Genomic DNA, 57671 nt, shown 5'->3' with positions numbered 1-57671 from the left:
GAGAAGGAAGAGGCGGTCTACGCCGAAGAGTGACCCGCGACGATGGCGCCCGAGCTGTTCACCCTCCCGGGTCTCGGGTGGGCCATCACGCCGTATGGGCTCGCCGTCGCCGTCGCGCTGGTGACGGCCTGGCTGCTCTCCCTGCTGCTGGCTCGCCGCGACAAGCTGCCGACCGAGGTCCTCGGCACGGTGTTCGTGCTGTCGGCGATCGCCGGGCTGCTCGCGGCGCGCGCGAGCTACCTGCTGCAGCAGGGCCAGGCGCTCGAGCTGTCGCACCTGCGCTCGCTGCCGGCCGGCGGCCTGGCAGTGTTCGGCGGGCTGTTCGCGGCGCTGGCGGTGGCGGCGATCGGCTGCCGCCGCTTCCGCGTGCCGACGCTCGCCTGGCTCGACTGCTGGGCGCCGGCGGTCGCGCTCGGCGGGGTGCTCGAGCGCGTCGGTGCGTTCTTCGCCGGGGCCGACTTCGGCATGTACGTCGGGCCAGGTGACTTCGGACATGTCCTCGGGGTCACGTACCCCGCGGGCTCGCCGGCGTTCCTGCTGCACACGGCGGCGTTCCCCGGGCTGCCCGGACTGAGCGAGGCGACGTCGGCGCCGGTGCATCCGGTCCAGCTCTACCTCGCGGCGACCTGCGCGGTGGCGCTGGGGGTCGGCCTGCTGATGCGCCGGCTCCGGCGGTTCTCGGGTCAGACGTTCCTCGCGGTCGCGGCGGTGTTCCTGCTCGGCCGCGCGGTGCTGTTCGAGCCGCTGCGCTTCGACGCGTCGCCGCTGACGCTCGGACCGCTGCGGCTGCATCAGGTCTCGGGCCTCGGGCTGTTGCTGGCGGCCGCGGTCGCGTGGTGGATGCTGTCCGCGCGCGCGGCGGCGCAGCCGGGCGTGGCCCGGCAGTGGGAGGGGGCCCGTGGACGCCGCGAACGTGACGCGCCCGGCGATCCCGGTGGTGGTGATCCACGGGGCTCTGCGCTCGCGCGTGGGCCTGTGGCCGGTGGTCCGGTATCTGCGCAACCGCGGCTTCCAGGCGGCGGCCTTCGGCTACGCGACGCGCAGCGACAGCCTCGAGCGCCACGCGGAGCGGCTCGAGCAGTTCATCGCCACCTGGCTCGAAGGCCAGAAGGTGCCGATGCTCGGGATCCTGACCCACAGCATGGGCGGGCTGGTCGCGCGGGCCTACCTCGCGCGGCCCGGCGCGGCCGAGCAGGCGCATCGCCAGCGCGTGGCCATGCTGGCGCCGCCGAACCAGGGCGCGGCGCTGGCCGCCCGCTTCCGCGGGTTCAAGCCGTTCCGCTGGCTGTACGGCGCCGCGGCCGATGTGCTGCAGCCCGATCACGCGGCCACGCTGCCGCCGCCGCCGACGAGCGCGCAGGTGCTGATCCTCGCCGGCGGCAAGCACAAGGGCGAGCGCGGCTATTCGCGCTGGATCGCCGGCAACAACGACGGGCTGGTCGGCGTCGCCGAGACCGCGCTGCCGGGGATCGATCCGGAGCTGGTGGGCGGGGCCCACAGCGTGCTGCAGTGGCGCCCGGCGGTGCTGGCCCGCGCGGCGGCGTTCCTGGCCGCGACCGAATGAGCAGAGCGCCCGTCCGGTGGCGGGCTCGAGGAATTGGGGCGGGGCTCACGGCGTGCCGCAGCGGCGCCGGGTGGTACCGACCGAATGAGTGGCTGTGGATATGTCGATGAGGACATGTTCGATGGGACATGTCCTTATCGACAGTCGCGCGTCACATCGGCAGCGGCGGGGCGCAGGTCGAGACGCCGGCGCCGACGATCCGGATGGGCGCCTGGGTGAGCAGCGTGAGCGCCTGGTCGCTGTCGTCGCTGTTGTCGAAGTCGAGGTGCCAGACCTCGCTGTTGGTGACGAAGTCGCCGGTGGAGGTGAAGAGGTAGAAGTCGCCGCCCCACCAGGCGAAGGCGAACGCGCTCTCGCTCTGCAGGCCGGGCAGGGGGAGCACGTCGATGATGTCGCCGGTGGCCTTGTCGTACTCGGTGAGGAGCGCCGGCGACGAGCCCTGGAACGCGAACAGCCGGCCGGTGCCGGTGCCGGTCAGCTCGCCCCAGGCGTAGTCGATGCCGGCGATCGTCGACAGCTCGAGGGTCTGCGGATCGATGACGCCGAGCGCTCCGACGTCGGGACCCTGGAGGTCGGGGGAGATGCCGGAGTGGGCGTAGAGCTTGTCGCACGGGTCGTTCAGGCTGTTGGCGACGAAGGCCATGCCGAACTGCGGGAACATCGGATTGTCGGGGACGAAGCCCGGATCCTTGCACTCGACCGGGTCGCTCGCGTCATTGAGATCGACGGTGTAGAGGTCGCCGTTCCAGTACTGAATCCAGGCGCGACCCTTGCGGCTGACGCCCATCGAATAGGTCTCGGTCATGCCGCCGCAGTGGATGTCGGCGATGAAGGCGAACGAGCCGGACTTCGGATCGAAGCTCCACAGCGAGCCGACATCGGACAGGACGTACACGAGCTCGGTGCCCTCGGCGCACGGACAGCCGGCCTCGGGCTCGTTGTCGGCGCCCGTCATCTCGATGCCGGTGGTCGTCGGCTGATCGCCGCTGTCCCAACCGCCGGCGGTGTCGCCGGTCCATCCTGCAGTGGCGCCGTCGGTGGCGGAGACGAAGCCGTTGGCGCCGTTGCTGTCGTCGTCGTCGTCGTCGCCGTCGCTGTCGCCGTCGCCGAACAGGCCGATGGGGCAGGCGGGGAGGAACAGGGTGGTGACGAGGAGCCCGAAGAGGCGGACGCTGCGCATGGTTTCCACGATAGCGAAGATCGCCGCGCGGGCCCGTGCTCGCCCGTCCGAGCCGGTTCCGGGGCGGTTCTCGCCCGCCGAAGTCCGACCGCCGTCCGACGCTTCCCGGGCGTTCACGGCCGCCGGCCGGAGGGCCGTGATCGCCGACGCGCGCGTCGCTTCGCCCGACCGAGATCGGCCCCGTCTCGCCGCTCTCGCGCCTCGATCTCGAGCGGCGTTCCAGCGCGACGCCGTCGACGATCGCAGCGCCGCCTCCGCCTGTGCCAAGGGCCAGGCGCGGATCGTCGGGCGCATGTGACCCATGGCACCTGGCCTTCCCGTGCTGGCGCTTGGGGCATGCCTGAAGGTTCTGGTGCGCGATAGGACCGTTGGAGGCGGTCCCGAAGGACAGGTCCCAGAGGTCCTGTCGCTGGGGCCGGGTTCCCCCATGAGTTATCTCCATTGGGAGACTGTTCTAAGCGCCAGGAATCATGTGTCATGGTCTGACTCTCCCCAATCCACCACAGATGAGCGACGGGACCATGAACGAGAACGAAGTTGCACAAGAGATCGGCAAGCGCATTCGCCAGTGGCGAATGAATACGCCGCCGCCGAAGACGCGCCGCAAGCGGCAGAACGAGACGGGCTGGCGGCCGCACATGACGATCGAGGAGCTCGCCAAGGCCACCGGGCTGACGGTCACCACCGTCAACAAGCTCGAGCTCGGCTACAAGGCCCCGCGGATCGAGTCGCTGCTGCTGCTCTCGCAGGCCTTCGGGTGCGACCCCAGCGAGCTTCTGCCCAAGACGAAGCACCGCAACAGCGGCAAGTCCGAGCTCCTCAACGAGCTGGCCGCCGCCGCGGGCCAGCTCGGCGCGAAGCAGCTCCGCGAGCTCATCAAGCAAGCCCGCGGGATGGAGCCGGGCTGAAACCCGGCGGCAGGCCGCGGTTTCGCACCGCGGCCGCCTGCCCGCCAGTCCAGTTCAGGCTGGCGGAGCTCAACGTGGGGGCTTGCGGTCGGGAGCGAGGAAGGCTATAAGGCGCCTCCACCCGCTGCGGGCGCGTAACTCAGCGGTAGAGTGCCACCTTCACACGGTGGAAGCCATAGGTTCGATCCCTATCGCGCCCACAACTGAATCTGCCCAGTTCATGGGACGAGAGCCGCCGCAGGGCGGCTCTCGTCGTCTGGTCGCCCGGCTGGCCGCTGGGCAGACGCGAGGCGTTCGCGGCGCTGCGCTGGCGGCGCTCGTACGGCGCTGGACTCGGGGAGCCCCGCGGGCGCGAGGGCAGCGCGCGCATCGCGGATGGGCGTCGCCAGTCGACGGCGTTCCGAAGGCGTCGGGCTCAACGAGGCGGCGGCTCGCGGCGTCGCGCCATCGTGCGGGTCCAGTCGATGTGTCCGAAAGGACATGGTGTCTCCCAGGCCCGGTGCGGGTGAGCAAGGAGCGGCGGCGCCCGAACGTCTCCCGGCGAAAGCGCGGGCTGTCCGAAAAGCCATGCGAAGAGTGTGCGAGATTGATACTTGTTGACGGGGCGGCGGCGCACCATCGCGGACTCGTCGGCGTCCGATCGGCCTGTCTGAAAGGTCATGTGCGTTCTTCGGTGCGCTGAACCTTTTGGCCCGAGCGTGGTTCCGTATTGAAGGTCGTCGCAGCTCGACGGCCTTCCAGAGCCGCTGTCCGAAAGGGCATACGCCGCTCTGCGGTGCGCGGATCCCCTGAGGTTTCTTCGCGGCGCGACGGTTCTTCTCCTGTTCGCCGGGGAAGCATCGGGGGCAGGCGGGAATGTCGGCGGCTGTGCACAGCCATCTGCTCTTCGGCGAACGGTAAGGCCTGGCCGAAGGGTCATGGGGTGTGCTTCGGTGTGCTGATGCTCCTGAGGAGTCGTCGCAGTTCGACTGTTCCTGCAGGTCCGTCCGGGAGGCGCTGCGTGCGCCCAGAAAAGACTGGCGGTGGTGCGAGGTTCGGCCTGTCCGAACGGCTATGGGGCGCTCCCGTGTGGCGCCGCTCCTCGTTTCACGTGCGTCGTGGGCTGATGACGTCGCGGGTCACGAGATACGGCGTGTGGCGCCGTCGTCTCGTCCGGGCGACGAGCGGCCGGATTGACGAGCGACGTGAATGGCGGGACGTCGCGGGTCGAGGAACGGCGCAGTCAGGACCCGCGCCCGGTCTCAGCGGCGCCGCGCCAGCGCCTCGGCGCGCGCGTCGACGGCGTCCTTCGCCTCCTTGAGGCCGACGCCGTGGACCTCGCGGAAGCGCTTGATCGCCGCGATTTTTGCTCGCTGCGCAGCAGTTGATCGATCTCCGCCTCGAAGGCCGAGAGCGCGGGGCCGGACGCCTGCGTGAACTCCCAGCGGAGGGCCTCGATCGCGGCGCGGGCGGCGAGGAGCGTGCCGCCGTGGCGGGCGCGGTGACGGCGAATGGCCTCGATGGTCGCGCCGTGGCGCACGAGCTCGCGGATGTCGGCGTCGGTCACCCGGCGATCCTACGCGGGTCGGCGGCGCCGGAGGAGGAAAACCGCCGCGAGGCCCGCGGGCGCGGCCGCGAGGAGCAGCCACGGCCATCTTGGCGGCGCAGGAGCGATCGCGGGTTCCGGCGCGGCGGTGATGGACGTCGCGGCGGGCGGTGGGGCGGGCTGCGGCGCAGGGGCGGGCGCGAGCTCGGGCCGGCGGATCGTCAGCGCGGTTCTGCGCCGGTGCGCCACGAAGTCGAGCGGCGGCGTATCTGGCCGCGAGGACATGTCCTGAAAGACAACATGGCCGAGCAGCCGGTGGCCGCCGGCGAGGCGGGCGAGCAGCGGCAAGCGGACGGTGAAGGCGTCGATCGGGCGGGGGCAGGTGAAGCCGACCGAGACCGCGAGGCCGTCCTCCTCGACGAAGGTGAGCTTGTCGACCGCGCCGGGGCAGGCGACGGCGCCGAGGGAGATCTGGATGCCCGCGAGGACCTGTTCGCTGAGCAATGTCTCGACGGACAGGAGCTCCATTTCGTCGAGGTGGCCGCTGCGGTCGGCGTCGGCGCCGGGCACGAGCTCGACGATCTCCGGGCGGGCGAACACCAGCTCGGCGCTGAGCCGCGCGTCGGCGACTCGCAGCTCGGCTTGCGACAGGCCGCGCTCGTGCGCGTCCGCGGGGGCAGGGGCGCCGAGGCCGGCAACTGCGACGAGGGCGGCGCGGATGCGGAGGCTGGGACGGCCGGGGCGGAGCAGCACGGGGTCATGGGACGCGAGCGGGCGCGCCCGTGCAAGCGGGACTTTCGGGGCCGCGCTCGGCCCGCTAGCCTGTGCGAGTGACCGATGGGCCCCTGAGCTTGACCAAAGTGACGGCGTCGATCGGCGGGGCGCTGCTCGCCGCGTCGTTCTTCTTGCCGCTGGTGGACGTGCGCGCCGGGGGCCCGGCGACGGCCGACGTGTTCGGGGTCGAGGCGATGCGCCGCCACATCGAGGGCTCGCGCGAGCTCGACAGCGTGAAGCCGCTGATCGCCCCGGCGCTGCAGCAGCTCGATTCGTTCGGCGCCGGACCCAGCCTGCGCAACCTCTCGCGCCTGGTGGCGGCGACGAAGGAGATCGTCGACACCGTGGTCGCCACCGGCGTGGCCCCGGCCGAGGCGCAGGTGGCATCGACGGCGCTCGGCACCACGCGCCTGGCGTTGTGGCTGGTGCCGGTGGTCGGCGCGTTCCAGGCCGTGATCCCGCTGCTGACGCGCTTTCGCGGCTACGCCGGCTTCTTCGGCCTCGTGGCGCGGTTCAGCTGCGGGCTCCTGTTCGTGACGCTGGCCCTGATCCCGCTGCTCGGAGCCCCGGAGGCGCGCCCGTTCCTCGGCTCCGCGGTCTACGCCGCGCTGTTCGGCGGCGGGCTGATGATGGTGGCCGGGGTGTGCGGGGTGACCCGCGACAATTTCGTGCTGGTGCTCGCGGCCCAGGCCGCCGTGTTCGCGGCGATGGTGTTCGGGCTGTGGTCGCTGGTCGAGGCGGCGCAGCGCGCGTTGTGATCGGGGGACATGTCCTGAGGGGCATGTCTTGAGGGAAAGGTCCTCGGGGGCATGTCTCGGAGGACGTGAGAAGTCTGCGCCGCGCCGGGGCGGTCAGAGGTCGGCGAGGAAGGCGGTGAGCTCGTCGCGGCGGGCCATGACGTCGCTGTAGCCGAGCTCGAGCAGGCGGCGGACGTAACCTGGCTCGAAGGCCAGGTACGAGAGGAGGTCCCAGCCGCGCTCGCCGGTGGCGCCGATGCCCCGCAGGAGGTAGCGGACGACCCGCGGGAACTCGTCGTACTGATCGACCGCCATGCGCCCGAGGTCCTGCGAGGGCTGGAGGGCCAGCACGGGGATCGCTCGCAGGCGGCCGGGGATGTCGGCGTGGCGCTCGAGCGGGACGTGGGCGATGGTCCGATTGATGCGCTCGAGCAGCTCGAGGTCGGCCTCGAGCGAGTCGAGGAAGACGGCGTTGAGCAGCACGCCGACGATGTCGGCGACGGCCAGGCGATCGCTGCGGGCCTCGTCGTTGAGCTGGAGCGTCTGGTCGCCGGTGCGGGCGTAGCGGATGCCGATCGCGAGCAAGCGGTCGGCGCCGAGGTGGATCGCCGGGCTCGTGGGCGCGTGCATGCGGACGCAGCCGTCGCCGTGGAAGGCGCCGTCGATGGCGACCGGCGGGAAGAACAGCGGGATCGCGGCGCTGGCGAGCACGTGCTCGAGGCGCACTTCGTGCGTCGCCCGAGCCGGTGCTCCGCACCCACGGACGGGCTTCGGCGTCGGCCTCGAAGAAGGTGACGGCGGTGCCGGTGAGATAATGGTGGCGGTGACCGCGAGTCCGCGCAGGCGGCCGGTGCTCAGGTGCTCGCCGATCCGCGTCAACGGCAGACGCTCGGCCAGCAGGCCGCGCAGCGGCGCGGTGTCGAGGAGGAAGTTGGTCGGGCTCGCGCCGAGCAGGCCGCCGAGGCTGAGGTCGCGCAGCCAACTGGAGCCGATCGCGGCCAGCCGCGGCATGTCGGTCCGGTAGACGTGGTCGGGCGTGAGCCGGTGCCAGAAGTCGCGCAGCATCCGGGCGGCGCGGGGGAAGTCGTCGGCGTGCGCGGCCAGGAAGGCGGCGTTGATCGCTCCGGCGGAGACCCCGGCGAGGACGCGGAAGGGCAGCTTGCGGACGCCGGCGAGCTCGGCCAGGGCGTGTATGGCGCCTGCCTGGTAAGCGGCTCGCGCTCCGCCGCCGGTGAGGACGAGCCCGTAGGTGGCCACGTCGGCAGGCTAGCACCAGGGCGTGACGTGCGGGCATACTCGCGAGCGCGTTGAACGACCCCACGAAGGCCGCCGAATCGAATGCGCACGGGCTGCGCGATGCGTTTCACCAGCACTTCGCCACGGTGCGAGCCGCCGCCCGCCTGTTCGGCATCCCGTCGTCCGTGCTCGACGACGTGGCCCTGCAGACGTTCGTGATGGCCCACGGGCGCGGAGAAGACCTGCGCGAGCCGGCGATCGCGCGCGCTCGGCTGGTCACGCTGACGCGCCGCGTGGCGGAGTGGTACCGCGAGGAGCTGCCGGCCTCGACCGTGGACGTGCCGACGGAGTTCCCCGGCGCCGACGTGTTGACGCGCTTCCTCGCCGGTCTCGCGCCGCAGGCGCGCGAGGTGTTCGTGCTGTCCGAGCTCGGCGGTCTGCGAGTCCCGGAGATCTCGGCCGAGCTCGGCGTCGGCTTCGAGACGGCGCGGGCGCAGGTGGTCGAGCTGGTGCGGGACTTCGCGGCGGCCACGGCGGTGGCCGGCGCCGAGGAGGTGCTCAACGATCTCGTGCGAGTGCTCGATCCGCCGCCGGTGCAGCGCGATCTGCAGCTGGCGGCGCTGGATGCTCGACTCGCGCCGCGGTCGCTGACGCCGGAGGGGGCCGAGCCGCCGCACTCGCAGTGGGTGATGCCGATCAGCCTGCGACGGGCCACGAGCGAGCCGCTGCCGGCGGCCGGGTCGGAGCTGGCGCAAGGGACAGGTCCTGCAGGGACAGGCGGGGATGGTCGCCTCGGGCGCGGGAGGCTCGGCGGCCGCGGGGACAGGCGCGGCGGGACCGGGCGGGTCGCTGCTCGAGGTGGCGGGGCTGAGCCCGGGGGGGCTGGTGGCCGGTGTGGCGCCGGGCGGGCCGGGGGAGGCTTTTGCCCGTGGGCCGGGTGACGGCCAGGTGGGCGAAGGGAGTGCGCCTGCAGCCGCGAGCGGGGCGAGTGAGCAGATGACCGGAGGGACAGGTGGTGCGTCTGCGCGGACCCCGTCGCCCGGGCTCGGCGCGAATGCGCAGATGACCGGAGGGACAGGCTCTGCATTGACGGGCGCGGCTCCGGGTGGCATCGGCCTCGGAGGTCCGGGTGTTGCGGCCAGCGCCGGGCCGGGGGCGAGCGGGCAGATGGCCGGAGGGACAGGTGGTGGGCCCGCGTGGGCACCGCCGCCCGCTGTCGGGGCGAGCGGGCAGATGGCCGGAGGGACAGGTGGTGGGCCCGCGTGGGCACCGCCGCCCGCTGTCGGGGCGAGCGGGCAGATGGCCGGAGGGACAGGTGGTGGGCCCGCGTGGGCACCGCCGCCCGCTGTCGGGGCGAGCGGGCAGATGGTCGGAGGGACAGGTTCGGCACCGAGCGGCGGCATCGCGGGGGCGCCGGGGAGCTGGCCTGCTCCGCCCGGGATCGGCGCGGGGCCGCTCGGGGCGAATGCACAGATGGCCGGCGGGACAGGTGGTGGGCCCGCGTGGGCACCGCCGCCCGGGATCGGCGCGAGTGGGCAGATGTCCGCAGGGACAGGTGCTGGACCGAGCGGAGCGGGGCCCGGTAGCTGGCCTGCTCCGCCTGGCAGCGGGCTGGGGGGACCAGGTGCTGTGCCGGGCGCGAATGCACAGCTGGCCGGAGGGCCAGGCGGTGTGCCGGCGGGGGGACCGCTCCCGGGGATTGGCGGGAGTGCGCCGGGGGTTGGCCTGCTCCGGCCGGCATCGGTCCGGCGGCGCAGAGCGCAGCGGGCGGGCCTTTGCCGGGGATGAATGCGCCGCCGGCGGGTGCACCCGTTTGGGGACCGCCTCCCGGGATTGGGGGGAGTGCGCCAGGAGGCTGGCCTGCTCCGCCCAACATGGGCTCGGAGGCTGGTCACGCACATGGGCCGGGCGCAATTGCACAGGGGGCAGGAGGGCCCGGTGCGGGGCTGGTGGCGCCTGCGGCGGCTGCATCGGGACCGCCAGTGGGTGGAACGCCGTCGCCCGTTGCGCCGGGCGGGGCGCCGATCGCATGGGGACCGGCGGGGAACCCCGGCACGCCCGGCATCGTGATGCCACCGCCGGGGGCTGGGCCGGGGAGTGCCGTGCCGGGGAGCGGGGCGCCGATCGTGGTCGGTGCAGCGGTGGCAGGGCATGCGGTGCCGCCAATGCCTGCGGAGACAGGTCCCTCGGGTCATCCTCCGGGAGGGTTGATGGCGCCGGGGACAGGTCCCTCGGAGCAGGTGTTGCCAGGGCAGCAGGGGGCGCCGCCGACCGCGGGCTCGCCGCCAGTGCCCCAGGGGGCGGGGGTGGCTCCCGGGACAGGTCTCTCGGGACAGGTGCCGCCGGGGGTGTTAGAAGCCCTTGGGACAGGTCCTTTGGGGCAGGTGTTGCCGGGCCAGCCAGGGGCGCCGTTGTCGCTGGTGCAGCCGGGGCCGATGATGGCCCCTGGGACAGGTCCTTGGGGACAGCCTCCGACAGGGCAACCGGGGGCGCTGCTTTCGCCTGGACAGCAGGGAGCAGCGGCTCCGGGGACAGGTCCTTGGGGACAGGCCGCGCCCGGGCCCCAAGTCGCGCCGCCGATGGGCGGCCCGCCCGGGCCCCATCCGTGGCGCCGAGCGGGGGACCGCAGGGACCCCAATTCGGGCCGATGGGCGGCCCGCCGGGACCCCGCTCGCGCCGATGGGCGGACCGCTCGGGCCCCATCTGGGCCGATGGGCGGACCGCAGGAATCTCAATCCGCGCCGATGGGCGGCCCCCCGGCACCCCAATTCGGGCCGATGGGCGGACCGCCCGGGCCCCATCTGCGCCGCCGAGCGGGGGACCGCAGGGATCTCACTCGCGCCGCCGAACCCGCCGCCGGGGCAGCAGGGCGGGGTCGTGGCTCCCGGGACAGGTCCGTGGGGACAGGTCCCGCAGGAATCTCAATCCGCGCCGCCGAACCCGCCGCCAGGGCAACAGGGCGCGGTGGTGGCTCCGGGGACAGGTCCCTGGGGACAGGTCCCGCAAGGGCCTCAGTTCGCGCCGCCGGCGGGGCAGCAGGGGCCGGTGGCAGCTCCCGGGACAGGTCCTTGGGGACAGGTCCCGCCGGGGCCGCAACCCTTCGCGCCGCCGATGGTGGGGCAGCCGCCAGGGCCGCCCGCGGCAGGTCCCTGGGGACACCCGCCGAGGCCGCAGCCGGCAGCGGCGGGACGGCCGGGGCCGCAGCGCTCGCGCTCGATCGTGGCCGACCTCGACGTGCCCGAGCGCGACCTGAACGAGCGGCCGCGGCGGCTGATGCCCGGGTCGATGGCGCTCGTGGTGGTCAGCTTGCTGGTGCTGGGGATCGCCGGCGGAGGCGGGTATCTGGCGTGGCAGCGGTCGCAGGCGCCGGCGAACATCGAGCCGACGCTCGAGCCGGAGACGACGCCCGAGCCGGTCGCGCCGCCGCCGGCCGTGGGGCCCGAGGCTGTTCCTTCGCCGGTCGGTCCCGACCCGACGGGGCGACACCGGGACCGGCGACGCCGGGACCGACGACGCCGGGACCGACGACGCCGGGACCGACCACGACACCGACGCCGACGACGCCCGGACCGACGACGCCCAAGCCGACCACGCCCAAATCCGACAAGCCGGGCAAGACGGGGACCTCGTCGACGCCGAAGAAGCCGCCGGCCGAAAAGGCGGACTCGGGCACGAAGTCGGGCTCGGGGGGCACCAAGAAGGTGGAGAAGGTCGAGAAGGCCGAGGACCCGCTGGCCAAGCGCAAGGAGCAGGCGGACGCGGCCGATCCGGGCCGCGTGCTGGTCGAGCTCGAGTACCTCAGCGCCATCGACAAGGCGCTGAAGGCGGGCAACTGGGCCCAGGCGCTGGCCTACGTCGAGCAGCACGACAAGGAGCTGCCGGGCGGGCAGCTGGTCGACAAGTTCGACGAGCGCCGGATCCGCGCGCTGTGCGGGATGGGGCGGACCAGCGAGGCGCAGGCGAAGGTCACGCAGATCCTGGCCAAGCGCCCGAGCTCGAAGGTGAAGACCGCGCTGGCCGAGTCCTGCAAATGACAGCACCTGGGCGCGAGGCCCGATGAGGACATGTCCGCATGGACATGTCCTCCAGACCCTATGTGAGCGGCGCCGAGCGGTCGTCAGCGGGCGGGCCCATGGGCCTGTCCGGATGGACATGTCCGGTGGGTCCGATGTCAGCGGCGAGGGTCGTCGCCCGAGCGTCGTCGTCGGGCAGCGGACACGCCCGGGGGGTCCCATGCGGCGAGGGTCGTCGTCCGCGTTTGTCGTCGGCCCGGGGACATGCGCGGTGGGTAGGGCGAGGGTCGCCGACGCGCGGCTGTCGTCGGCAGGGGACATGTCCGGGGTTATGATGTGAGCGGCGATGTGGCCGGCGGGGGGTGTCGTCACGTTGTCCCAAGGGGCATGTCCGAATGGACATGTCCTCCAGGTCCTATGTGAGCGGGGCTCGGCCGATGCTGCTCTGGCCGATCGCGGCATGACGGGGCGGCCAGGGGTCGACTATCGGCGGGCGCTCCGCCGGCGATGGCAATGGGCGTCGTGGGGCGCTCGCCTGGGCGCGGCGACCAAAAGAAAATCGGAGCCGCGCGGACGCTGCTCCGATTTCAGCGGGAGGGGCTCAGGCGCGGCGGCGGGTGGCGGCCGGCTTGGCCTCGCCGGCGCCCTCGCGCGTCTGGGCGGGCTTGGCGTCGGGGAGCTTGCCCTGCAGGTCCTTCATGAGGTCGCCGAGGCTGCCGAGGCCCTTGCCGCCGCCGGCGCCCTTCTTGGCCTCCTTGGCGAAGGTCTTGAAGGCCGAGCGCTCCTCGGCGGCCGCGACGCCCTGAATGCTGAAGCGGAGCTTGCCCTCGCCGCCGCCGCGGCCGAGGACGACCACCTCGACGTCCTTGCCGACCGGGAAGGCGCGCTTGGGGTCGGCGTTGGGCGGCAGGCCGAGCTCGCTGGTCGGGACGAGGCCGCGGCCGATCTCGGTGTCGACGAACACGCCGAAGTTGGTGACCTGGCCGACCTTGCCCGGCAGCACCTGCTCGACGGCAGCGCTGGGGGCGGACTCGGTCGACTGATCGGCCGACTTCATCGACAGGCTGATCTTGAGGTCGGTCGGGCTGGTGCCGCGCGGCTCGACCGCCAGCACGCGCACCTTCACGGTCTCGCCGATCTTGATCACGTCGGCGATCTTGTCGACGCGGCCGTGGCCGAGCTCGGAGATGTGGACCATGCCCTCGATGCCGCCGAGGTCGATGAAGGCGCCGTAGGGCTGGATGGTCTGGACGATGCCCTCGAGCTCGGCGCCGACGACGAGGCGCTCGCGCACCGCCTTGGCCTGGTTCTCGCGCTCGTCCTTGAGGACGGCCTTGCGCGAGACGATGACCGAGCGGCCGCCGTCGCGGATCTCGATGACCTTGAAGAACTGCTTGGTGCCGACGAAGCGCTCGAGGTCCTGGGCGAAGCCGAGGTCGACCTGCGAGGCGGGGCAGAAGGCGCGCACGCTGCCGAGCTCGACCTCGAGGCCGGCCTTGACCGCCTTGGTGACGGTGGCCTCGACGGGCACGCCGCTCTGCAGCGCGAGCTCCAGCGACTGGGTGTCGATGCCGCCCTTGCCGATGGCGACCACCAGCTGGATGCCGTCGCCCGAGACGGACGCGACGGTGGCTCGCAGCTTGTCGCCGACCTTGACCTTGAGGTTGCCTTCCTTGTCGAGGAGCTGGGCGCGTTCGATCCGCCCCTCGCTCTTGGCGCCGATGTCGAGGAACACGCTGTCGGCGCCGATCTCGACCACCGGACCCTCGACGAGCTGTCCGGGCGCACGCGCTTGCTCAGCCTGGCGCGCGTCTGCGCACCCTGGGCTTCAAACATCGCGGCGAAGTCTTCATCTTGCTGCTGGGCCATGGGGGGCCAAGCTTGGCAAAGCCGACCCCGCGGGACAAGGGCCCGGCCTCACAAGACGGCGGCTTCGCGGCGCGCCGTGAGCCACGCACCTAGCCGGGGCGCTTCTTGCCGGGGGACTTGACCTCGAGCACGGGCGAGATGGGCTTGAGGTCGGGGAACGGCGGCAAGCTGTCGGTGACGGTGAGCGGGCGCCAGTTTTGGACCACGTCGATATAGCCGTCCAGGGTCAGCCGGATCTCGTGCGAGCGGTTGTCGCCGACGGGGACGGTGATCTCACACGGCGACTTGCACTGGAAGGCGCCGTCGACGTGGACGCTGGCGCCCTCGATGTTGGCCTTGATGAAGGCGCGGTTCTTCGGCAGGCCCTCGGAGCCGATCGGCTGCGCTGCCTTCGCCTCGGCCGGGGACGTCGCGTCGTCGCCGGCGCGCTCGTCGCCGCCGCGGAAGATCAGCGCGATCCCCACCAGCAGCACGGCGACGCCGACGCCGATGGCGATAAACAGGTTGCGGTTCGACTCCTGCGGCGGCAGGGCGCCGTTCATCGTGACCCGCTGCGGCGTGCCGACGGCCGCGAACGGCCCCGTGTGCTGGTTGCTGAGCTCGGGGATGTGGACGACGCGGCCCTCCTCGGCGGCGCGCACGGCTCCGATGGCCTGACCGACGAGTTCGGCGAACCGGCCGGCGCTCTGGATCCGCTTGGTGCGGTCCTTGCGGAGGGCGAGCTGGAGCAGCTTGGCGGTGAACTGCGAGCCGTTGCGCGGGGTCGGGACCTTGGCGCGCACGTGCTTGAGCATCGTCGCCATCGGGCTCTCGGCCGAGAACGGCGGCTTGCCCTCGATCATCTCGTAGAGGATGCAGCCCAGCGAATAGATGTCGGTGCGGTGGTCGAGGTCCGTCCCGTTGCATTGCTCGGGGGACATGTACTGCGGCGTGCCGAACACCTCGCCCGCGCGGGTGAGCCGCATGGCGTCGACGCCACCGGCGATGCCGAAGTCGAGGACCTTGACCACGGTGCTGACGCCGACGGTCTCGATGAAGATGTTGTCGGGCTTGAGGTCGCGGTGGAAGATGCCGTTCTCGTGGGCCTCGCTGAGGCTCTCGGCGATCTGCTTGGCGAACTGCAGCGCCTGCAGCTCGGGGATCTTGCCCTGCTCGAGCCGCTCGCACAGGCTGGTGCCGGTGAGCAGCTCCATCACCATATAGGGCCGGCCGTCCTCGCACTCGCCGTGCTCGAACACGCGGATGGTGGAGGGGTGGCGCAATGGGCGGTGACCTCGAGCTCGCGGCGGAAGCGGATGATGAACTTGCTGTCGGTGAGGCACTCGCGACGGACCAGCTTGATCGCTACCCGGCGATCGACGCGGTGGTCGTGGGCCTCGAACACGACGCCCATGCCGCCCTCGCCGATGACGCCGAGCAGCTCGTAGCGGCCGTTGATGACGCGACCGACATCTTCGTTGAATGAGACCTCGAGCGTCGACGAAGACGCGGCGCTGTTGGCCATCTCGCTCTTGTTCAGCGAGGCGTTCGCGGGGCGGCTCTTCGGAAGCGGGGGCATTCGTCGACTGGCTCGGGAGTGTATCGTCTTGGCCGCCACGCCACCATCGGCGCGAGGAGTAGGCTCGATTCGCGTCTCCGGCGAAATCTCCGCCCGCCGCAGCGAGCGGGGGCGCCGCCACTCAGGTGCCGTGGAAGCTGACGAACGGGTCGGCAGGGCTGCTCTGGCCGGCCTTGAGGTCGAGGTGCAGGTGATTGGCGTGTGCCCGGTCGTGATCCGGTGTAAGCAGGGTGTGTACGAGCCCGCCCTCGGTGGCGACGCAGACCAGGCCGAGGAGGAGCTCCGAGGCCGGGGCTCCCGCCGACGGTGATGCTCCGGGCCCGCGCTCTCCCGGCCCCGGGCAGCGCCGCAGCGTCCGCCGCGGATAGTGGTCCTCGACCGTGGCGGCCGCGTCACTCCCACGTCGCACGGCGTAAAGATCGAGCGCGAGGCCGAGGTTGTGCTGACTCTTCGGCTTCTGCTGCACGATCTTGCCCCGGCGCAGGGCGGAAAAATACTGCACCTCGGTGACGCCCCGGGCGTGCAGCCACTCGGCGAGCGGCACCACAGCGGCGACCAGGCGACAGTCCCACATGCGTGGGCGTCGCGCTCGAGATCGGAGCTCCACGGGATCGTGAAGGCGACCCCCGCGATCGAGCCCCGCAGACGCACGGGGATCGCGACCTCGGGCGCCTCGTCGCGATCGAGGGCGACGAACTCGACCTCGCGCTCGCGCAAGTAGTCGTGGCAGCGCGCGGCGCTCATCGCCATCAGCGCGGTCGCGTCGGGGCCCGCGGTGGTAGCGGTCGGCGTCCACACGGGCGCCGGCGCGCGCGCCGGCTCGGGGCGCGCCTGCGTAGCCGGCCGCGCAGACGGACGCGCGGCCGTCGGTCGCGGTTGCGCCTGTCCCGGAGGACCTGTCTCCTTGCACCTGGCGCTTGCGACCTGTACCAGAGCTCGGTCGCCGGCGTAGCCTTGCGGGCAGTCGGGCGGGCGGACGGCGGGCAGGCGCCAGCGCGGGGCGTTCGACCAGCCGAGCCGCCCGCTGCCGGCGGCGTCGGCGTTCGTGGGTACGAGCAAGGCGCCGAGCAGCGCGACCCTCAGGGTGGTCATAAAGGCGCTTCTGTGTGCCGATGTCATACCTGGGACGATTGTGAGGCAAGCCGCGACCTCAAGCAAAAAAACCCGGCCCGGGGCTCTCAGGTCGGGCCTAAGCTGACCGCCGAGGTCGCCCGGAAGCCATGGCCAGCGTCGATCCAAAGCAAGCTACCCCTGTAAACCCGGTTGCGAACGCAGAAAATGAGCGCTACGTCGCGCGCCACAAGATCCGCGTGGTGACGGCCGCCGCCCTGTTCGACGGTCACGACGCCGCGATCGGCGTGATGCGGCGGGTGCTCCAGGCGGGCGGCGCGGAGGTGATCCATCTCGGGCACAACCGCGGCGCCGAGGAGGTCGTCGACGCGGCGATCCAGGAGGATGCGCAGGCGATCGCGGTCAGCTCCTACCAGGGCGGCCACATCGAATACTTCAAGTACATGGTCGACCTCCTGCGCGAGAAGGGGGCCGAGCACATCACGGTGTGGGGCGGCGGCGGCGGCGTCATCGTCCCGCGCGAGATCGAGGAGCTGCACGCGTACGGGGTGCGGCGCATCTTCAGCCCCGAGGACGGGCGACGTCACGGGCTCACGGGGATGATCGACATGATCCTCGCGGGCGCCGACTTCGCCACCGCGCCGGCCGATCCGCTGGCCGAGCTGGCGGCGCTGCGCGAGCCCGGGGCGTTGACCGCGGCCGATCACAAGAGTCGGCTGGCGCGCTTGATGACGGCGGTCGAGGCCGCGGTCGCGGCGGGCGGCGAGCAGCCGCTGCTGACGGCGCTGCAGGCCGACGCGGGCGAGAAGCGGGCGCCGGTGCTCGGCATCACCGGCACCGGCGGCGCGGGCAAGTCGTCGCTGACCGACGAGCTGCTGGCGCGCCTGCTGCGTGACCACGCCGATCGGCGGATCGCGGTGGTGTCGGTCGATCCGACGCGGCGGCGCACCGGCGGCGCGCTGCTCGGCGACCGCATCCGCATGAACGCGCTGCGCGATCCTCGAGTGATGATGCGCAGCCTGGCGACGCGCGCGGCCGGGGTCGAGCTGTCGCGGGCGACCGACGACATCGTCCGGCTGCTGCAGCGCGTCGGTTACGATCTGGTGATCGTCGAGACGTCGGGCATCGGCCAGGGCGACGCCGAGGTCACCCGAATCGCCGACCTCTGCCTTTACGTGATGACCGCGGAGTACGGCGCGCCCAGTCAGCTCGAGAAGATCGAGATGCTCGACGCGGCGCAATTCATCGCGGTCAACAAGTTCGAACACAAGGGCAGCAAGGACGCCCTCCGCGACGTCCGCAAGCAGGTCCGGCGCAACCGCGACATCCCGTATTCGGTGGCCGACGACAAGCTGCCGGTGTTCGGCACCGTCGCCAGTCGATTCTTCGATCGCGGCGTCAACGGGCTGTACGCGGCGCTGTGCGGGGCGCTCAGCGAGCGGCGGCCGGACGCGCCGTGGGTGTGCTCGATCCCCGCGGAGCTGCGGGCGGTCGTGTCCGACATCAGCGATTTGATCCCGTCGGAGCGTCAACATTACCTGGCCGAGATCGTGCGACAGGTCCGCGGATACAAGGCGCGGGTCAAGCGGCAGGTCCAGCTGGCGCGCGAGATCGGGGCGCTGACGACGGCGCAGCGCCTGCTGGCCGACGAGGCCGACGCGTCGGCGTTCTCGCGCAAGCTCGAGGAGCTGCGCGGCCAGCTCGACTCCGACACGCGGCGGGCGCTCGAGGAGCTGCCCAAGCTGTTCGCGGCGTATCGCGAGCCGGAGTTCGTGGTGAAGATCCGGCAGTCGCAGGTCCGCTATCCGACCCAGGTGCAGACGCTGTCGGGCACGCTGCAGCCGCGCGTGGCGACGCCGCGCGACGACGAGCCGGGGGCGCTGGTGCGGTTCGGACTGCTCGAGAACCTGCCGGGCTCCTTCCCGTTCACCGGCGGCGTGTTCCCGTTCAAGCGCGAGGGCGAGGATCCGAAGCGGATGTTCGCCGGCGAGGGCGGGCCGGCCCGCACCAACGAGCGCTTCCATTACCTGTCGGCGGGCGAGCCGGCCAAGCGGCTGTCGACGGCGTTCGACTCGGTGACGCTGTACGGCTGGGACCCCGACGAGCGGCCCGACGTGTTCGGCAAGATCGGCGAGAGCGGTGTCAGCATCTGCACGCTCGACGACGCCAAGCTGCTGTATCAGGGCTTCGATCTGTGCGATCCGGCGACGTCCGTCAGCATGACGATCAACGGGCCGGCGCCGATCCTGCTGGCCTTCTACATGAACACCGCGATCGATCAGCAGGTCGAGCGCGAAGAGGCGAAGCTCGGGCGCGCGGTCACTGAAGCGGAGCGGGCGGTCATCGCCGATCGCACGCTGCAGGTCGTGCGCGGCACGGTGCAGGCCGACATCCTCAAGGAGGACCAGGCCCAGAACACCTGCATCTTCTCGATCGAGTTCGCGCTGCGGATGATGGGAGACATCCAGCAGTACTTCATTCAGAAGAAGGTGCGGAACTACTACTCGGTGTCGATCAGCGGCTACCACATCGCCGAGGCGGGGGCGAACCCGATCACGCAGCTGGCGTTCACGCTGTCGAACGGGTTCACGTTCGTCGAGTACTACCGGGCCCGCGGCCTCGGCGTCGACGACTTCGCGCCCAACCTGAGCTTCTTCTTCTCGAACGGCCTCGACAGCGAGTACACGGTGATCGGCCGGGTCGCGCGCCGGATCTGGGCCATCGCCATGCGCGACCTCTACGGCGCCGACGAGCGCAGTCAGAAGCTGAAATATCACATCCAGACGTCCGGCCGTTCGCTGCACGCGATGGAGATCGACTTCAACGACATCCGCACGACGTTGCAGGCGCTTTTCGCCTACTACGATCACTGCAATAGCCTGCACACGAACGCGTACGACGAGGCGATCACGACGCCGACCGAGGCGAGCGTGCGGCGGGCCATGGCGATCCAGCTCATCATCACCCGCGAGCAGGGCCTGGCGAAGACCGAGAACATGCTGCAGGGCAGCTATATCGTCGAAGAGCTGACCGAACTGGTGGAGGAGGCGGTGCTCGCCGAATTCCTCCGACTCGACGAGCGCGGCGGAGTGCTCGGGGCGATGGAGCGGCAATACCAGCGAGGGAAGATCCAGGACGAAAGCCTGCTCTATGAACAGCGCAAACATTCGGGCGATCTCCCGATCATCGGAGTGAACACCTTCATCAACCCCAACCGGACAGGTGACGAGGAGGCGGCCGGCCTCAACTTGACCCGCGCGAGCCACGCCGAGAAGACCGCTCAGATCGACCGTTTGCGGGCGTTTCAGGCCCGTCACGCGGAGGCGGCACCCGCGGCGCTCGAGCGGCTGCGGCAAGTCGCGTTGTCGGGTGGCAACACTTTCGCTGCGCTTATGGAGACGGCACGAGTCTGCAGTTTGGGACAGATCTCCAGGGCGTTGTTCGAGGTGGGCGGCGAGTATCGTCGCTCGATGTGAGGACTGAGGATGCAGGTCAGGTGGGATGAAATTGCCTGTGAGTGTGCAAATAGATTCCATCGTGTCCAAAGTCTTGTGCTAGCCTAACGGCCATGTCCAAGTACGACGTGTCCCTGGTGTCCGCGGTCGAAGGCCGTAAGCGCCAGATCCTGGTGGATCTGCTGCGCCAGAACTCCGAGCTGACGCTCGGCGAACTGCATCAATTGTCGAAGGGTGAGCTGGGCAAGCTCCTCAGCTCGATCACCGTCCAGGATCTCTTGAACCCCGAGGGCGCCGCCCGCGAGCCCGCGACGATCGTGGCACCGCGTGCCGGTCGCCCCGGGCGGCCCGGCCGCAAGCCGGTGGCGAAAGCGCCCGCCGAGTCCCGCCCCGCCAAGGACAGCGCCGCGGCGCCCGCCAAGGCCGGCAAGGGCGCCAAGGCCGAGCCCGCTGCCGAGGTGAACACCCGCACGCCCACGGGCCGCGAGGCGTTCGACAACAGCGTCTTCGAGGCGCTGAAGTCCATCGGCGGTCCGGCCGGCGCCGGCGAGATCCAGCGGCGCGTCGGTGGCACCAACATGCAGGTCCGTTCGGCGGTCAACCGCCTGATCGAGGCCGGCCAGGTGACCTGGACGGGCAAGGCCCGCGGCACCCGTTACCGCGTCGCCTGAGCACAACGGTCCCTTCGTACCGCTGGAGCCGGTCGCACTGTCGCCACGAGCGACCGCGCGATCGGCTTCGTCGCGAGCCGGCGTTGCGCAGACAGTTGCACACGTCCCTCCGCCCGCGGTTGCGCTACGCTGCCGTTGTGGGACGCCTGACCCGAACCTCCGTCCAACTGTCCACCCTCGCCGGAATCGTCGCCCTCGCGGTCGGCTGTTCGCGTGAGCCCAAGGGCACCACCGCGGGCGCCGAGACGACGACGACGACGTCCCCAGGGACCACCACCGACAGCGACACGTCGACCGCCACGAGCCCGACCGCCGCGACGACGTCGACCTCGGAGCCGCCGCCGACGACGACGATGACGATCGACGATATGGGGAGCGTGGGCGGGCAGTGCAACCTGTTCATGCAGGACTGTCCGGCCGACCAGAAGTGCACCGCGTGGAACGAGGACGGCGGGCCGTTCCCCAACGGCACGCGCTGCGTCCCGGTCGACCTCAACCCCGCGCTGCCGGGCGAGGACTGCGTGGTGCCGGGCAAGTTCGGCGACGGCATCGACAACTGCGACAGAGGCTCCATTTGCCTCGACCTCGAGAACACCGGCAAGGCGACCTGCGTGGCCTACTGCACCGGCAACATGGACGCGCCGAATTGCCCCAAGCCCGAGGACCGCTGCGCCTTCCTGTTCGAGCCGACGGTCCCGGTCTGCTTCAGCAAGTGCGACCCGCTGCTGCAGGACTGCAGCCCCGGCGAGACGTGCGTGCCCAACGAGGCCGCCCTCGGCGCGCCGCACTTCGTCTGCATGCCGCGCGTGTTCCCCGACCTCGGCAAGTACGGCGATTCCTGCTACGCGCTGTCGGGCTGCGACCCGGGCAACCTGTGCATCTTCGGCGAGAACCTGCCCACCTGCAAAACCCCGTACTGCTGCTCGGTGTGGTGCGACCTCGAATCGCCCGACAGCTGCCTCGAGTACGACGACACGCTGAGCTGCGTGCCCTGGTTCGAGCAGGGCGCGGCGACGCCGGGCTACGAGACGGTGGGCATCTGCGGCATCATGCAGTAGCGCGTCACAGCGCCTCGATCGCCGCCGGCGTGCAGTCCGGCGGCGCCGTGCGCGGGTTGCAGCGCGACGGCGTGCCGTCCGGGATGGCGAACACGTAGTCGTACTTGGCGCCCTTCGGCGGCGGATAGTCGGTGCTGATGAAGTGCGCCCCGCTGGCCAGCGCCGCGTCGCCGCGCGCGGTGTCGCCGGCGCTCGGCTCGACGTTGTCGGCGTCGGCGCGAGTGCGCACGAGGTGCCCGGCCGCCACCGCGGCGTCGATCCGCGCCGCGTCGCCGACCGGGTCGTTGAGCGAGTGGACGGCGGCGAACGGCAGCGTCAGGTCGCCGAATGCGTCGGGGAAGAGCAGGCGCCCGGCCGTCGAGGTGCCGCCGGCGGTGTAGACCTCGCGCCACTTGCCGCCGTCGTGCAGCACCAGCAAGAGCTTGCCGCGCGCGTCGTCGATCGCCGGCCAGCCGCCCGCGGCCACGCCGTCGCGCAGATTGGCGGCACCGCCCTGGACGTCGTCGGGCACGACCAGCCGCTCCTCCGGCCACACCGACAGGACCTGCGATTCGAGGGTCGCCAGCAGCTCCTGCGCGGTGGCCTGATCGAACGCGCTCTTGACCTCGAGCATCACGTACAGCGGGTGATGCATGAGATGTCCGTCCGACCATGTCTTCAAGGTCATCAAGCAGTCGACCAGGGTGGCGCAGGTCGAGGCGGTGTCGAGCAGGTCGATGTGATAGACGGCGATCGGCTCGCCGACGCCGCCGAACCACAGGTCGAGCTCGAACTTGCGGACGCCCTGCTGGGCCAGCTGCTGATCGAGCGGCAAGTGGGTGTAGTCCCACTCCTTGACCAGAGTCCCGGGCGACAGGTGATAGCTGTTGTGCGTCCCGAGCGCCTGCAGCTGGTGGAGGCGCAGGCGGCCGTCGGGGGCGCCGGTGGTGGTCGGGGCGGTGTCGGAGGTATCGCCGGTGGGGGCGTTCGTGCCGGTCGTGGTGGTGCCGGTCGTGGTGGTGCCGGTGGTACTGGTGGTGGTGGTACCGGCGTCGTCGGTGGTGGTGACGACGGGCGCGCCGCAAGCAGCGAGCGTCCACGCGAGGCAGCACGGCGGCACGAGGCGCGTCATGCCGCCAGCGTACCGGCGTCAGTACACGCAGTCGAGGGTGGCCTCGTGGACCACGGGGACGTCGACGCCGCCGCTGACGAAGGTGAGGTCGAGCCGGTAGGGCTGATTGCAGAAGCCGCACCCGGGGGTGGGGGCACCCTTCTGTTTCATCTGCTCCTGATGGAGCGTCTCGCCGGGGCCGACAGGGCCGCTCTGGGCCGGGAGCACGGTGATGTCGTGGACGCTCGGCATGTCGTTCGGCGACAACGTGAGCGTCGCCTTCGTCAGCTCGGCCGAGCCGGTGGCCGCGCCCTTGGTATTGTCGTAGGCGACGGTCCACCAGCCGAGGATGTTGTCGGGATCGACGATCGGCTGACAATTGGCGTAGATGACGATGTCCTGGAGCGTGATCGCCAGCGGCTCGCCGACGGGGTCGCCGGACGAGCTGTCCGAAGAGCCAGACGAAGTAGTTTCGCCCGCGGTGGTCGTGCTGTCGGGGCCCGCGGTGGTCGAGGTCGCGTCGGTGTCGGTCGCCACGCCCGTATCGGTGGAGTCGGTCGAGGTGGTGGCGAGCGTCGTCGAGGTGGTCTCGCCCAGGCTCTCGCCGCCGGAATCGGTCGAGGTGGTGGTGCTCGTGGTCGGGCTCGTGGTCGGCCCGGGGTCGGTGGGGCCGCCGGTGGTGGTGCCGGTCGTCGTCCCGGTGCCGGTCGAGGCGCCGCCGCTGTCACCGCACGCGGTCATGAGGATCGAGGCGAATAGGCCAAGGCTCGCGCGGAGTTTCATGGTCGCGGAGGGTGGCAGGCCGAACCGTGCCGGGCAAGCGCACGCCCCGGAGACCTTGTTCCGCGGGAGATCGCCCCGCGTCCTCGATCGCGCGTCGACGCACTCGATCGGCGTCTCCGCGTGTGTAAGCATGAGCCCCGCCTCCGCGTTTGCATAGCGTTTCCGCTCCCCCTTTCACCCGAATGTGAATCGAGCGCTCCATGCGTGACCACGCCAACAAGCGACAGATCCGGCGCACGGCCCCGGCGGGCCTCTTCGCCGCGATGTTCTTCCTCCCGGCTTGCACCCCCAAGACTCCGCCCCCGGCGGCCGAGACCGGCGGCGCCGAGCGGGAGACCGCAGAAACGCCGAAGCTCGACCTGTGGGCGGGCGTGCCGGCGATCGAAGCCGAGGCGAGCGACATCGCCGGCGAGTTGACGCCGACCCCCGGGCCCAAGCCGCCCCCGAGCGTGAGCGAGAAGGTCGAGCTGCCGTTCCCGCCGCCCGCGCCGCCGACCAAGCAGACGCAAGACCTCGCGGAAGAGGGTCCGCTGAAGGTCCTGCGCACCAGCCCGACCGAGAAGGCGCCCGGGCTGGTCGGCTCGGTCACCGCGGTGTTCAACCAGCCGATGGTGCCGCTGGCGTCGATCGACGACCTGAAGCTCGAGCGCTCGCCGCTGACCCTCGAGCCGCTGCCCCCGGGCAAGTTCCGCTGGCTCGGCACGCAGATGATCGCGTTCGAGCCCGAGGGCCGCATGCCGTACTCGACCACGTACACGGCCAAGGTCGTGGCCGGCGAGACGTCGACGATGGGCACCAAGCTGGCGAAGGAGGTGAAGTGGCAGTTCACCACGCCGTCGCTCGCGGTCGAGTCGATCACCCCCGGCGACTACGAGTCGGCCACGCTCGACACCGTCGTGGTGCTGCGCTTCAACCAGGCCATCGACCGCGACAAGTTGCTGGCCGCCATGCGCGTGAAGGGCGGGGGAGGGCTGGTCAGCGTCACGCAGGTGGCGCCCGAGCAGTGGGCGGGGCTGCCCGAGCCGTTCCGTTCGTACGCGCAGCAGGGCCCGGCGGAGCGCGTGATCGTGCTGCGACCGGCGGCGGCGCTGACGGCCAACACCGCCTATACGGTCGAGATCCCGGCCGGCGTGTACGGCGAGGGCCCGAACCCGAGCAAGGCGATAAGGCTCACGTTCCGCACCTACCCGCCGCTGACGCTCGACGGCCCGCGCTGCTCGTCGCAGTACTACTGGGATTGCAACCCGCAGGCGGGCCTGCACGTCAGCGCCTCCAACACTCTGGTGTCGACGCCGGACGCCGAGAAGAAGGTCCACGTCACGCCCGAGGTCCCCGACCTCAAGGTCACGGTGGCCGGCGACATCCACCTGACCGGCAAGTTCCGCGGCCTCGGCACGTACACGATCGAGGTCGAACCTGGCCTGAAGGACATCCACGGCCAGGAGCTCAAGGCGCCGTACCGCAAGACGGTCACGCTGCCGCCGCTCGACGCCTCGCTGCAGTGGGCCGATCGTCCGGTCGATCCCGCCGTGCTCGAGCCGAGCCACTCCGGCGTGCTCGAGGCCAAGGCCACCGGTCTGACCTCGGTCGAGGTCCGCGCGCGCTCGTTCGAGCCGAGCGAGATGCGCAAGATCCTGATCGACCGCCACGTCCGCTACGACGGCGAGTGGCCCGAGCCGCTCAAGTCGCCGACGTGGGACAAGCTGTTCGAGGTCCGGGAGTCACGCGTCGAGGCCGCGACCCTGTCGCTCGACACCAGGGCGCTGGGCGCCGGCGCCGGCAGGTTCTTGTTGCTCGGTGCGCGCTCGAACGAGCTCGGCAACGGCGGCTGGCACTACTATCAGTCGCTGTCGCAGGTCGTGCAGATCACCCGCCTCGGCGTGACCGCGGCGCTCGACAGCGACAGCGGCGTCATCCTCGTCACCGACATCGAGACCGGTGAGCCGCTGCCGGGCGTCGAGCTCGGCCTTCACAACATGGCGCTCGACGGTCCGGTGTGGTCGGGCAAGTCGGGCCCCGACGGGCTCGCCGAGCTGACGCACGGCACGATGTACGATCAGCCGTACATCCTCGCGCGCTACCAGGGCGAGGCGGCCTACATCCCGCTGCAGCAGACGGCCGACAACTCGTGGGGCGTGTGGATGCACGCCAACCGCGAGGACGAGCCGCGGATCTTCTTCTACAGCGATCGCCAGCCGTACAAGCCGGGCGAGACGGTGCACATGCAGGGCATCGTGCGCGAGGAGACGCGCGGCCCCGCGGGCAAGGTCCAGCTGGCGCGCCGGCACGTCCGCGAACTACACGGTCACCGGCCCGCGCGGCCACGAGGTCGCCAAGGGCGAGCTGAAGATCGGCCAGTTCGGCACCTTCAGCATCGACATCCCGATCCCGGCCGACGGCGACACCGGCAGCTATCAGTTGCAGGTCAGCTCGCCGAGCGGGCTGTTCTCGAGCGAGCGCTCGTTCTACCACGCGTTCGAGGTGCAGCAGTTCCGCGCGCCCGAGTTCGAGGTCAAGGTCGAGCGATCGGCCGAGGCGCCGCTGCTCTACGGCGACACGCTGCAGGCCGACATCAAGGCCAGCTACTTCCACGGCGCGCCGATGGTCGGGGCCCAGGCCGACTACACGCTGCGGCGCCAGGACTCGCCGTACCGCCCGCCGGGCAGCGAGAACGAGGCGTTCACCTTCGGCCAGGGCGGCTCGGAGTGGTGGATGTGGGGCGGCGACGGCGACTTCGGCGGCGGCGGCCTCTATCGCGGCAAGGGCATCGGCTTCCCGCGGCCGTACGGCAGCGGCATGCTGGTGCGCCAGGGCAGCGGTCAGACCGACGCGCGCGGCCTGCTGTCGGTGAGCCACCTGCTGGCCGCGGTCGAGACGCCGTGGGGCGAGAAGACGCCGGTGCCGCCGGCGGGGCCCAAGTCGGAGGATCCGCCGAGCGCGTCGACCTACACGCTCGAGGCCAACGTCACCGACGAGAACCGGCAAGCGATCGCCGGCCGCGCGACCTACGTCGTCCACCCCGCGAGCGAGTACGCCGGCGTGCGCGCTGATCGCTCGGTCTACCGCGCCGGCGAGCGCGCGCGGCTCGAGGCGGTGGTCGTCGACGTCGACGGCAAGCGGATCACCGGCCGCGACGTGCAGGTCAAGCTGGTGCGCAAGGAGACCTCGCGCGCCGCGGTGCAAGAGAACGGATCGTGGCAGTACAAGTACGACACGGTCGACGTCGAGGTCGGCAGCTGCGCACTGGTCTCGGCCGACGCGCCCGTGAACTGCGAGCTCGTGGTCGACAAGGCCGGCAGCTACGACATCCGCGCGCTCATCACCGATCCGAAGGGCCACAAGTCGCTGTCGAAGCACCCGTTCTACGTCTACGGCGAGGACGCGGTGGTGTGGCAGCAGGACCAGCACCGCGTCGACATGGTGCCGGACAAGCGCACCTACGAGCCGGGCGACAAGGCCACCGTGCTGGTGCGCTCGCCGTTCGACAAGGCGCGCGGCCTGGTGGTGATCGCCCGCGAGGGCATCGTCTCGCACTACCCGATCGAGGTGAAGGGCGGCGCGGCGACCCTCGAGGTCCCGATCGACGAGGCGCAGATCCCCAACGTGCGCGCCTCGGTGCTGCTGGTGCGCGGGCGTGTCGACGTGCCCGGCGCGCCGCCCGGACAGGACCTCGGGCGGCCCGCGTTCGCCGTCGGCCAGGTCGACCTCAAGATCGAGGCCACGCGCAAGAAGATCGCGCTCGAGGTCCTGCCCGAGAAGCAGGAGGTCGCGCCGAAGGACACGCTGAAGCTCAAGATCAAGGCCAAGGACGCCGCCGGTGCGCCGCAGAAGGCCGCCGTCGCGGTGATGGTGGTCGACGAGGGCGTGCTGAGCCTGATGGGCTTCCAGACCCCCGATCCGCTGGCGTTCTTCCACCACGACCGCGACCCCGGCGTCAGCCTCTACGACATGCGCCAGTTCCTGCTGGCGAAGAAGGACCCCGAGCCGCCGCCGTCGCCGGCGCCGGCGCCCGAAGAGGCGCCGACCGACGGCCTCCTCAATGGTGACACGGGGCTCGGCATGCGCGGCGCGGGCAAGGGCGGCGGCGGTGCCGGCTACTTCGGCGGCGCGCCGGCGGCCGACAAGGCGATGGCCATGCCCGCACCGACCGCGCCGATGGCGGCCGTCGTCGAGGAGCACAAGGAGGCCGAGGCGAGCAACGGGCCGATGAAGAAGGCCAAGCGGCAGGTCGCGCAGACCGCGACGCTCGACGCGACGGCGGCGATGAGCCAGCCGATCTCGCTGCGCTCGCTGTTCGCGACCACCGCGTACTTCAACGCCGAGGTCGCGATCGACGCCAGCGGCGAGGCGACCGTCGAGATCCCGATGCCGGAGAACCTGACCAGCTTCCGCGTCATGGCGGTCGCCGTGGATCCCGATCAGGCCGACCGCTTCGGCTCGGGCGAGGCCAACGTCAAGGTGCGCAAGCCGATCATGCTGCGGCCGAGCCTGCCGCGGTTCGCCAACTTCGGCGACAAGTTCGAGGCCTCGGTCATGGTCGACAACCAGACCAGCGAGCCGCAGGCGATCCTCGTCGGCACGCGCGGCAGCAACGTCGTCATCTCTGGCGAGCCGACCGTGGGCGTCGAGATCCCCGCCGGCGAGTCGCGCGAGGTCCGGTTCCCGATGGCGGTCGATCGCGTCGGCACCATGCGGGTGCAGTTCGCGGCGCTGTCGAACGGCGGCCGCGACGCGACCGAGCTGGCGCTGCCGGTCCACTATCCGGCGACGCGGCAGGCGTTCGCCGACTACGGCGTCACCGACGCCAGCATCGCGCGCACGCTCAAGGTCCCGGAGGACGCGCTGCCGGCGTTCGGCGGGCTCGAGCTGAGCATGAGCTCGACCGCGCTCACCGGCCTCGAGGACGCGGTCGACTTCCTCGTCGGCTATCGGTACGAGTGCACCGAGCAGCTGGCGAGCCGCCTGCTGCCGATCTTCGTGCTCGGCCCGGTGCTCGAGCAGTTCCCGATCGCCAGCGTCAGCGACCTCGCCAAGCGGCAGGCGCTCGGCGCCGAGGGGTCGCGCGGCTGCAGTCGCGGCAGAACTGGGACGGCGGCTTCCGCTACTGGGACGATCCGGCCCGCAGCTCGCCGTACCTGACCGCCTGGGTGACCTTCGCCTGGCTCGAGGGCAAGGCGGCCGGCTTCAAGGTCGACGACGGCGCGATCGACCGGGCGATGGCCTACCTCGACAACTTCGTGCGCAACGGCGAGGCGACGCCGTGGGGTCGCTACTACGATCACACCAGCCGGGCCTTCGCGCTGTGGCTGATGAGCCGCGACGGCCGCGGCAGCGACCTGTTCGAGCGCGTCTACGCCAAGCGCAAGGATATGCCGCTGTACGCCCACGCGCTGCTGCTGTCGGCCGCGCACCGCTACGGCATGACCGGCTCGCGCGACGCGCTGCTGAAGGAGTTCAGGGCCAAGGTGGTCGAGAACGCCAAGACGGCGCACTTCGCCGAGAGCAAGCGCGAGGGCGACGACGGCTACGGCCTGCAGGTGCTCATGCACTCCGACGTGCAGACCGACGCGATCGCGCTGATGGCCCTGCTCGAGGTGGCCGAGGCCGATCCGCTGCTGCCGAAGGTGATGGCGGGGATCCTCGACGACCGCGATCCGCAGAAGGGCGGGCAGTGGGGCACCACCCACGCCAACGCCTGGGCGCTGCTCGCGGCCAGCCGCTACTTCACCACCATCGAGAAGGACGTGCCCGACTACGTCGCGCGCGTCTGGCTCGACAGCGCGTTCGCGGGCGAGCGCGCCTTCAAGGGCCGCAGCATGGCGGTGGTCGAGCAGCAGATCCCGATGAAGAAGCTGATCGAGCAGAAGCCGCGCGAGCTGCTGCTGAGCAAGGACGGCCCGGGCCTCCTCTACTACCGGCTCGGCCTGCGCTACGCGCCGGCCGACCTGGCCATGAAGGCCGAGTCGCAGGGCTTCACCGTGCACCGCAGCTACGAGCCGCTGGCGCAGGGCGGGGACAAGCCCGACCCCGAGTCGGTCAAGAAGCTCGAGGACGGCACCTGGCAGATCAAGGCCGGCGCGCTCGTGCGCGTCAACCTCACGCTCGTCGCCAAGGACCGCGCCAACTTCGTCGTCGTCGACGACCCGCTGCCGGCCGGCTTCGAGGGCCAGAACGCCAAGTTCTCGACCACCCTGCGCGACGTGCAGGGCGGGGTCGAGAGCCAGTCGGTCGACAGCAGCGTGCCGTTCTTCGGCGAGCTCGGCGGTTGGTGGTGGTGGCGCCCGTGGTGGCGCTTCGACCACACCGAGATGCGCGACGATCGCATGCTGCTGTTCTCGGACCACATGCCGGCGGGCGTCTACACGTACAGCTACACCGCCCGCGCGACCACGATCGGCGAGTTCAGCCTGCCGCCCGTGCGCGCCGAGGCGATGTACATGCCCGAGCTGTTCGGCCACGGCGCCTCGACCAAGGTGCGCGTGGTCGAGTGACCTCGCGGCCCCGCCGGCGGCTCGTCCGCCGGCGGGGCTGGTCGCGGCGCGTCCCTCGTGTAACCATGGAAGCGACGATGACCGCGCCGCGCTCGCTCGTCCTCCTCCTCGCGCTCGTCGCCTGCGGCGGACACAGCCGTGGCGGCAAGCGCGACGCCGAGCCGCCGCACGGCCGCGCCGCGGCGCCTGACAATTGTTCGACGACGCCAGCGTCGAGAGCCGCACCGGCGGGGGCAGCGGCAGCGCCGAGGCCCCGATCCCGCGCTGCGGCCCGCGCGACTCCTACCAGTACGTCGCCGCCGAGTTCCGCTGCCCCGGCGGCGGCAACCCGTTCGAGGGCGACGCCGTGGCCGCCTCCAACGCGCGCGCCGGCAGCCTCGGCCCCGACGCCCGCGGGCACATGGTCGACGTGTACGAAGTGCCATGTCCCACGGGCAAGGTCGAGGTCTTCGTCGACATGTACGGCTGCCCCGAGATGGAGGCCCGCTGCTGCGCGATCGCAACCTCGCCGATCCGCTCGAGCTCGACGTCCACTTCGCCGCCGGCCGTTACGACGAGGTCCGCACCCGCTGCATCGCCCTCGCCGACGCCGCCGAGAAGCGCGGCAACAGCGACGAGGCCTCGTCGCTGAGCATCTATCACTGCGGGATCTTCACCCCCGCGCTGCTCGTGCGCGCCGGCCGGTCCGACCAGGCGGTCGCCGCCGCCGGTCAGACTTGCCAGTCGTACCCGCCGGTGTCGCCGCGCAGCGGCGTGCGCGTCGAGGTACTGGTCGGCATCGTCGACGCGATCGCCCGCATGTGGGCCGCCGACAAGGTCCCGGCCAAGGAGGGCGGCGACCGCCTCAACGCCCTGCTGCCGCAGCTGCTGCGCGCCTGCCAGGTCGACGCCGAGACCTTCATGCGCGCCTTCGAGGCCGCCGGCGGCGAGTGACTCACTTGCGCGAGCGCGGGGGCGTCCCGTCGGGCACCCAGTCGAGGGTCCTTTCGGACATGTCGATGAGGGCATGTCCGAACGTTCCTTCGAGCTCGGCCCGCAGCGCGCGCGCCAGCGCCTCGTAGTGGGCGACCTCGTTGTAGAGCTGGGCGGAGATCCGGATCAGCCGCTGCGGCGGGGCCGGCCACGGCGGCAGCGGCACCTCGATGCCGTGGCGCAGCAAGAGCGCGTCCTGCAGCGGGTCCGACGTCAGCGGCGTGACCACCTGGCCTTCGGGACCTGGCGGAAGGAACAGGCTCGCCAGGCTGCCGAGCATGTCCTCCGGCGCGGGCAGCTCGGCGCCGAGGGCCTCCGCGACGATCTTGCGGCCGGCGCACACCAGCGCGTGGTTCCTCGCCTGCACCTCGGGCCAGCCGCCGGGCAGCATCCCGCCGATCTCCTGCAGCGCCGCCGGCACGCACAGCCACGGCGTCGGGTCGGCGGTGCCGGTCCAGTCGAACTCGGCGTGCAGCCGCGAGCCGGGGCCGGAGTGGCCCAGGCCGTGGCTTATCACGGCCGGGTGGATCGCCGCCTGGCGGTCGCGGCGGACGTGCAGGATCGCCGCGCCCTTGGGCGCACATACCCACTTGTGCAGGTTGCCGGTGTAGTAGGCCGCGCCGATCGCGTCGACGTCGAGCGGCACCATGCCCGGCGCGTGGGCGCCGTCGACCAGGCAGTCGACCCCGCGCTCCTGCAGCGCGGCGACGATGGCGGCGATCGGCAGCAGCAGGCCGGTCGGGCTGGTGATGTGGTCGACGATCGCCAGGCGGGTGCGCGGCGTGAGCGCGGCGAGGATCGCGGCGACCGCCTCCTCCGGGCCGGAGATGGGGAAGGGCAGGGCGGCGGTGACGACCCGCGCACCTGTTCGAAGAGCCACGTAGCGGGCGGCGTTGTTGCACGCGTTGTAGCCGTGCGAGGTGATGAGCAGCTCGTCGCCGGCGGCGAACTCGAGCGAGCGGAGGACCGCGTTGACGCCCTCGGTCGCGTTGCGCACGAACACCAGGTCCTGCGGATCGGCGCCGACGAACGCGGCCACCGCCTCGCGCGCGGCCGCGAGCGGGGCCTGCAGATCGCGGAGAAAGAAGCGCACCGGCTCCCGCTCCATGCGCCGACGCAGCTCGTCCTGAACGGCGAGCACCGCGCGGGGGCAGGCGCCAAAGCTGCCGTGGTTGAGGAACACGACCTCGGGATCGAGGGTCCAGCGGCTCCGGAGCTCGGCTGCGGCGGGCGACATCCGCGATCCTTACCACGCCCGGAGCGCCGTATCCTCATTATACTGTCCGGGTGCTGCGCCGCGTCGTCGAGCAGATCTTCGGGGTCGCGTTACGGATCTTCTTCCGCCGGATCGAGCTCGACGGCCTGTCGCGCGTGCCCGCCGACGGGCCGGTGATGTTCGTGCTCAACCACCCCAACGCGCTGATCGACCCGGCCTTCCTGCTGTGCCTGTCGCCGCGGCCGGTGTCGTTCCTGGCCAAGGCGCCGCTGTTCAAGACACCTGTCCTCGGGGCCATCGTCCGCGCGTTCGACTCGATCCCCGTGTACCGCCGCCAGGACGAGGGCGGCGGGCGCGTCGACAACCAGGACACCTTCCGCCACGCGCGCGAGCTGCTGCTGCGCGGCCAGGCCGTCGCCATCTTCCCCGAGGGCACCTCGCACTCGGACCCCGACCTCAAGCCCATCAAGACCGGCGCGGCGCGCATTGCCCTCGGGACAGGTCTCGAAGACCTCACGATCATCCCGGCCGGCCTCTTCTACACCGCCAAGGCGCGGTTCCGCAGCGACGCCCTGGTCTACTTCGGCGCCCCGCTGAGCGTCCCGTACGCGCCGCTCGATGCCCGCGGCGAGCCGCCGCCCGGCGCCGTCGCGGCGCTGACCCGCGACATCGACGTGGCCCTGCGCGCCGTCACCTTGCACGGCGACGATCACGAGATCCTCGCGCTCGTCGAGCGTACCTCCGACATCTTCGCCGCCGCCAGCGAGGAGGCGTGGAGCGTCGCCGAGGCGTTCGAGCTGCGCCAGAGCTGCTCACCGGCCACGCCCGCCTGCGCGCCCGCGACCCCGCGCGCCTCGACGCCCTGGTCGCCCGCGTGCTCCGCTACGAGCGCGACCTCGCCGAGCTCGGGCTCGGCCCCGACCACCTCGCGCCGCACAACATCACCTTCGCCGCCAGCCTGCGCTACGCCCTCCGCAGCCTGTTCGCGCTCGGCGTCGTGTTCCCGCTCGCGCTCGCCGGCACCGCGATCCACTACCTCGCGTACCGGGCCAGCGGCATGGTCGCCGCCCGCGTCGCCGGTCAGTACGAGGACATGCTGGCCACCGGCAAGCTGCTCGCGGCCATGACCTTCTTCCCGCTCACGTGGCTGCTCGTCGGACTCGGCGCCGGCTACGCCTGGGGCCTGCAGGCCGGGCTGGTCGCGGGCCTTCTGTTCGCGCCGACCGCCGGCTGGGCCGCGCTCTACTTCTGGGAGCGCTTCGCCACCGTGCGCGCCGCGGCCCACGGCCTCGGTCTGTTCCTCGTGCGCCGCAACTTGCTCGCGCACCTCAGCGACGAACGCCGGGCCATCCGCGCCGAGATCCTCGCGCTCGCCGACATCGTCGCTTGAGCCGCCGCGAGACGTCGTCGTCTCGCCGGCCGCCGGGCCGCGAAGCGGACGCGCGCTGCCCGAATTGTCAGCGGGGTTACAGAAAGAATTTTCTCCGCGCGACCGCGATGCGCCGTGCCCGCTGTGCCGCGCGATGCCGCGCTGAGCTATAGAAACCCGGCCGTGAACGCTCCGCACACCTCGGCCGACACGCCGGTCATGCGCCAGTTCCTCGACATCAAGCGTCAGTTCCCCGACGCCATCGTGATGTTCCGGATGGGCGACTTCTACGAGATGTTCTTCGACGACGCGATCACCGTCGGGCCCGTCCTCGAGATCGCCGTCACCACCCGCGACAAGGGCGAGGTCGAGAACCCGGTGCCGATGGCGGGCGTGCCGTACCACGCGATCGGCGGCTACCTGCGCACTCTGGTCGAGCGCGGCTTCAAGGTCGCGATCTGCGAGCAGATGGAGACCCCGGAGCAGGCCCGCCTGCGCAAGGGTCCGAACAAGATCGTCCGCCGCGAGGTCGTCCGCGTCGTCACTCCGGGCGTGCTGGTCGACGAGGAGCACCTGCGCGGCGAGGAGCCCAACTACCTGGTCGCGCTGGTCCACGACGCCGCCGGCAGCTACGGCCTCGGCGTGCTCGACATCTCGTGCGGCGAGTTCTTCGTCGTCACCTGCGAGGGCGCCGGCGCGGTGCGGGCCGCGCTGTCGCGCCTCTTGCCGCGCGAGATCGTGTGCGAGCCCGGGCTGCACCCGTGGCTCGGGCTCGAGCTCGGCCCGCTGTGTCCGCGCCTCGAGGGCCGCGACCCGGCCGCCGTCGGCGCCGCGCAGCTTCCCGGGTCAAGCGCCTGCGCGAGGAGAGCGGCGGCGAGTCGCTGGCGCCGGTCGAGGAGCGGGCCGCCGCGCTCGCCCTGGCCTACGCCGAGGACACCCAGCCCGGCCAGACCTTGCTGCTGCACCGCCTGCGGCGCCAGGCCTTCGAGGCCCACCTCGTGCTCGACGACGCCTCGCTGCGCAACCTCGAGGTGTTCCGCACGCTCCGCGACGGCCAGCGCAAGGGCAGCCTGCTGTGGGCCGTCGACGCCACCCGCACCGCCATGGGCGCGCGCCTGCTGCGGGCCTGGCTCGGCGCCCCGCTGCGCGCGCTCGGGGCGATCCGCGAGCGCCATGACGCCGTCGAGGCGCTGCTCGCCGAGCCGCGCGTGCGGGGCGATCTGCAGGATCGCCTGCGGGACGTCCGCGACATCGCCCGCCTGGCCGCGCGCGCCCGCCTCGGCACCGTCAGCCCGCGCGAGCTCGCGGCGCTGCGCCAGTCGCTGGCGGCCCTGCCCGGGGTCGCCGAGCTGCTGGGCGAGCTGGCCCGCCGGCGCGCCCCGCTGCTCACCGAAGGACAGGTCCCTCCGGACATGTCCGATGGCGCAGGTCCCAATGGCCAGGCCGGAGCGTCGGCCCTGCCGGTCCTGCTCGACCTCGGCGAGGACCTGCTGCAGGACGTCCACGCCGCGCTGGTCCGCCTGCTGGTCGACGACCCGCCGGCGCACCAGCGCGACGGCGGCATGATCCGCGCCGGCGCCGACCCCGAGCTCGATCGCCAGCTCGGCCTGCGCGACGGCGGGCGCGAGGCGCTGGCGGCGATCGAGGCCCGCGAGCGCGAGCGCACCGGCATCGCCAACCTCCGCGTCCAGCACAACCGCGTGTTCGGCTACTACATCGAGGTCCTCAAGACCCAGCTGTCGCGCGTGCCGGCCGAGTACGTGCGCAAGCAGACCACGGCCAACGCCGAGCGCTACGTGACCGCCGAGCTGGCCGAGCACGAGACCGCGGTGCTCGGCGCCGTCGCGGCCGCGCTCGAGCGCGAGCAGCAGCTGTTCACCGCGCTGCGCGAGCAGGTCTCGGCCGCCGGCGATCGCCTGCTCGCGGTCGCCGAGGCGCTGGCGCGGCTCGACGTGCTGGCCGGCCTGGCCGAGATCGCCGAGTCGCACGCGTATGTCCGTCCGGACATGGTCGAAGAGCCAGTCCTCGACATCGAGGAGGGCCGCCACCCGGTCGTCGAGCGCATGCTCGACGCCGGCCGCTTCGTGCCCAACAACCTGGCGCTGCGCGCCTCGACCACCCAGGCCAACGGGGCAGGGCGCCTGATGCTGCTCACCGGCCCGAACATGGGCGGCAAGAGCACGGCGATGCGCATGGCCGCCCTGGTGGCGATCCTCGCCCACGCCGGCGCCTTCGTCCCGGCGGTGCGCGCCCGCGTCGGCGTGGTCGACCGCGTGTTTACCCGCGTCGGCGCCGCCGACGACCTCGGCCGCGGCGAGTCGACCTTCATGGTCGAGATGCGCGAGGCCGCCCAGATCTTGAGCCAGGCGACCCCGCGCAGCCTGGTCCTGCTCGACGAGATCGGCCGCGGCACCGCGACCTACGACGGCCTCGCGCTGGCGTGGGCGATCACCGAGTTCCTCCACGACCAGATCGGCTGCCGGTCCCTGTTCGCCACCCACTACCACGAGCTCACCCAGTTGCAGGCGCGCCTGGTCGGCCTGCGCAACGCCCACGTCACCGTCCACGAGGAGCGCGGCAGCATCGTGTTCCTCCACCGCGTCGAGCCCGGCCCGGCCGAGCGCAGCTACGGCATCCAGGTCGGTCGCCTCGCCGGCCTGCCCGCGTCGGTGCTGCGGCGGGCGCAGAAGCTGCTCACGCGCCTGGAGCAGGCCCAGGGCGAGGCGCGGCCGGTGCCGCAGCTCGACCTGTTCACCCCGCCCGCGCCGGCCCCGCAGCCGGCCGACAGCGTCCCGCCGCCGCTGGCCGCGATCCTGGCCGATCTGCGGGCCCTCCACCCCGACGAGCTCAGCCCGCGCAACGCCCACGAGGCCCTGCGCCGGCTCCACGAGCGCCTGGTCGCGGTCGAGGGCGGCAGCGGAGAACATGTCTCTTGAGTCATGTCTGAAAGCACAGCATCGTCCGCATTCGAGGACTCAACGCGCGCGCCCGTCCGGGGCAAGCTCGCCCTATGCCTCGCGCGCGCCTCCGCCTGAGCGTCCTCGCCCTCGCGGCCACCTCGCTCGCTTGCCCCGCGCTGGTCCCCGACCAGGACACCAGCAGCGACAGCGGCGGCGCCGACACCTCGACCTCCGAGCCGACGCCGCCGGACCTGCCGCCACCTGGCCCCGAGGACATCGTCGTCGCCACCTTCAACGTCCACCTGTTCTTCGACATGGTGTGCGACAGCGGCCAGTGCGGCGGCGGGGCCTTCGAGGAGGCCTATTCGCAGGCCGAGTTCGACTACCGCGCCGACCAGATCGCCGCCGCCATCGACGGGCTGAAGGCCGACGTCGTGCTGCTGCAGGAGGTCGAGAGCCAGGCCTGCCTCGACGCGCTCACCAAGCGCCTGCCGCAGTTCCAGACCGCCTACCTCGGCGAGACCGGGTTCGTGTCGTCGATCGACACCGCGATCCTGTCGAACTTGCCGCTGATCGAGATCCGCAGCCACGGCAAGGCCCCGATCCCGCTGCCCGACGGCGGCTCGACGCACTTCGCCCGCGACTACCTCGAGGCCCACCTCGACGCCGGCGGCCGGCGCCTGATCGCCTTCGTGGCCCACTTCAAGTCGAAGAACGACGACGACCCCGAGCGCCGCCTCGCCGAGGCGACCGCGGCGCGCGACCTCATCGACCTCGCCGCCGACAACTACCCCGACGCGCTGGTGCTGATGGGCGGCGACCTCAACGACGTGCCCGAGTCGGAGCCGCTGCAGGCGATCGAGGCCGGCGGCGGCACGGAGCGCGTCGCCGCGAGCTGGGCGACGACGACTGGACCTACGTGTACGACGGCGACACGCGCGCCCTCGACCACCTCTACCTGTCGACCCGCAGCGGCGGCGGCAGCTTCGTCAAGGGCACCGCCCGCGTGCTCCGGGACGCCGGCGCCGACGGCTGGGGCGGCTCGGACCACGCGGCCGTGCGCGGCACCTTCCGCGTCGGCGGCTGAACGCGAGCGAACGCAGGGCTGGCGTCGTCGCCGCGGTAGCGAGCGATCGAAGCAGCTCGCGGGCATCGAAGCCCAGCCGCGGGCGAGCGCAGGGCAGGGGCCAACTCGGCCACCGCGGCCGCGAGCGCTCGCACGAGCTGGCGAGCATCGAGGTTCAGCCGCGCTCGCAGGGCAGGAGCATCGACGTCCTGTCCCGCGAGCGACCTGGGCGCAGCAGAGCTCACGCCTCCGCAGCGAGCGCGCGCATCTGTGATACCATGGGTCTCGCTCTCGGCATGCGCTCCTGGCCGATCCTCCCGCTGCTCGGCGCCCTCGCGCTCTCTTTCGCGTGTGCGCGCGAGGAGTTCGCGCCGCAGCGCGCGGTGGTGTGCGAGGGCGAGGTCGGCGTCCCCGATCCGGCCCTGCGCGCGCTGCTGCTCGACATCCTCGCCGACCCGGAGGCGCACGACGAAGAGAGCACCGGGGGTGGGCCCGTGCTCACCGCGGAGTCGCTGGCAACGCTCACCGGCCTGCAGGCGGCGGGGCTGGGGATCGCCAGTCTCGAGGGCCTCGAGTGCGCGGTCAACCTCCGGACTCTCGGCCTCGCGCGCAACGAGATCGTCGACATTCGCCCGCTGACCTGGCTCGGCGAGCTGCGCGAGGTCGAGCTGTCGGAGAACCCGATCGCGCGCCACGACCCGCTGTCGCGCCTCGTCAAGCTCGAGAAGCTCGCCCTCGGCGGCGCCGACGTGAAGTCGATCGGCTTCGTCGCCGGCATGACCGCGCTGCGCCACCTCGACGTCGCGCGCGGCGAGATCGACGACCTCGCTCCGCTGGCCGGCCTCGTCGATCTCGAGTCGCTCGTCCTGTCCGACAACAAGATCGACGACATCGGCCCGCTCGCCGGCCTCCACGAGCTGTTCGCGCTCTCGCTCAACGGCAACGCGATCGGCGACATCGGCCCGCTCGCCGACCTCGAGCGGCTCGAGTACCTCGACATCGACGAGAACGCGATCGAGTCGCTCGCGCCGCTGGCGAGCCTCGGCCGCCTGCGCCGCCTCGAGGCCAACGCCAACGCCATCACCGACACCCGCGGCCTCGCCGGCAAGCCCGACCTCGTCGAGCTCGGGCTCGAGAAGAACCAGATCGCCGCGCTCGCCGACCTCGGCGGGCTCGACGGCCTCGTCAGCCTCGACCTCGACGAGAACCTGCTCACCAGCCTCGACGGCCTCGAGGTGCTGGCGCAGCTGCGCACCCTGACCGCCCGGATCAACGCCATCGCCGACATCGGCGCGGTCACCGGCTTGACCGATCTGCGGCGCCTCGACCTGCGCGACAACCCCGACCTCGTCGACCTGTCGCCCGTGGCCGGCCTCCAGTACCTCGACTACCTCGGCCTCGGCGGGCAGGGCGTGGCCCCCGATCTCGCGCCGCTGACCGGCCTGCCGCTGCTGCGCCAGCTCGACCTCATCGACGGCGCCACCACCGACTACGCGGTCGTCACCAGCTTGCCCGCGCTCCGGGTGCTGCGCCTGCTCAACGCCCCGCTCGACGTCGCCGACCTCACCGCGATCGCCGGCGCCACCGCGCTCACCACCCTCGACATCTCGGGCGCCCCGGTCACCGACCTCGGCCCGCTCGCGCCGCTGACCGCCCTCGTCGACTTCTCCGCCAGCGGCACCCGGATCACCGCTCTCGGCCCCGTCACCGACTGGCTCGAGCTCGACATCCTCCGCGTCGCTCGCACGCCGCTGCAGAGCCTCGCCGGCCTCGAGACGGTGCTGGGCGTCGACCAGATCGACATCAGCGACACCGAGGTCGACGACATCGGCGTGCTGCTCGGGATCAAGGCGTTCCGCCAGAATGACCGCCTCGACGCCCGCGGCGCCCCGCTCGACGACGGCGACTGCGACGACATCCGCGCCCTCCGCGAGCGCGGCGCGACCGTCCTCGTCGACCCGCCGTGCGAGTGAGTCGAGCTCCGCCGCGCCGGTGCGAGCATCGCGAAACGGCGAGCGATGCGACGTGCCGAGCGGTGCGAGCGGGAGCCGTACGAGCTCGGAGCGGTGGACGCTGGCGAGTGCGACCTGGTCGAGCACGGCGAACGGCGAGCGATGCGACGTGCCGAGCGGTCCTTCGCCTCGCAGCGGCGGCCGAGCACGGCGCGCCTCGCGGCCGCGCTCCCATGCCTCGATCCGGCCCTGCGCGACGCAAATCTCGTGACCCGCCGGCCTCGCGCTACACCTCGGCCATGCGCGACGCCGTCGAGCGCTTCCTCGAGCACCTGCGGGACGAGCGGCGGCTGTCGCCGCACACGCTCCGCGCCTACCGCGGCGACCTCCTCGACTTCCTCGATCGCTTCGAGGCCCGGCGCGGGCGACCGGCCGAGCTCGCCGATCTCGCGGTGCGCGAGGTCCGGGCCGACCTCGCCGAGCGCTTCGGCGAACAGGCCGCCAGCACCTCCGCGCGCAAGCTCTCGACCCTGCGCAGCTTCGGCGAGTTCCTGCGCCGGCGCGGCGAGATGGGCGACAACGAGGCCGCCCTGGTGCGCCGGCCCAAGCTGCCGCAGCGGCTGCCGGTCGCGCTCCCGGTCGAGGACCTCACCGACATCATCGACGGCCCCGGCCACGCCGATGGCGCGCTCGGGCTGCGGGACCGCGCGATCCTCGAGATCCTCTACGGCGCCGGCCTGCGCGTCGGCGAGTGCGTCGCCCTCGACCTCGAGCACCTGCGCTGGGACGGCGACGCGCTGACGCTGCGGGTCGTCGGCGGCAAGGGCAACAAGGACCGCGAGGTCCCGCTGGGGACGCCCGGCGCCGCCGCGGTGCGGGCCTGGCTCGGCGTCCGTGCCCAGCTCCTGCCGCTCGCGGAGCGCATGTCCGAAAGTTCAGGTTCGAAGCGAGCCGCCGCGAAGGGCGAGCGGGCGCTGTTCCTCGGCCGCCGCGGCCAGCGGATCGGCGACCGCAGCGTGCGCGCGCTGGTCTACCGCCGCTGCGAGGCCACCGGCGCGCGCGCCCGCGTCGGCCCGCACGGTCTGCGCCACAGCTTCGCCACCCACCTGCTCGAGGGCGGCTGCGACCTGCGCAGCATCCAGGCCATGCTCGGCCACGCCAGCCTCAGCACCACCCAGCGCTACACCCACCTCGACCTCGGCCGGATCGTCGACGTCTACGAGCGCGCCCACCCGCGCGCCAAGGCGACGGCCGCGCCGCCGCCGGCCGAGAGCCGCCCGCGCCGCCGCGCGTGAGCGGCCCGTCGCGCCGCGCGACTCAGGCGGCGACGGGTGACCTCGAGCGCGCGACCGACCACGGATCGTTCCGCAGCGTGAGCGGTCCGCCTCGTCCGCGGAACGAACGGCGATCTCGATCGGGCCCGCGCCGTCGCGCGTGAGCGATCGAGCTCGCCGCGGGGGACGGACGGCGATCGACGAGCGAGCCCGTGCGCGGCCCGTATGGGCTACGGACGGCGAGCGGGCGACCGCGGCCGGGGTTCGCCGTGCCGCCACGGCCGGCGTTGCCGGGGCGGCGGCCCGCGTCGACCCGGGGGCGGGCAGGGCGGGCCTGCTCTCGACGCCGTGCGGTCGGCCACGGTCGCGTCGCATGACTTTGAGAGCATGTCGCATTCGACATGACCTCCGGAACATGCCCTATCGAACATGCCCTCCCGCACATGCCGATGAGGACATGTCCCTGATGCCACGCCTCACAGCGCCGCGTCGATCAGCACCTCGGCCGAGCCGCGCTGCTTGCGTTCCAGGCGGTCGGTGGCGGTGCGGCGCACGCGGTCGCTGCGGACCGGCATCTCGCGCTCGTACCAGGCCCCGTCGATGTACACGTCGACGAACGGGGCGGGCAGGCCGAGCTCGCCCTGGGGCGAGCCCGGCTTGGTGGACACGTGGAAGTGGATGTGCGGTCCGCTGCTGTGGCCCGAGTTGCCGACCTTGCCGAGCTTCTGGCCGAGCTCGACCTTGTCGCCGACCTTCACGGTCACGGTGCCCGGGATCATGTGCCACAGCGACGACGCCTCGCCGAACCCGTGGTCGATGATGACGCCGTTGCCGCCGCCCTCGCCGGTCGCTCCGGGGCCGTTCTCCGCCACGTTGTTGACCGCCCGGATCACCGTGCCCGAGGCGGGCGCCAGCACCGGGTAGCCGTAACAGTACGAGGCCTTGTTGCCGCTGCCGCCGACCGGCTTGCTGCGGCCGCTCTTCATCACGACCATGTCGTAGGCGAAGCGCTGGGCGCGATGGTTGTGGTGGTAGTTCGTCATCCGGCGCGGCCCGCCGTGGACGATGGTCCACTCGCCGGTGCTCACGAAGTGCAGGCGCGTCACCGTCGAGTAGCGGCGCGCCGGGCCGGCGATCTGCTCGAACGCCAGGTGCTCGCGGACCAGCAGGCGATCGAGCGCGCGGTCCGGCGTGACGGCGAACTGGAACAGCACCAGGCGGACCTTGCGGTCGGGCGCGCCGGCCTTGCCGCGGGCGTACACCACCAGCCCCGAGTACCAGGTGAGGTCGCCTTCCTTGTGCACCTTCTCCTCGAGGATCCCGATCGGCTGGCCGTAGCGGGTGCGCAGGCGTTCTCCGGTCGCGGCCAGCTCGGGCGGACGCACTACGGTCTTGAGGCTGGGGGACATCCACGCGTGCAGCTCCGACACGCGACCGAGGAGGAGCCCGTTGATGAGGCGATCGGCCTCCGGCATCAGCTCGGACGTCGGCTTCAGCGACGCCTGGTTGGGGGCGCGCAAGTCCTTCGGCTTGCAGCCGAGCCCGGCGGCCAGCGACAGCGCGACGACGAAGACCCGCAGGGGGTGCATGCCGGCGTCATCCTAGCTGTTCTCTCGCGGCCTTCACCGGGCGTCCGCGCTCGTCCGCCGGCTCGCCGGGGCTCTCGGGGTCGCCGCCGGTCTCTCGCCTCGAGGCGCGATTTTGTGACGATCTTCACCTCGGTCGGCGCGCGAACGCGAGCCTCGCCGGAGTACGCTCGTTTTCGCCATGCAGCCCGCCACCGCCGTCGCCCTGCCGGGGGCCGCCTCCGGTTTCGGCCCGTCCAGCCCGCCGCTGCACGGCCTGTGGGCCGCCTCGCCGGCGTGGACGGCCGGCGATCCGGTCGCGCGCTGGCTGGCCGCGTGTCGCTGCGTCGCCGGTCGCTGGAGCGTGCGCCTCGAGCTCCGCGGCGGCCCGCGCGTCAGCGACGATCTCGACCTCGCGCGCGACGAACAGGATCGCTTGCTCGACCTGTGGGCGCGCCGCGAGCAGATCGGTCACTTCGAGCGGCTGGGGCTCGCGCCGACCAGCGACGACGCCGCGATCCGTCGCGCCTGGCTCGAGACCTGTCGCCACCTGCACCCGGACCGTTACTACGGCAAACGGCTCGGCGCGTTCGCGGCGATCCTCGCCGAGCTCTTCGATCGAGCGCGAGCCTCCGCCGAGTTCCTCGCCGACCCGCGGCGTCGGGGCCGCTACCTGACGGAGCTCGAGGCCGCCGGTCGCGGCGCCGGAGCACGTTGACCGATGTGTCTCTACACACAGCTTTTTGCGCGGCAGCTCACGCCCTGAGCGTGGTACCTCTGCGACCTCGTCATGGCCGAGCACGTCGTCGGGATCGACCTTGGGACCACCAACACCTGCGTGGCGATCGTCGAGCAAGGTGTCCCGAAGGTCATCCCCAACAAGGGCGGGTACCGCACCACGCCGTCGATGGTCGCGCTGTCGGAGAGCGGCCGGCGGCTGGTCGGTCACCTCGCCAAGCGGCAGGTGCTCACGAACCCGCAGAACACCATCTACGCGGCCAAGCGCCTGATCGGCCGCAAGTGGAACTCGACCGCCGGCCGCACCGTCGCCCAGACCTGCCCGTACACGATCGCCGAGGGCCCGCACGGCGACATCCGCCTCAAGATCCGCGACCAGGTCTACAGCGTCCCCGAGATCAGCGCCTTCATCCTGCAGGAGATGAAGATGATCGCCGAGGCGCACCTCGGCGTGCCGGTCGAGAAGGCCGTCGTCACCGTCCCGGCCTACTTCAACGACAACCAGCGCCAGGCCACCAAGGACGCCGGGCGGATCGCCGGCCTCGAGGTCATCCGCATCATCAACGAGCCGACCGCGGCCGCGCTGGCCTACGGGTTCGGCAAGAACCTCGAGCGCAAGGTCGCGGTGTACGACCTCGGCGGCGGCACCTTCGACGTCTCGATCCTCGCCATCGGCCACGGCGTGTTCGAGGTCATCTCGACCGCCGGCGACACCTTCCTCGGCGGTGAGAACTTCGACCTGCGGGTCATGCAGTACCTCATCGAGACCTTCGAGGAGGACACCGGCGTCAACCTGCGCGAGGATCGGATGGCGATGCAGCGGCTCAAGGACGCGGCCGAGAAGGCCCGCTGCGACCTGTCGAGCGCGCGCGAGGCGATCGTCGACCTGCCGTTTTTGCACACCAGCCCGAGCGGCAAGGTGTTCCACCTGCAGGAGCCGCTGACGCAGCAGCAGCTCGAGGGCCTGACCGAGGACCTGATCGAGCAGACGATCAAGATCTGCGAGCGCACCCTCGCCAGCGCCGGCGTCGATCGCAAGCAGCTCGACGACGTCGTGCTGGTCGGCGGCATGACCCGCATGCCGCTGGTGCAGCGCCGCGTCGCCGAGTTCTTCGCGATCGAGCCGTGCAAGGGCGTCAACCCCGACGAGGTGGTCGCGCTGGGCGCCGCGATCCAGGCCGCCGCGCTGGTCGACGAGCAGCACGACCTCCTGCTGCTCGACGTCACCCCGCACAGCCTCGGCATCATGATCGTGGGCGGCTACTTTCACCGCCTGATCGAGCAGAACACCACCATCCCGACACGCGCCGGCCACGTGTTCACCACCGTGCGCGACAACCAGACGTCGGTGAAGATCCTGGTGCTGCAGGGCGAGAGCGAGAAGGCCGCCGAGAACGAGCTGCTCGGCGAGTTCATCCTCAGCGGCCTGCGCAAGGCCCCGCGCGGCCAGGTCGAGGTCGAGGTGACTTTCTCGATCTCCGTCGACGGCATCGTCAGCGTCGCCGCCAAGGACCTCGAGACCGGCCGCGAGCAGTGCATCACCGTCACCGCCACCAGCGGCCTGACGGAGGACGAGCTCAAGGAGCTGGTCAAGCAGTCGCAGGCCTACATGATCGAGCTGCGCGCCTCGGAGGAGCTCGAGCGCCGGCGCCAGCAGTGCGAGAAGCTGATCGACAGCATCCGCGAGCTGCTGCCGCAGGTGCAGGAGGCGATGTCCGGGACCCGCTTCGGCCGCGACGCGATCGCCAAGGCCGAGGCCGTCGTCCGCCGCGCCGAAGGCGAGCTCGCCCGCGCCGACGCCCGCGCCCTCGGCGACACGCTGGAGAGCCTCGACCGCACGGTCAGCATGTTCCGCAACGTGGCCCACAAGCGCTCCGAAGCGGCCCAGCGCTGACGCGTGGCCGGCGGGGCGAGAGCGATGGGCGGCGCGGCGGCACGTGGGGGGAGCGGACCTGTTCGCGCTCGCCGAAGCGACGCAGCGCTGATTCGCCGCCAGGCGCCGCTATCGCTGGCGCCGCCGTGATGCGGGATGAAGGACATGTCCGCGGGGACAGGCGCGCCGGGGGCGGGGCAGCGCTGACGCGTCGCGGCCGGTCGCGCACGAGCACCTCGATGCTAAGCAGCCTCAGGGGCGGCCGACGGGCGCGCCGGCGCTCGTGAGGTGGGGACGAGATGACATGTCCGCGGGGACAGGCGCTCCGAGGCGGGCAGCGCGGACGCGCGGCGGCCTGCGCGAGGGCGGCGGTCGTCTTGGATCCTGGGTCGGAGTGGACATGTCCCCAGGGACAGGCGATCCGAAGCGCAGCGTGGAAGCGCGGGTGACGAGCGCCCGCGACCGTCGCTATGCGGTGTCGGAGAGAGTGTTCGTTTGGACATGTCCTATCAAGCATGTGTATGACGACATGTCGCTCGCTACGTCCAGCCGCGCGCCTCGCCGGGCGCGGAGGTTCTCGTCCCGCGAGCGGTGGCGCATGCCGAGCGCCGGGGCACGCGCCAGGCCCGGCGCGGGGAGCGATCGCGGGCTCGCGCGCAGCTCGTGAGCGCGCGTGATCGAACCCGCGCCGACGAGCCTCGCAGCGGCGCTCCCGGGCGAGCGGCTCCGCGCGCAAGGTCACGCCCCGCGCGCTTGTCTGGCGGGCCCGGCTGGCCTATTTCGCCCGCGATGACCGCGGCACAGTTCGAGGTGCGCGTCGAGGCCAACCGTCGCCTCCGGGCGGCTACTTCTTGCTCGAGCTCGCCGCTGCGGCGCCGACCCCGGTGGCCGACGCCGTCCCGGGCCAGTTCGTGATGCTGCGCGGCGAGTGGGGCAGGGAGCTGCTCAACCCGCGGGCCTTCTCGATCCTCGACGCGCCTGATCCGAGGCACTTCTCGATCCTCGCCAAGGCCTACGGCGAGGGCACGCGGCGGCTCAAGCGGGTCGAGCCCGGCGATCGCCTGGTCACCACGGGCCCGCTCGGGGCCGCGTTCCCGCGCCCGGACGCCGGCGTGCGCGACCTGCTGGTCGCCGGCGGCGTCGGGCTGCCGCCGCTCCACTTCTTCGCGCGGATGGCCCATCGGGCAGGTCTTCGGGACAGGTCGAGATGTACTACGGCGGCCGCGACCGCGACGACCTGGTGCTGCTCGACGACCTGGCCGCGTGGGGCGTCGCCGCCAACCTCGCCACCGAGGACGGCAGCGCCGGCGTGCGCGGCTACGTGACCGCCGCCCTGGCGCCGCGCCTCGACGCCGCCAAGCGCACGGGCGAGGCGGTGCGCGTGCTCGCCTGCGGCCCGACGCCGATGCTCGCCGCGGTGCGACGCCTCGTGCTCGAGCGCGGCGTGCAGGCCTTCCTCTGCCTCGAGGAGAACATGGCCTGCGGCTTCGGCGTGTGCCTCGGCTGCGCGGTGCCGGTCTACGGCGCCAAACCCTACCGCTACTGCTGCACCGACGGCCCGGTGTTCGACGCTCGCGAGGTGCGCTGGCCATGACCGAAGGCATCGACCTCACCACTTCCTGCGGCCCTGTCGCGCTGCGCACCCCGATCCTCGCGGCCTCCGGCTGCTTCGCCTACGGTCAGCAGTTCGCCGCCTTCACCGACCTGCGCGCGCTCGGCGGGATCTCGACCAAGGGCATCTCGCCGCTGCCGCGCTTCGGCAACCCGCTGCCGCGGATCTGCGAGACCACCGGCGGGATGCTCAACTCGATCGGCCTCGAGAACGTCGGTGTCGAGGCGTTCCTGCGCGACAAGCTGCCGTTTTTGCGCGACCTCGGCGTTTCGGTGTGGGTCAACTTCTTCGGCGTCGACTTCGAGACCTACGTCGACTGCGCGCGCCGCTCGGCGCAGGGCAGGGGATCAACGCGCTCGAGATGAACATCTCGTGCCCGAACATCAAGAAGGGCGGCATCGAGTTCGGCACCGTCCCCGAGGTCGCGCACCGACTGACCCGCGCCTGCGTCGAGGTCTCGCGCGTCCCGATCATCGTCAAGCTGAGCCCGAACGTCAGCGACATCGTCGCCATGGCCGACGCGGTGCAGAAGGCCGGCGCCGCCGGCGTGTCGCTGATCAACACGATCACCGGCATGGCGATCGACGTGCGCACGCGCCGGCCCAAGATCGCCACCACCTACGGCGGTCTCTCCGGTCCGGCGATCAAGCCGATCGCCCTGCGGATGGTGCATCAAGTCGCGCGCGCGCTGCCGGATCTCCCGATCTGCGGCATGGGCGGGATCCTCAGCGGCGAGGACGCCCTCGAGTTCCTCATGGCCGGCGCGCACTGCGTGCAGGTCGGCACCGCCAACTTCGCCGAGCCCGGCGCGGGCGTGCGGATCACCGAGGAGCTGCGGACGCTGCTGGGCACGCTCGGCTTCCTGTCGGCTCGCGCGGCGATCGGCAGTCTCCAGGCGCACGCAGCCGAGCCGGAGTACCTCGTCGAGTCCCCGTGGATGAGCAGCTAGGCGCTGCTGGGGGCGGTGGGGCGGGGACGAGCGCGGTCGGCGAGAGCGCTCCCCGGGCGGCGAGCAGGGCTGAGCGCGGTCGACCAGGCGCAGGGCGTTCGGCGCCGTCCGGAGGATGGCGGTGTAGACGTCCCGCGGCTGCGTCGAAGATGGCGCGCAGGGCCGATCCTGTTCCTTGAGACAGATCCATGCCGGCGGCGCGCACGGGCCGACGAGCCTGACCTGCCCTTTGGGCCAGGTGCGCGTGTCCCTCCGACGGGTCCCGCGCCGAGAGCGGCGGCTCCGGCAGATCCTGGTCTTTCAGCCAGGCAAGCCGAGCGCTGCCGGCGCGCGGTTGGTGCGCGTCGGCCGGAGAATGTAGGTGTTCCGCTATTGTGCGGTGGGGAGGGTGTCTTCCCTGGGCTTCCCGAGCGGCCGCGTCGGCGCGCGTCCACGCGCGAGGATCGCGGACCTCGCCGCCGCTTGCGGCCAAAACCCGGCCTCGGATACGCTGCCGGTCGCTGATGTCGGATCGTGAAATCCCTGGCGCGCTCGCCTGGCGGCCGCAGTCCTCGACGTTTCACCCGACTGGGGCGCGAGCGCTGCGAGCAAGGCCCTAGGCGCGGCCGCCCGCGCTCGTCTGCCGCGGCCGCTGAGTCGCGCCTTCGTCTCTGCCTATGTCCGCTACTTCGGCGTCGACCTCGAGGACGTCGACCCGCGCTCGATGCAGGACGGCTACGACAGCTTCAACGCCTTCTTCACCCGCCGCCTGCGACCGGGCGCGCGGCCGGTCGATGCGCGCCGCGACGTGCTCAGCGCCCCGTGCGACGGCCTCCTCCGCGGCATGGCGCCGATCGAGCGCGACACCGCGGTGGTCGCCAAGGGGCACAAGTACACGCTCGGCGAGCTGCTCGCCGACGACGCGCTCGCCGAGTCGTTCCTCGGCGGCCTGGCCACCACCATCTATCTGCATCCTCGCGACTACCACCGCGTGCACACCCCGTGCGACGGCACCGCGCAGCGCGTGGTCGCGGTGCCGGGGCGGCTGCTCCCGGTCACTGCCGCCGCGCTCGAGCGGGCGCCGCGCCTGTTCGCCCTCAACGAGCGCCTGATCCACGTCCTCGACTCCCCGTTCGGCACGATCGCGGTGGTCATGATCGCGGCCTTCGGCGTCGGCCACATGAGCTGCGCCTATCGCCACATCGCGCCGCATCCGCGCGAGATCCAGCGCGTCGAGTGCGACCCGCCGGTGCGCCTGCGCAAGGGCGACGAGCTCGGCGTGTTCCACCTCGGCAGCACCGTGGTGGTGTTGACCCAGGCCGGCGTCCGTCCGCTCGCGCCGACCGACGAGCCCACTGCAGTGCGCATGGGCCAGCCCCTCTTGCAGCGAGGCGACGTCGCATGACCTGGCAGGTATCTCCCGAGGAGTGGCTGCTCGACTTCACGATCATCCCGCGCGGCAATGCGCGCGGCGTCGACTCGCTCGACGTGATCGACGATCGCCTGCGCAGCATGCTCGTGCCCCCGGCGCCGCCGGCCGGGATCATCATCCCCACGATCACCGCCACGCGGTCCGGGAGGCCCGTCAACGGGTCGGCTCCGGGAGCCCCGGCGAAGCAGCCCACCGGTCCCAAACCCGCCGCAGCGCCGCTCTCGGAGCCGGCGAACGGCAGCGGGCTCACCATCGAGCTGCGGCCGATCGGCCCGGCTGCGCCGGCTCCGACCCCGCCGGAGACAGGGGCGGGCATGGTCATCCCGTCGCTCACGCGCTTGAACGGCGCGCTCGTCGACGATGACGACGACGTCATGGCGCTCGAGCGCCTCGCACCCGGGCTGGAGCCCAGCCCGCGCGACGACGACGTGGAGGACGTGATGTCGGCGGTGGCCGCGTCGGCGTCCCTGCTGCCGGTCGACGATCCCGAGCCCGAGGCCGAAGCGGAGGTCGAGGAAGAGGAAGAGATCCAGGACGAGGCCGCGGAGGCCGAGGCCGACGACGAGATCGAGGACGACGCGCTCGAGGTCCAGGAAGAGGTCGTCGTGGCCCGTCCGGCGCCCGTGGTCGAGAAACCGCTCCACGTGCCGCCGCCCCGCCAACCGACCGGCCCGGTGCCGGCCGCCGAGAAGCTGGGCCCGCCGCGTCCGCCCGCGGCTGCCCCTGCGGCGCCCGAAAAGTCGGGACCGCCGCGTCCGCCGCCGACTCCGGAGAAGGCAGGACCGCCGCGTCCTCCGCCGGCCGCCGCCGAGAAGCCTGTTGCGCCGCCGCGGCCACCGCCGCCGGAGAAGGCCCCGCCGCCGAAGCCGTCGACCTCGACCCCGCCCGCGCCGCGCAGCGACGGCCGCAAGCGCCGCAACTGGCACGAGGAGGTCTTCGGGGACCACTACGCCGCGATCCTCCCGGTCGACGCCGACGCCAGCGCCGAGATCGACGCCGCCTTCGTCCAGAAGTCGCTCGACCTCGCGAGCGGACAGAAGCTGCTCGACGTGGCCTGCGGCGACGGGCGCCACGCGGAGGCTTTCGCCGCCCTGGGCCTCGACGTCACGGGCCTCGACAACGCGATGCCGCAGCTGCTGCGAGCCGCCCGGCGCAACGAGGCCAGCAAGTTCAACTTCGACATCCTGCACGGCGACATGCGGAGCCTGCCGCGTGATCGGACGTACGACGCGGTCACCTGCCTGGGCAGCAGCTTCGGCTACTTCGAGAGCGACGAGCAGAACCGACAGTGCCTGCAGGACATGGTCGAAGTGCTCAAGCCTGGCGGCAAGCTCGCGCTGCAGGTGTTCAACCGCGACTACCTGATGGGGGTCTTGCCGTGTCGGTCGTGGTGGCAGGGCCGAGGCTGCCTCGTGCTCGACGTGGCGGACATGCACTTCGCGACCGGACGCGTCCGCATCCACCGAACGGTGGTGTTCGAGGACGGTCGGCAATTCGAGCATCACATCTCGATCCGCGCCTACTCCGCACACGCTGGCGAAGATGCTCGCCACGATGGGCGCGCGGGTGATCGAGCTGTCCGGTAGTCGCGACACTCGCGGTCGCTTCTATGGCGGCGCGTCGCCCGAGATCTGGATCTTCGCGCAGCGTCGCGACGACGTCTGATCTGCGTCCGATCGTCGCGCAGAGGCGTCGTGCCCGCGTGACAACGATGTCAGAGGGAATGACAGCGGTGTCTCGCGGGTTCCGCCCCTCGTGAGCGCGTGTCAAGCCGACGGAGGAAGATCACAAGCGCTGCGGCCGCGATGCCCTGGACGGGACCGCGGTCCGTACCCAGTTTGGGTCAGGTCCGCGGAACGAGCCGCTATCGCGTCGTCAAGCCTCTTGTGCGCGGCTCCATGTGAGACAAAACGGCCGAGGTACACCTACATCTGCGCAGTTCTACCGACGCAGAGGGTGATGAAACTTCCACCTCGGACTTGCGTAGGACCTCGAAGCAGAAGGCGCCCAAACGGTGCCTAACAAGGGGTCCTTCGTGATCCCGGTCGAGCCTGGCGACACTACCAATGCAGGCCCGAAGCACGCGAAGCCGGTCCTATCCCACCCTAGACGACTATTCCGCGGATTCCGCGACACGAATACTCGCCCCTTAGCTTGGCCCGAAACTAGCACCCCAACCCAACGAGGTCCATCATGGCACGCCGCAAAGTCACCCGTGGAGCCCCCCCAAGCTCGCTCGCGCCCGCCCGCGCACTTCGCTGGCCGCGGCCAATCCGCGCTCGGTGACCCCCGCGGTGACCCCGGCCCGTCCGCGCGCCGAGCGTACCGAGCGCGTCCGTGAAGGCGGCAGCGAGGCCGCTGCCAACGACGAGTCGCCGAACTTCCTCGGCGTGTATTTCCGCGAGATGGCCGGCCTCGGCGTCATGAGCCCCGAGGAAGAGCTGACCATCGCCACGCGGATCGCCGATCTCCGCCGCGCCTACTGGACCGCGATGCTCGCCTATCCGCCGTTCGTCGAGCCGATCGTCGCGCTGATCGAGGCGCGCTTCACCGACGAGGACGTGCCGCGCGGCGAACTCGACGCCCTACGGACCAGCGCTCGCAATCTCCGCGACCGCGAGACCCGGGCGACGCGCACCGCCTTCGAGGCCGCTTGCCACACGCTCGTCGAGCGCGCCTCCGAGGTCGACCTCGACGGCGTCGTCTCCGACCTCGTGTACGCCGATCTCGAGGGCCTCGACGCCGGTCGCCGCGAGGGCCTCAACATGCAGGTCAATCCCCCGCGTCAGGGCAGCCGACCGTTCGAGCTCTACGTGCAGCGCGTCAAACAGGCCGGAGAGGCGCTGCGCGTCGCCAAGAACGCGTTCGTCAAGGCCAACCTCCGCCTCGTGGTGTCCATCGCGCGCCGCTTCAACCACGGCCGCATGCCGCTGCAGGACCTGATTCAGGAGGGCAACATCGGCCTGATGAAGGCCGTCGATCGGTTCGACCATCGCAAGGGCTTCCGCTTCTCGACCTACGGGTCGTGGTGGATCCGCCACGCGATCAGCCGCGCCATCGCCGACAAGGGCCGCGAGGTCCGGCTGCCGGTGCACATGATCGACGCCCACCACAAGCTGTCGCGCGCCCGCCGTGAGTTCGAGATCCTGCACGGCCGCGAGCCGCAGCTCGAGGAGCTGGCCAAGCACACCGGCCTCGCGTCGGAGAAGATCGAGCGCATGGGCACCGTGATCTTCGACCAGGCGATCAGCCTCGATCGCCCGGTCTCCGACGACGACGGCCGCCGCGTGGTCGACTTCCTCGAGGACGACGAGGCGGCCGCGCCGGGCGAGAACCTCGAGGCCGAGGCGCTCAGCGAGCAGGTCCGCGAGGTCATCACGCAGCTGCGTCCGATCGAGGCCGACATCCTGCGCAAGCGCTTCGGCCTCGACGACTCGGGCGACGAGCTCACGCTCAAGGAGATCGGCGAGCAGTACTCGCTGTCGCGCGAGCGCATCCGCCAGCTCAGGAGCAGGCGCTCGGCAAGATCCGCCGCGAGCTCAAGCGCCGCGAAGTCGTGTGACCCCGAGATCCTCGCGGCTCGCGCCGGTGCGCCTGGTGGTATGTTCCCGCCATGGTGCGTCCTGAAGACGCGGACGAGCTCGGCCCCGAAGGGGGCGGCGCGGCCGCGTCATGCTGCACCGTTTCAGCGGGTGAGAGTCCCGCCCGGGTAAGCGCCGGAGCGCCCGGAAGCAGACCCCAGGTCCGAGGAGAGATCCTCGAGGCCCGAGCGGGGTGTCGAAAGCCTGTCCCTTGCGACAGGGAGCGGAGCTGCGGGCCGCAACGCGTAGTGAACGCCGAGCAAGCCTCGTCAGATCATCAGCCGAAAGGTGTTCGGGAGGGCCGAGCCCGTCATGTCAGGGCGAAGGCGACGGACAGCGTGTCGGTTCCGGAATGTGCGCTGGACCTCCCCGGGGTAGTGGCGGCGGCACGTAGTGAAGGAACGGTGCGGAACAGGAGAGACCCTCCCTGGCGACCTACGTCGGGTAAAGCGGCCGGTATAAGCGCAGAGCGTGAAATCCTGTCGTGCCAGGAGGGAGTCCGAGGGGGTCGTAGTACCTGCGAAGCGGCGGACAACGCCGTGGAGGGAAGGACCCCTGCTTCGGTCGCGCTTGACGCTGAGGGTAAGTGCGAGGGCATGGCCTGCGGGCCCAACGACCCCAAAGAGAAAGTACGAGAACTTCAGCGCAAGCTTGGGGAGTGTGCCAAGTCGAGCAAGACACGGCGCTTCCACGCGCTGTACGACCGGATCCACAGGGATGACGTCCTGTGGGAAGCGTGGAAGTGTGTGCGGAGGAACCGCGGGGCGGCCGGCGTCGATGGGGTGACCATCGAGGCGATCGAGCAGACGGGGGTCACGAAGTGGCTCGGCGAGCTCGCGGCCGACCTGCGTGAGGGACGCTACCGACCGCAGCCGGTGCGGCGGCAGTACATCCCGAAGGCGGACGGGGGGCAGCGACCGCTCGGGATCCCGACGGTACGGGATCGAGTGGTGCAGGCGGCGACGAAGATCGTGCTGGAACCGATCTTCGAGGCGGACTTCCTGGCGTGCAGCCACGGCTTCCGTCCGGAGAGGAGCGCGCAGCAGGCCATGGAGGTCGTCCGCGAGGCCGGCAACCAGAGCCACGTCTTCATCGTCGACGCGGACATCCGGGGCTTCTTCGACAACATCGACCAGAATATCTTGATCGAGTTGGTGAAGGAGCGTGTGTCGGATCGGCGGGTGCTGAAGCTGATCCGTCAGTGGCTCGAAGCAGGTGTGATGGAGGACTGGAAGACCCGCGAGACGATCGCGGGGACGCCCCAGGGCGGCGTGATCTCGCCGCTGCTGGCCAACATCTATCTGCACGCCTTCGACCGCGCGTGGGAGGCCGAGGGCTCGCACCTCGGGCTGCTCGTGCGCTACGCCGACGACTTCGTGCTCATGTGTCGCAGGGAGTCCACGGCGAAGGCGGCGCTGCAGAAGGCGCGAGAGATCCTCGCGCGACTGCGGCTCGAGCTGCACCCGGACAAGACGCGCCTGGTGGACATGCGGTACGGCCGTGGGAGCTTCGACTTCCTCGGCTGCACCTTCCGCAAGCGGCGCAGCATCCAGCGCCTACCGAAGTACCACTTCATGCAGCGGTGGCCCTCGCCGCGCGCCATGAAGCGTGTCCGCGAGAAAGTCCACGCGCTGACCTCCGTGCAGCGCAACCGGGCCAAGGACGTGAAGGAGATCATGGCGTCCCTCAACCCGGTGCTGCGCGGGTGGGGCAACTACTTCAAGACCGGTAACGCCGACAAGAAATTCACCCAGGTCGACCACTACGTGCGCGAGAGAGTCGTGCGCTGGCTGTGGCGACGCGGTGGACAGCGGTCGCGTTTCTGGCCGAACAAGTGGCCCGCAGAACGCCTCTACGAGATGGGCCTCCACAGGCTCCGCACGACCGTGCGCTACCCGGCGCATGCCACTCCTCCAAGACCGTCGGTAAGCCGTGTGCGGGAAAACCGCACGCACGGTTTGACAGGGGGTCCTGGGCAACCTCGGGGCGGTGCACCGCCCAGAAAGTCATAGGATCTACCAATGCGCGCCGGCTTTCGCTTTCTCGTCCTCGCGTCCGCCGCCCTGGCGTGCGGCCGCCCGTCCGAGCGCGCCTCGAGCCCGCGGACGGCGGGAGCGACGGCGGTCAGGCGATCCGGGTGATCGGCTCCGATTTCCTCGGCCACGGACCCGCCGTGGTCTACGTCGGGATGCGTTCGGCCCGTGCGGTGGTCATCGAGGACGACCGCCACATCTCGCTGAAGACGCCCGAGGCGGAGGGCTTCGGCACGGTCGACGTGCGCATCGACTTCGGCGACGGCACCTCCCGCGCGCTGCCGCAGGCCTTCACGTACCGCGAGGTCGAGGGCAAGCCGCTGCGCCCGGTCTTCTTCAAGCCGGGCGCAGTGCCTGTTCCGACCGCCGAGTGAGCGGCTCAGCTCGCGCACGTGGAACAGCTGCTGGCCGATCAGCAGCAGGCTGCCGAAGGGGACGCACTGGCCGCTGCGCACGCGCAGGTAGGTGCCGTTTGACGAGCCGCGATCCTCGAGGAACACGCCGTCGTCGTCGCCGCCGATCCGGCAGTGCGTGCTCGAGACATAGCCGTCGGTGGGGAAGGTGAGGTCGCCGCGCTCGCGCCCGACGATGAACTCGTTGCCGACGATCGGCACGGCCTCGCAGGCGCGACCGCCGTCGACGATCACGCTGATCCGGCCCCAGTAGCCGGGGTTCGGGCTGCCCATGCGCTCGGTGCCGTCGGCCAGCGCCTCGGCCTCGGGCAGATCCTCGTAGTAGAGGAGCTCCTGGCCAACGCGGAAGGTGTCGCCGTGCTGCAGCTCGATGCGACCCTCGATCTTGCGGTAGACGCCGTTGACCGGGCTGAGATCGTCGACGCGAACCCCCTCGGACTCGACCGTGAAGGCGCAGTGCTTGGGGTTGAGGTAGAAGTCCTGATCGAAGGGCGAGCCGGAGTCGCGACCGAAGGGGATCGGGCCGTCCTCGAGATCGATGGTGCCGCCGTCGCTGCCGTCCTCGCGCAGCAGGTGAAGCGCGGCGCGCAGCTTGGGCCGCGACGAGGGGCGGGCGGTGACGGGCGGCGTGACGGCCGCGGGCGGCGGAGTCACAGGGGCGGCGCCCAGGCGGTTGCCGCAACGACCGCAGAACAAGAACCCCGGCGGGTTGGACATGCCGCACGCGTTGCAGCCGTTCTGCGACGCATCGGCGGCCGGCGGGGTCGGGACCGCGGACGGGGCCGCGGGCGGGGGCACGGCCACCGGCGCCTTGCTGGCCGGCGGCGGCTTCGGCGGATCGATGACGGTGCCGCCCGAGGAGGTCTGCGGCGCGACCGGCGGGGTGATCTGCGTGCCCGCGGGCGTTTGACCCGCGCGCGGCGGCACCGACGCAGGAGCGCCTCCGGGCAGGCGCGCGCCACACCCGAGGCAGAACTTGTAGTGGTCCTGATTCTCCTTGCCGCAGTTCGGACAGATGATCACAACAGGGGCCCCTTCTTCAGGCCGCGACGGGCCGTGAAGCGAATGTCGCTTACGAGATCTCGACGCGCAGCAGCTGCTGGCCGATGAAGATGTAGTCGCCGTGGAACAGCTCGACGGCGCCCTTGATCCGCACGAAGGTGCCGTTGCGCGAGCCGGTGTCGGTCAAGATGATGTGGTGCGAGTCGGACGCCGAATCGAGGCGCGCGTGGCGGCCCGAGATGAAGCGGTCCTGCGGGAAGTTCATGTGGTTGGCCTCGCGCCCCAGCGTCAGGGTCGTGCCCTGGGCCGAGACGATGCGACCCTCGCCGCCGCCCGCCAGCAGCTGGACCACGCGGAAGCGCGCGTCGGGCCGCGGGCTCGTGTAGCTGTAGGTGTGGTTGGCGTCGGGGCCGGGCTCGTTGAAAGGCGCGCTGTCGAGGCGGAGCAGCTGCTCGCCGACGAGGAAGCAGTCGCCGTGATCGAGCGGCACCGGCGACTTGATCCGCACGAACACGCCGTTGACGCTGCCGAGATCCTTGGCGAACAGGCGGTTGCCCTGCACGCTGAAGAGGGCATGCTCGGGGCTGAGAAAGAAGTCCTCGTTGAAGCGGATCTCGCCGGTGCTGCGACCGACGACGTGGTTGGTGGCGCTGAGGTGGTAGGTGACGCCGTCGCCGCCCTCGCCCTTGATGACGACCAGCCGCGGGACGACGTGCTGCTGCTGCAGCGCGCCGAAGAACATGGTCTTGGCGGCGGGCTTGCTCTGGAGCGCCTCGAGCGGGGCGCCGGTCACGGCGTTGAAGCGCGGCTGTGCGGGCACGGCGGCGCTAGGCTGCACGGACGAGATCACGGTCGAGGGCGGCTTGACCGCGCCGCTCTGCGGCGAGGGGGACTGTGCCTGCGCCTGCGCCTGCGCCTGCAACGCGTGCAGCGGGACGGTGGCGGGGGACGACGCCGGTGAGATCTGCGTGCCCGGACGAGCCGGCGAACCAGCGCCTGTGGCCGGGTGCGCGCCGAGGTTCGGCAGCACCGCGGAGGGCGCGATCGGTTGCGGCGCGAGGACGGCGGCGCACCGGTCGCAGCTCACGGCGCGCAGCTGGTTGAGGTGGCCACACACCGAACAGGCAAGGCCCAGTTCCATGACCCGGGGATCCTCATCCGCGCGCGGCCTCGTTGTCAACGCGACTCGGGCCCGCGAGGCGCCGGAACCGGCTCGCGGATGAGGGGGCGCAGATCGAGGCAGTCGCGCTCGCCGCTGCCGGCGCACGGGCGGCGCAGGCGGTCCTGGGACCACGCCTCGGCGCGAGTGCCCGCGGCCGCGGCGGCGAGGGCCTGCTGCAGCGCGGCGGTGTGGGGTCTCAGGACCGAGGCGGGCAGGGCCTCGATCGGCGGCGCGATCGCCTGGGCGAGCCACCGATCGATGGCGATCTCCCAGCTGCCGGCGCGTAATGGCGGCAGGGGGGCAACTCGACGCGCGCAGACGAGGGCGCCAGCAAACGCCCGAGCGCGGCGCCGGCGGCGTCCCGCGGCAGCCCGCGCGGACCGACGTAACGCCCGAGCAGCGTCGCTACCGCCTCCTCGCGCGCGGCGTCGCGACGGATCTGTCCGAAGCGCCAGGCCGCGATCGCGGCGACCACCGGATCGCTGGCGTTCAGATCGGCGCCGACGCGCGCGAGCTGGTCGTCCCCGGTCAGCGCCGCGCGGGCGAACGCGCAGACCCGACGAGCCTGCTGGCTGCTGGCTGCGGCGGCCAGGCGAGCGA

The 57671-nt window shown here is 71.6% G+C and carries 43 protein-coding genes, 1 tRNA gene and 5 pseudogenes (2 of these 49 cut by a window edge); 32 read left to right on the top strand and 17 right to left on the bottom strand.

Features of this window, described 5'->3' with window-relative positions:
* From OV079_RS13660 to OV079_RS13650, 3 genes and pseudogenes are all read left to right on the top strand, one after another.
* Nucleotides 1–33, top strand: the 3' portion of a protein-coding gene (locus OV079_RS13660) for a TraR/DksA family transcriptional regulator (RefSeq protein WP_096334152.1). 342 nt of this gene lie to the left of the window's left edge; only the last 33 of its 375 coding nucleotides appear in the window; its start codon lies beyond the left edge, outside the window; it ends in the stop codon at nucleotides 31–33.
* A 9-nt stretch (nucleotides 34–42) separates the two neighbouring features.
* A pseudogene (locus OV079_RS57840) lies at nucleotides 43–780 on the top strand (prolipoprotein diacylglyceryl transferase); the annotation flags it as partial.
* Nucleotides 781–898: 118 nt separating this feature from the next.
* Nucleotides 899–1564: an esterase/lipase family protein gene (locus OV079_RS13650; RefSeq protein WP_267768842.1), complete on the top strand. Its 666-nt coding sequence runs from the start codon at nucleotides 899–901 to the stop codon at nucleotides 1562–1564.
* A gap of 151 nt (nucleotides 1565–1715) precedes the next feature.
* Here OV079_RS13650 and OV079_RS13645 read toward each other — a convergent pair whose 3' ends face one another.
* The gene (locus tag OV079_RS13645; protein WP_267768841.1) at nucleotides 1716–2744 is read right to left on the bottom strand and encodes a hypothetical protein; all 1029 of its coding nucleotides are present in this window, start codon (nucleotides 2742–2744) and stop codon (nucleotides 1716–1718) included.
* 506 nt (nucleotides 2745–3250) lie between these two features.
* On the opposite strand from OV079_RS13645, the gene OV079_RS13640 reads away from it, so the two are divergent.
* Nucleotides 3251–3652, top strand: coding sequence for a helix-turn-helix domain-containing protein (locus OV079_RS13640; protein WP_267768840.1), 402 nt, complete (start codon nucleotides 3251–3253; stop codon nucleotides 3650–3652).
* A 128-nt stretch (nucleotides 3653–3780) separates the two neighbouring features.
* Nucleotides 3781–3852: transfer RNA gene (locus OV079_RS13635), tRNA-Val, on the top strand.
* Between the two features lie 1041 nt (nucleotides 3853–4893).
* On the opposite strand, the gene OV079_RS13630 is transcribed toward OV079_RS13635, so the two are convergent.
* Both OV079_RS13630 and OV079_RS13625 read right to left on the bottom strand, forming a co-directional pair.
* Nucleotides 4894–5286: a ribosomal protein L7/L12 gene (locus OV079_RS13630; RefSeq protein WP_420829406.1), complete on the bottom strand. Its 393-nt coding sequence runs from the start codon at nucleotides 5284–5286 to the stop codon at nucleotides 4894–4896.
* On the bottom strand, nucleotides 5208–5930 hold the full coding sequence (locus OV079_RS13625; RefSeq protein ID WP_267768837.1) for a hypothetical protein: 723 nt from the start codon (nucleotides 5928–5930) through the stop codon (nucleotides 5208–5210). The genes OV079_RS13630 and OV079_RS13625 overlap by 79 nt, the downstream gene beginning before the upstream one ends.
* 98 nt (nucleotides 5931–6028) lie before the next feature.
* Here OV079_RS13625 and OV079_RS13620 point away from each other — a divergent pair, with 98 nt between their 5' ends.
* Complete coding sequence (locus tag OV079_RS13620) at nucleotides 6029–6709, top strand: hypothetical protein (RefSeq protein ID WP_267768836.1); 681 nt, start codon at nucleotides 6029–6031, stop codon at nucleotides 6707–6709.
* A 93-nt stretch (nucleotides 6710–6802) separates the two neighbouring features.
* On the opposite strand, the gene OV079_RS13615 is transcribed toward OV079_RS13620, so the two are convergent.
* On the bottom strand, nucleotides 6803–7945 hold the full coding sequence (locus tag OV079_RS13615) for a patatin-like phospholipase family protein (RefSeq protein WP_267768835.1): 1143 nt from the start codon (nucleotides 7943–7945) through the stop codon (nucleotides 6803–6805).
* Nucleotides 7946–7995: 50 nt separating this feature from the next.
* On the opposite strand from OV079_RS13615, the gene OV079_RS13610 reads away from it, so the two are divergent.
* Nucleotides 7996–8865 (top strand): sigma factor-like helix-turn-helix DNA-binding protein, encoded by an 870-nt coding sequence (locus OV079_RS13610; RefSeq protein ID WP_267768833.1) that lies wholly within the window; start codon nucleotides 7996–7998, stop codon nucleotides 8863–8865.
* 2070 nt (nucleotides 8866–10935) lie between these two features.
* On the opposite strand, the gene OV079_RS13605 is transcribed toward OV079_RS13610, so the two are convergent.
* Entirely contained in the window at nucleotides 10936–11301 is a 366-nt protein-coding gene (locus tag OV079_RS13605) for a hypothetical protein (RefSeq protein ID WP_267768832.1), read from the bottom strand.
* Between the two features lie 324 nt (nucleotides 11302–11625).
* Here OV079_RS13605 and OV079_RS13600 point away from each other — a divergent pair, with 324 nt between their 5' ends.
* The gene (locus OV079_RS13600; protein ID WP_267768830.1) at nucleotides 11626–11958 is read left to right on the top strand and encodes a hypothetical protein; all 333 of its coding nucleotides are present in this window, start codon (nucleotides 11626–11628) and stop codon (nucleotides 11956–11958) included.
* A gap of 580 nt (nucleotides 11959–12538) precedes the next feature.
* Here OV079_RS13600 and OV079_RS13595 read toward each other — a convergent pair.
* The 4 genes from OV079_RS13595 to OV079_RS13580 form a co-directional block, all read right to left on the bottom strand.
* Complete coding sequence (locus tag OV079_RS13595; protein ID WP_267768829.1) at nucleotides 12539–13696, bottom strand: 30S ribosomal protein S1; 1158 nt, start codon at nucleotides 13694–13696, stop codon at nucleotides 12539–12541.
* A 199-nt stretch (nucleotides 13697–13895) separates the two neighbouring features.
* Nucleotides 13896–15044 (bottom strand): serine/threonine-protein kinase, encoded by a 1149-nt coding sequence (locus tag OV079_RS13590; RefSeq protein WP_267768828.1) that lies wholly within the window; start codon nucleotides 15042–15044, stop codon nucleotides 13896–13898.
* Nucleotides 14999–15364: a hypothetical protein gene (locus tag OV079_RS13585; RefSeq protein ID WP_267768826.1), complete on the bottom strand. Its 366-nt coding sequence runs from the start codon at nucleotides 15362–15364 to the stop codon at nucleotides 14999–15001. The genes OV079_RS13590 and OV079_RS13585 overlap by 46 nt, the downstream gene beginning before the upstream one ends.
* 121 nt (nucleotides 15365–15485) lie before the next feature.
* Complete coding sequence (locus OV079_RS13580; protein WP_267768825.1) at nucleotides 15486–15938, bottom strand: hypothetical protein; 453 nt, start codon at nucleotides 15936–15938, stop codon at nucleotides 15486–15488.
* A 646-nt stretch (nucleotides 15939–16584) separates the two neighbouring features.
* Between OV079_RS13580 and icmF the strand changes: the two genes are divergently transcribed.
* The 3 genes from icmF (at nucleotide 16585) to OV079_RS13565 (ending at nucleotide 21619) form a co-directional block, all read left to right on the top strand.
* Nucleotides 16585–19911 carry a fused isobutyryl-CoA mutase/GTPase IcmF gene (gene icmF, locus OV079_RS13575; RefSeq protein ID WP_267768823.1) on the top strand — a complete coding sequence of 1109 codons (3327 nt, stop codon included), beginning with the start codon at nucleotides 16585–16587 and terminating at the stop codon, nucleotides 19909–19911.
* Nucleotides 19912–20003: 92 nt separating this feature from the next.
* Nucleotides 20004–20561 carry a hypothetical protein gene (locus OV079_RS13570; protein WP_267768822.1) on the top strand — a complete coding sequence of 186 codons (558 nt, stop codon included), beginning with the start codon at nucleotides 20004–20006 and terminating at the stop codon, nucleotides 20559–20561.
* A 137-nt stretch (nucleotides 20562–20698) separates the two neighbouring features.
* Nucleotides 20699–21619, top strand: coding sequence for a hypothetical protein (locus tag OV079_RS13565; RefSeq protein ID WP_267768821.1), 921 nt, complete (start codon nucleotides 20699–20701; stop codon nucleotides 21617–21619).
* A gap of 4 nt (nucleotides 21620–21623) precedes the next feature.
* Here the strand turns inward: OV079_RS13565 and OV079_RS13560 are convergent, their stop codons facing one another.
* Together OV079_RS13560 and OV079_RS13555 are read right to left on the bottom strand one after the other, a co-directional pair.
* Nucleotides 21624–22730 carry a Ca2+-dependent phosphoinositide-specific phospholipase C gene (locus OV079_RS13560; RefSeq protein WP_267768819.1) on the bottom strand — a complete coding sequence of 369 codons (1107 nt, stop codon included), beginning with the start codon at nucleotides 22728–22730 and terminating at the stop codon, nucleotides 21624–21626.
* 18 nt (nucleotides 22731–22748) lie between these two features.
* Nucleotides 22749–23450, bottom strand: coding sequence for a hypothetical protein (locus OV079_RS13555; protein WP_267768818.1), 702 nt, complete (start codon nucleotides 23448–23450; stop codon nucleotides 22749–22751).
* A 413-nt stretch (nucleotides 23451–23863) separates the two neighbouring features.
* Between OV079_RS13555 and OV079_RS55855 the strand changes: the two genes are divergently transcribed.
* The 4 genes from OV079_RS55855 to OV079_RS13535 all read left to right on the top strand — a co-directional run bounded on the left by OV079_RS55855 (nucleotide 23864) and on the right by OV079_RS13535 (nucleotide 30916).
* The gene (locus tag OV079_RS55855) at nucleotides 23864–26542 is read left to right on the top strand and encodes an Ig-like domain-containing domain (protein ID WP_267768817.1); all 2679 of its coding nucleotides are present in this window, start codon (nucleotides 23864–23866) and stop codon (nucleotides 26540–26542) included.
* Nucleotides 26532–28631, top strand: a complete 2100-nt coding sequence (locus OV079_RS13545; protein ID WP_267778533.1) for an alpha-2-macroglobulin family protein — start codon at nucleotides 26532–26534, stop codon at nucleotides 28629–28631. The genes OV079_RS55855 and OV079_RS13545 overlap by 11 nt, the downstream gene beginning before the upstream one ends.
* An 8-nt stretch (nucleotides 28632–28639) precedes the next feature.
* Nucleotides 28640–29983, top strand: coding sequence for an alpha-2-macroglobulin family protein (locus OV079_RS55850; RefSeq protein WP_267768816.1), 1344 nt, complete (start codon nucleotides 28640–28642; stop codon nucleotides 29981–29983).
* A gap of 423 nt (nucleotides 29984–30406) precedes the next feature.
* Nucleotides 30407–30916 (top strand): hypothetical protein, encoded by a 510-nt coding sequence (locus tag OV079_RS13535; protein WP_267768813.1) that lies wholly within the window; start codon nucleotides 30407–30409, stop codon nucleotides 30914–30916.
* Nucleotide 30917: 1 nt separating this feature from the next.
* On the opposite strand, the gene OV079_RS13530 is transcribed toward OV079_RS13535, so the two are convergent.
* The gene (locus OV079_RS13530) at nucleotides 30918–32192 is read right to left on the bottom strand and encodes an aminotransferase class V-fold PLP-dependent enzyme (protein WP_267768811.1); all 1275 of its coding nucleotides are present in this window, start codon (nucleotides 32190–32192) and stop codon (nucleotides 30918–30920) included.
* 50 nt (nucleotides 32193–32242) lie between these two features.
* On the opposite strand from OV079_RS13530, the gene OV079_RS13525 reads away from it, so the two are divergent.
* The 7 genes and pseudogenes from OV079_RS13525 (at nucleotide 32243) to OV079_RS13500 (ending at nucleotide 40753) form a co-directional block, all read left to right on the top strand.
* Complete coding sequence (locus OV079_RS13525; protein ID WP_267768809.1) at nucleotides 32243–33298, top strand: lysophospholipid acyltransferase family protein; 1056 nt, start codon at nucleotides 32243–32245, stop codon at nucleotides 33296–33298.
* Nucleotides 33229–33561: a hypothetical protein gene (locus tag OV079_RS13520; protein ID WP_267768807.1), complete on the top strand. Its 333-nt coding sequence runs from the start codon at nucleotides 33229–33231 to the stop codon at nucleotides 33559–33561. Before OV079_RS13525 ends, OV079_RS13520 begins: the two co-directional genes overlap by 70 nt.
* Before the next feature lie 198 nt (nucleotides 33562–33759).
* A pseudogene (locus OV079_RS57835) lies at nucleotides 33760–34284 on the top strand (MutS N-terminal domain-containing protein); the annotation flags it as partial.
* Between the two features lie 44 nt (nucleotides 34285–34328).
* Nucleotides 34329–36476, top strand: coding sequence for a DNA mismatch repair protein MutS (gene mutS, locus OV079_RS13515; protein WP_267768804.1), 2148 nt, complete (start codon nucleotides 34329–34331; stop codon nucleotides 36474–36476).
* A 74-nt stretch (nucleotides 36477–36550) separates the two neighbouring features.
* On the top strand, nucleotides 36551–37780 hold the full coding sequence (locus tag OV079_RS13510; protein WP_267768802.1) for an endonuclease/exonuclease/phosphatase family protein: 1230 nt from the start codon (nucleotides 36551–36553) through the stop codon (nucleotides 37778–37780).
* Nucleotides 37781–37784: 4 nt separating this feature from the next.
* Nucleotides 37785–39479, top strand: coding sequence for a leucine-rich repeat domain-containing protein (locus OV079_RS13505; protein ID WP_267768800.1), 1695 nt, complete (start codon nucleotides 37785–37787; stop codon nucleotides 39477–39479).
* 278 nt (nucleotides 39480–39757) lie between these two features.
* Complete coding sequence (locus OV079_RS13500) at nucleotides 39758–40753, top strand: tyrosine recombinase XerC (protein ID WP_267768798.1); 996 nt, start codon at nucleotides 39758–39760, stop codon at nucleotides 40751–40753.
* 455 nt (nucleotides 40754–41208) lie between these two features.
* Here the strand turns inward: OV079_RS13500 and OV079_RS13495 are convergent, their stop codons facing one another.
* A complete protein-coding gene (locus OV079_RS13495) occupies nucleotides 41209–42321 on the bottom strand; it encodes a M23 family metallopeptidase (protein WP_267768796.1) in 1113 nt (370 codons plus the stop codon).
* A gap of 178 nt (nucleotides 42322–42499) precedes the next feature.
* Here OV079_RS13495 and OV079_RS13490 point away from each other — a divergent pair, with 178 nt between their 5' ends.
* From OV079_RS13490 to ltrA, 9 genes and pseudogenes are all read left to right on the top strand, one after another.
* The gene (locus tag OV079_RS13490; RefSeq protein ID WP_267768794.1) at nucleotides 42500–43015 is read left to right on the top strand and encodes a J domain-containing protein; all 516 of its coding nucleotides are present in this window, start codon (nucleotides 42500–42502) and stop codon (nucleotides 43013–43015) included.
* A 72-nt stretch (nucleotides 43016–43087) separates the two neighbouring features.
* Nucleotides 43088–44929, top strand: coding sequence for a molecular chaperone DnaK (gene dnaK, locus OV079_RS13485; protein ID WP_267768793.1), 1842 nt, complete (start codon nucleotides 43088–43090; stop codon nucleotides 44927–44929).
* Between the two features lie 830 nt (nucleotides 44930–45759).
* Complete coding sequence (locus OV079_RS13480) at nucleotides 45760–46233, top strand: ferredoxin reductase domain-containing protein (protein ID WP_267768792.1); 474 nt, start codon at nucleotides 45760–45762, stop codon at nucleotides 46231–46233.
* Nucleotides 46149–46502, top strand: coding sequence for an iron-sulfur cluster-binding protein (locus tag OV079_RS13475; RefSeq protein ID WP_267768790.1), 354 nt, complete (start codon nucleotides 46149–46151; stop codon nucleotides 46500–46502). Before OV079_RS13480 ends, OV079_RS13475 begins: the two co-directional genes overlap by 85 nt.
* Nucleotides 46499–47469, top strand: a pseudogene (locus OV079_RS57830) (dihydroorotate dehydrogenase). Before OV079_RS13475 ends, OV079_RS57830 begins: the two are co-directional and overlap by 4 nt.
* A gap of 535 nt (nucleotides 47470–48004) precedes the next feature.
* Nucleotides 48005–48853 carry an archaetidylserine decarboxylase gene (gene asd / locus OV079_RS13460; protein WP_338089072.1) on the top strand — a complete coding sequence of 283 codons (849 nt, stop codon included), beginning with the start codon at nucleotides 48005–48007 and terminating at the stop codon, nucleotides 48851–48853.
* The gene (locus OV079_RS13455) at nucleotides 48850–50466 is read left to right on the top strand and encodes a class I SAM-dependent methyltransferase (protein ID WP_267768786.1); all 1617 of its coding nucleotides are present in this window, start codon (nucleotides 48850–48852) and stop codon (nucleotides 50464–50466) included. The genes asd and OV079_RS13455 overlap by 4 nt, the downstream gene beginning before the upstream one ends.
* Before the next feature lie 708 nt (nucleotides 50467–51174).
* Complete coding sequence (locus OV079_RS13450) at nucleotides 51175–52593, top strand: sigma-70 family RNA polymerase sigma factor (protein ID WP_267768785.1); 1419 nt, start codon at nucleotides 51175–51177, stop codon at nucleotides 52591–52593.
* 464 nt (nucleotides 52594–53057) lie between these two features.
* A complete protein-coding gene (ltrA, locus tag OV079_RS13445) occupies nucleotides 53058–54473 on the top strand; it encodes a group II intron reverse transcriptase/maturase (protein WP_420829405.1) in 1416 nt (471 codons plus the stop codon).
* Nucleotides 54474–54964: 491 nt separating this feature from the next.
* Here the strand turns inward: ltrA and OV079_RS57825 are convergent.
* A pseudogene (locus OV079_RS57825) lies at nucleotides 54965–55624 on the bottom strand (FHA domain-containing protein); the annotation flags it as partial.
* Between OV079_RS57825 and OV079_RS13435 the strand changes: the two are divergent.
* Nucleotides 55623–55817, top strand: coding sequence for a hypothetical protein (locus OV079_RS13435; RefSeq protein WP_267768781.1), 195 nt, complete (start codon nucleotides 55623–55625; stop codon nucleotides 55815–55817). The pseudogene OV079_RS57825 and the gene OV079_RS13435 sit on opposite strands and share 2 nt — an antisense overlap.
* A gap of 44 nt (nucleotides 55818–55861) precedes the next feature.
* On the opposite strand, the pseudogene OV079_RS57820 reads toward OV079_RS13435, so the two are convergent.
* The 3 genes and pseudogenes from OV079_RS57820 to OV079_RS13425 all read right to left on the bottom strand — a co-directional run.
* Nucleotides 55862–55930 (bottom strand): annotated as a pseudogene (locus OV079_RS57820) (zinc-ribbon domain-containing protein); the annotation flags it as partial.
* Between the two features lie 49 nt (nucleotides 55931–55979).
* On the bottom strand, nucleotides 55980–57050 hold the full coding sequence (locus OV079_RS13430; RefSeq protein ID WP_267768779.1) for an FHA domain-containing protein: 1071 nt from the start codon (nucleotides 57048–57050) through the stop codon (nucleotides 55980–55982).
* A 217-nt stretch (nucleotides 57051–57267) separates the two neighbouring features.
* Nucleotides 57268–57671: the 3' portion of a tetratricopeptide repeat protein gene (locus tag OV079_RS13425; RefSeq protein WP_267768776.1), read on the bottom strand. The gene runs 1897 nt beyond the window's last position; only the last 404 of its 2301 coding nucleotides appear in the window; its start codon lies off the right edge, out of view; it ends in the stop codon at nucleotides 57268–57270.

This window comes from Nannocystis pusilla (genome assembly GCF_026626665.1).
Taxonomy (GTDB): domain Bacteria; phylum Myxococcota_A; class Polyangia; order Nannocystales; family Nannocystaceae; genus Nannocystis; species Nannocystis pusilla.
The sequence above is the reverse complement of the archived record's forward strand: the minus strand, read 5'-3'. Positions and strand labels throughout refer to the sequence as shown.

Bases quoted from the DNA above. Each gene is read 5' to 3' on its own strand.
- OV079_RS13645 (WP_267768841.1), bottom strand. From the start codon at position 2,744: ATGCGCAGCGTCCGCCTCTTCGGGCTCCTCGTCACCACCCTGTTCCTC.
- OV079_RS13640 (WP_267768840.1), top strand. From the start codon at position 3,251: ATGAGCGACGGGACCATGAACGAGAACGAAGTTGCACAAGAGATCGGC.
- OV079_RS13630 (WP_420829406.1), bottom strand. From the start codon at position 5,286: ATGGCCGTGGCTGCTCCTCGCGGCCGCGCCCGCGGGCCTCGCGGCGGT.
- OV079_RS13605 (WP_267768832.1), bottom strand. From the start codon at position 11,301: ATGTTCGCCGGCGCCTGCGACCGCTGCCACGCCAGATACCCGCCTCCG.
- OV079_RS13585 (WP_267768826.1), bottom strand. From the start codon at position 15,364: ATGCCCCCGCTTCCGAAGAGCCGCCCCGCGAACGCCTCGCTGAACAAG.
- OV079_RS13580 (WP_267768825.1), bottom strand. From the start codon at position 15,938: ATGTGGGACTGTCGCCTGGTCGCCGCTGTGGTGCCGCTCGCCGAGTGG.
- icmF (WP_267768823.1), top strand. From the start codon at position 16,585: ATGGCCAGCGTCGATCCAAAGCAAGCTACCCCTGTAAACCCGGTTGCG.
- OV079_RS13570 (WP_267768822.1), top strand. From the start codon at position 20,004: ATGTCCAAGTACGACGTGTCCCTGGTGTCCGCGGTCGAAGGCCGTAAG.
- OV079_RS13560 (WP_267768819.1), bottom strand. From the start codon at position 22,730: ATGACGCGCCTCGTGCCGCCGTGCTGCCTCGCGTGGACGCTCGCTGCT.
- OV079_RS13555 (WP_267768818.1), bottom strand. From the start codon at position 23,450: ATGACCGCGTGCGGTGACAGCGGCGGCGCCTCGACCGGCACCGGGACG.
- OV079_RS13535 (WP_267768813.1), top strand. From the start codon at position 30,407: ATGTCCCACGGGCAAGGTCGAGGTCTTCGTCGACATGTACGGCTGCCC.
- OV079_RS13530 (WP_267768811.1), bottom strand. From the start codon at position 32,192: ATGTCGCCCGCCGCAGCCGAGCTCCGGAGCCGCTGGACCCTCGATCCC.
- OV079_RS13520 (WP_267768807.1), top strand. From the start codon at position 33,229: ATGGTCGCCGCCCGCGTCGCCGGTCAGTACGAGGACATGCTGGCCACC.
- OV079_RS13510 (WP_267768802.1), top strand. From the start codon at position 36,551: ATGCCTCGCGCGCGCCTCCGCCTGAGCGTCCTCGCCCTCGCGGCCACC.
- OV079_RS13505 (WP_267768800.1), top strand. From the start codon at position 37,785: ATGGGTCTCGCTCTCGGCATGCGCTCCTGGCCGATCCTCCCGCTGCTC.
- OV079_RS13500 (WP_267768798.1), top strand. From the start codon at position 39,758: ATGCGCGACGCCGTCGAGCGCTTCCTCGAGCACCTGCGGGACGAGCGG.
- OV079_RS13495 (WP_267768796.1), bottom strand. From the start codon at position 42,321: ATGCACCCCCTGCGGGTCTTCGTCGTCGCGCTGTCGCTGGCCGCCGGG.
- OV079_RS13490 (WP_267768794.1), top strand. From the start codon at position 42,500: ATGCAGCCCGCCACCGCCGTCGCCCTGCCGGGGGCCGCCTCCGGTTTC.
- dnaK (WP_267768793.1), top strand. From the start codon at position 43,088: ATGGCCGAGCACGTCGTCGGGATCGACCTTGGGACCACCAACACCTGC.
- OV079_RS13455 (WP_267768786.1), top strand. From the start codon at position 48,850: ATGACCTGGCAGGTATCTCCCGAGGAGTGGCTGCTCGACTTCACGATC.
- ltrA (WP_420829405.1), top strand. From the start codon at position 53,058: ATGGCCTGCGGGCCCAACGACCCCAAAGAGAAAGTACGAGAACTTCAG.
- OV079_RS13435 (WP_267768781.1), top strand. From the start codon at position 55,623: ATGCCGCACGCGTTGCAGCCGTTCTGCGACGCATCGGCGGCCGGCGGG.
- OV079_RS13430 (WP_267768779.1), bottom strand. From the start codon at position 57,050: ATGGAACTGGGCCTTGCCTGTTCGGTGTGTGGCCACCTCAACCAGCTG.